Source organism: Streptomyces sp. NPDC054887, from assembly GCF_053610585.1.
On sequence record NZ_JBSGYQ010000062.1, the window covers coordinates 1 to 44363 of the forward strand.

Consider the following 44363-nt stretch of genomic DNA (forward strand, 5'->3'; position numbering starts at 1 on the left):
GTGTGACACAGACTCGCTGTGTCACACCCCCGCGGCTCTTGCCTTGACGCTGACTGCCGTCGGGCGCAACGCCGGGGCGTTACGCGGACTTGCGGCTGTCGCGCGGATGCACCGCGATGTTCATGGCGCCGGATCGCAGTACCGCGAGCCTTTCGGCCAGGACCTCTTCGAGCTCCTCGCGGGTGCGCCTTTCCATGAGCATGTCCCAGTGCGTACGCGCGGGCTTGCCCTTCTTCTCCTCGGGCCCGTCGCCGTCGACCAGGAGTGCCGTGGCGCCGCACGCCTTGCACTCCCACTCCGGCGGAATCTCGGCCTCTACCGAGAACGGCATCTCAAATCGATGTCCGTTCGGGCATGCGTACTCCACCGCCTGGCGCGGGGCCAGATCGATGCCGCGGTCGGTCTCGTAGCTTGTAACCACGAGTCGCGTGCCGCGGAGAGCTCGCTCACTCATGAATCGTGCCTCCCGGGCTTGTCGCCCACAGGACAGGTGTCGCTGTCGTCGTCATCCGGTCAACGTCCGGTCGGCGGTAAAGATTCCCGTTGCGGGTCATGCGTCGCCCGTCGTGCCGCTGCTTTTCCCAAAGTTGGGTACCCACCAGTGCCCGGTTTGTCACTTATGGCAGCAGATGTCACCCAGCGTTGTCGATTTCCGAGCGCGCAGTAACGGTCCGCCTGGCAGGCCAAAGGCGTACACTACCGGCCTTTGACTTCAAGGTCTAAATTCGCTCCGGCACGGGGTTTCCCGCCGCCTCCACGGCCCGTCGTACGGGTACCCGTACGAGCAGGCCGAAACCCAGGACGAAGAAGGCCACGAGCGAGATGATCGCGTCCCGGTAGCTGCCGGTCAGCTGGTACGCCAGCCCGAAGACCAGCGGGCCGAGCCAGCTCATTCCCCGGTCGCTCATCTCGTACACCGAGAAGTACTCCGCCTCCTTGCCGCGCGGCACCAGATGGGAGAAGAGGGAGCGCGAAAGGGCCTGGCTGCCGCCGAGGACCAGTCCGATCGCCGCGGCCAGCGCGTAGAACCACACGGGCTCCCCGGCCGGCAGGAACCATCCCGCGCCGATCGTCAGCGTCCAGGCGGCGAGCGAGGCGAGGATCGTGCGTTTGGCGCCGAACCGCTGGGCCAGCCGGCCCATGCCCAGCGCCCCCGCGACCGCGAGCACCTGGACCAGCAGGATGGCCGTGATGAGGGTCGTCTGGTCGAGGCCCAGCTCCTCCGACCCGTAGACCGACGCCTGCGAGATCACCGTCTGGACCCCGTCGTTGTAGACCAGATAGGCCAGCAGGAAGGAGAGCGTCAGGGGGTGGCGGCGCATGTCCTTCACGGTGGCGACCAGCTGACGCCACCCCGCGCCGACCCGTCCCGGCGGGTGGCCGCCGCCCGAGTCCGCCGCCGCCACCTTCCGGTCGCGCAGCCTGCGCAGCGGTACGAGCGTGAAGGCGCCCCACCACAGGCCCGCCGACGCCAGGCAGATCCGCACGGCCTCGGACTCCGAGAGCCCGAAGCCCTCGTGCCCGGAGTAGAGGACCAGGTCCAGGACGAGGACGAAGGCCCCTGACGTGTAGCCGAAGGCCCAGCCGCGCGAGGACACCCGGTCGCGTTCGGCGGGCTCCGCGATCTGCGGGAGGTACGCGTTGTAGAGCACCATCGAGACCGACTGCGCGGCGTTCGCGACGATCAGCAGGAACGCGCCGAGCAGGTAGCGGTCCCCGTCCAGGAAGAACATGCCCGCCGTCGCGCCCGCCCCGACGTACGCGGCGGCCGCCAGCAGGGGCTTCTTGCGGCCCGTACGGTCGGCGACCGCGCCCACCAGCGGCATGACGAGGACGGCCACCACGACGGACACGGACACGGCGTACGCGAACACCGAGCCCGCACGCACCGGGACGCCCAGCGGGTGGACGAAGCCCTCGGCGTCCGCCGCGGCCTTCGCGACCGACGTGAGGTACGGGCCGAGGAAGACGGTCAGCACGCTCGTCGAGTAGACGGAGCAGGCGAAGTCGTAGAAGTACCAGCCGCGCTGCTCGCGCCTGCGGCCGGCCGGTCCCTCCGGACCGCCCGCCCCCTCCGTACCGTCCGTACGGTCCACGGTTCCAGCGCTCACCGGGCGCCCCCTCGCTCGTCCCCGTGCCGTCGCGGGCGCGGGGCGGATGTCCGGGCTCAGGCCCAGGCGCCCCGCTCGGTCAGGACCGTGCGCAACGTCTCGATGTGATCCGTCATGATGCCATCCACGCCGAGATCCAGGAGCGCTGCCATCCGCCCCGGATCGTTGACCGTCCACACGTGCACCTGGAGGCCCAGCGCGTGGGCGGTGCGCAGGAAGCGGTGGTCGACGACCCTGACGCCGTTCTGCGTCTCGGGCACCTGGGCGCACACCGCGCCGCGGCGCAGCGCGGCGGGCAGCGAGCGGGCGCGCAGCCACAGGCCCAGGACGCCCGTCGTGCCGAACGAGGTGGCGAGACGGGGGCCCGCGAGGCGCTGCGCCCTGGCGACGCGGTTCTCGTTGAACGAGCCCACGCACACGCGGTCCCACGCGCCGGTCCTGCGGATGAGCTCGATCAGCGGCGTGAGCGCGGGCTCCGCCTTGATGTCGACGTTCCAGCGGGCGTCGGGGAACTCTTCGAGGAGTTCCTCGAAGAGGGGCAGCGGTTCCCTGCCCGCGACCCGGACCCGGCGGACGTCGTTCCAGGGAAGCGCCGCTATGCGGCCCCTCCCGTCCGTCACCCGGTCCAGGGTCGCGTCGTGGAACGCCACGAGGCGGCCGTCCGCCGTGGCGTGCACATCGGTCTCGAAGTAGCGGTACCCGGCCCCGGCGGCGCGCCGGAACGCGGCCGCGGTGTTCTCCAGTCCGTCGGCCGCCCCGCCCCGGTGGGCGAAGGCGAGCGGCGCCGGATGGTCCAGATAGGGATGGCGTACGCGGTTCACCGGGGGATTATCGCCCCCCGCGGTGTACGGCCGGCCACCACCTCGCTGCCGCTCCCGGGCGCGGGGACGGCGAACAGGCGCAGGAAGAGCTGGGCGAGCGGCCCGATGGCCAGCGCGTAGGCGACGGTGCCGACGCCGAGCGAGCCGCCGAGGGCGAAGCCGGTGGCGACGACGAGCACCTCGATCGCCGTGCGGACGAGCCGGATGGAGCGCCCGGTGACCCGGTGCAGTCCGGTCATCAGACCGTCGCGCGGGCCGGGGCCGAAGCGCGCGGCGATGTACAGGCCGGTCGCGGCGCCGTTGAGCACGATCCCGGCGGCCATCAGCGCGATCTGCGCCGCCAGTCCCCGGACGTCGGGCACGAGGGCGAGCGTGCCGTCCATCGCGACGCCGATCACCACGACGTTGGAGACGGTGCCGAGCCCCGGCCGCTGGCGCATGGGGATCCAGAGGAGCAGCACGGCCGCCCCGACGACGATCGACACCACGCCGATCGTCAGCCCGGTCCGCTCGGCGAGGCCCTGGTGCAGCACTCCCCAGGGTTCGAGGCCGAGGCCCGCGCGGACCAGCAGCGCCGAACTCGCCCCGTACAGCGCGAGACCGACGTACAGCTGGGTGAGCCGACGGGTGAGTTCCCTGGACAAGTGGTGCTCCCTGGGTCGAGGTGCTGGCGTGAGTGGACCGCCGCATGACACTCTGTGGCTTGGCAGGAGATGCCATCCATGGCCAATTCGACTTAGGTGGACTGGGATTTATGGCGCAGTGGACTTCGGCGGTCGGTGCGGCGCAGCTCGCTCGTCAGCTCAACGCCCAGCAGACCCGCCCGTCCGGCCCCGGCACGCGCAAGCCGCCGGCCTACCGAGCCCTGGCCGACGGCATAAGGCTGCTGGTGCTCGAAGGGCGGGTGCCGGTCGCGGCGAGGCTGCCCGCCGAGCGTGAACTCGCGGTGGCCCTGGCCGTCAGCCGTACCACCGTGGCGGCGGCGTACGAGGCCCTGCGCGCCGAGGGCTTCCTGGAGTCGCGCCGGGGAGCGGGCAGCTGGACCGCCGTGCCCGCGGGCAACCCGCTGCCCGCCCGCGGCCTGGAACCGCTGCCTCCGGAGTCCCTCGGTTCCGTGATCGACCTCGGGTGCGCCTCCCTGCCGGCGCCCGAGCCGTGGCTCACCCGCGCCGTGCAGGGCGCCCTGGAGGAGCTGCCGCCGTACGCCCACACCCACGGCGACTACCCGGCGGGCCTGCCCGCGCTGCGCCAGATGCTCGCCGACCGGTACACCGCGCGGGGCATCCCGACCATGCCCGAGCAGATCATGGTCACCACCGGCGCCATGGGCGCGATCGACGCCATCTGCCACCTGTTCGCGGGACGCGGCGAGCGCATCGCCGTCGAGTCGCCGTCGTACGCGAACATCCTCCAGCTCATGCGCGAGGCCGGCGCCAGGCTGGTGCCCGTCGCGATGGCCGAGGGGCTCACGGGCTGGGACCTGCCGCGGTGGCGGCAGGTCCTGCGCGACGCCGCCCCCCGGCTCGCGTACGTCGTCGCGGACTTCCACAACCCGACCGGCGCGCTGGCCGACGAGAACCAGCGGCGCGGGCTCGTCGACGCGGCGCGCTCGGCCGGCACGGTGCTCGTCGTGGACGAGACGATGACCGAGCTGTTCCTCGACCCTGGCATCGACATGCCCCGCCCGGTCTGCGCCTTCGACCCGTCCGGCAGCACGGTCCTGACCGTCGGATCGGCGAGCAAGGCGTTCTGGGCCGGCATGCGCATCGGCTGGGTGCGGGCCGCGCCCGACGTGATCCGCAGCCTGGTGGCCGCGCGGGCGTACGCCGACCTGGGCACGCCCGTGCTCGAACAGCTCGCCGTCACGTGGCTGATGAGCACCGGCGGCTGGGAGGAGGCGGTGGAGATCCGCCGTACGCAGGCGCGGGACAACCGCGACGCGCTCGTCGCGGCGGTCCGCAGGGAGCTGCCGGACTGGGAGTTCGACGTACCGGGCGGCGGCCTGACGCTGTGGGTCCGTACCGGAGGGCTGTCGGGGTCCCGGCTCGCGGAGATGGGCGAGCGCGTCGGCGTACGGGTCCCTTCCGGGCCGCGCTTCGGGGTCGACGGGGCCTTCGAGGGGTACGTCCGGCTGCCGTTCACGGTCGGCGGCCCGGTGGCGGACGAGGCGGCGGTGCGGCTGGCCGCGGCCGCCCGCCTGGTGGAGAGCGGGGCGAGCAACGGCTCGGAGGCCCCGCGCACCTTCGTCGCCTGACGGGCGCTCCGGGGGTCAGTTCTCGACGGGCACCGGCTCCGGCTCCTGCGCCGGGGGCTGGATACGGGCGCCCTGGGGCTCCGGCTCCGGGGGCAGGACGCGTTCGGGCAGCAGCTCGACGACGGCCTGCCGGTGTGCCTCGCTCGTCGCGTCGTCGTACGGGTCGGGCGTCGCCGGGACCTGGAGGCGCACGACGGGGCCCGTGCCGAGGCGTGCGTAGCCGCGTCCGGGCGGCGCGTCGCGCGGGGGAGTGGTGTGCGGCGGCTCTCCCAGGACCGCTTCCACCTGCCCGGGAACGGCCGCACCGAGCACCACGCGCGCGCGCGTGTGGGAGCGCACGGTCTCGGTCAGCGCGTCCACGGCGTCGAACTGCTCGGCCACCACCACCGTCACGTTCGCCGCCCTGCCGTGCCGCAGAGGCACCTGGAGCAGCTGCTGGGGGTCGGTGCGTCCTTCGGCGGCCGCCAGGTGGGCGAAGACGCCGGGGCGGTCCAGCAGGATCCACAGCGGGCGCCGGGTGTCCTCCGGCGCGGGGTGGCCGGCCTGCCGGGCGCGGTTCGCGGCGATCAGCCGCCGCTCGGTCTCGTGCGCGGCCCATTCCAGGCTGGCGAGCGCTCCCGGGAGGCTGCATTCGACGGCGAGCACGCCGGCCCGTCCGGCGAGGCACGCGTACTCGCCGGTCCCGCTGCCCTCGACGATCACCACGTCGCCGTGCTGGAGGGCCTGGAGGGCGATGGAGCGCAGCAGGCTGCTGGTGCCGCTGCCGGGCTGTCCGACGGCGAGCAGGTGCGGCTCCGTCGAGCGCGTCCCCGTCCGCCAGATGACGGGCGGGGCGTCGTACGTCCTGTCGCCCTCGGTGACCGGCACGGTCCGCTGGACCGCGTCGGCGTCGGTGAAGCCGAGGACGGTCTCGCCGGGGGCCGTGACGAAGTGCTGCGCGGCGATCGTGGTGGCCAGCGGCGGGAGCACGGTCATGAGGAGCTGGTTGCCCTCCTCGTCCCAGCCGAAGCGGTACTCCCGGCCGCGCCCCGACTTGGCGTGCAGCAACTGCTCGACCCGCGCCCGGGACGCGGGCTCGCCGTCGGTGAAGTACGCCGGGTAGCGCACCAGGAGCCGGACGAGCCGGCCGTCGTCGAAGTCGTACTCGGGAAACGCCTTGTCCCAGTCGCCGCCGTGGGCGAACAGCGGGCTGGGGTCCTCGGCCACCGAGAAGTACGGCACCAGGGCCTCGTACAGGGCCCTCAGCCGGTCCGTCTCGGCCTCCCCCGGGCCGGACGGGGCGGCGGAGCGGTCGCGTCCCTTCCAGGCGGCCGCGGCCATCACCGTGATCAGGGCGAGCAGCGGCCCGTACGGGATGAGCGCGACCACCAGGACGACGGCCGCCACCAGGAACAGCGCGGACCCACGCCTCTCCTTGGGCGTGTCCGTCCACTTGCGCCGCCCGGCGGCGGCCAGCTGCCGCAGACCACGCGAGAGCGTGATCACCGGATGGAGAACGTCGGTGGCACTGTCGGCTGCGGTGCGCGCGATCTCGCGGCTGCGGGTGATCGAGGCACTGCCGCTGCTCAGAATGCGGGGGAGTGGAAGCCGGGCCACGTCGGTCTCCTGGTGGTGTTGGAACGGTGGTGGCAGGTCAGAACTTGATCCCGCCCAGAAGGCCGGCGAGGCTCGCGCCTCCGGCCTTGATGCTCGGCGCGATGGCCGTTCCCGCGAGGTAGAAGCCGAACAGCGCGCAGACGAGCGCGTGCGACGCCTTGAGGCCGTCCTTCCGGAAGAAGAGGAAGACGATGATGCCGAGAAGCACGACGCCTGAGATGGACAGGATCATGAGGTTCTCCTGGTTGAGGGGACAGTCACCATGAGTTCTTCCAGGCTCACAGCTTGTATCTCCCTGCCAAAAGGTGCAAATGGGTTACTTTTCAGCTTTTTCACTGAAGTGGCCCATGAGTGTCGGTGCGACGTCCGGTTCGCCCTGATCTTTGCCTCCGCCGACCCGCGTCATGTCGGTGGACGGGCAGTACCCTGTCGATTCACTCGTACGGCGCTGATGCCGTACGCACAGGTCACAGCAGTGAACGGCAGTGGAAGGCGGTCCCTCCGATGGGCGAAACCCCGGATCCCGAAGTGGTCGAGCTGGCCGGCAAGGTCTTCGACCTGGCACGTCAGGGAGACGCCGAGGCGCTCGCCGCGTACGTCGACGCCGGCGTGCCCGCGAACCTCACCAACGACCGGGGCGACACCCTCGTGATGCTCGCCGCCTACCACGGCCACGCCGCCGCGGTGGAGGCCCTCTTGAGCCGCGGAGCCGACCCCGACCGGGCGAACGGCCGGGGCCAGACGCCGCTCGCGGGCGCGGTCTTCAAGGGCGAGGAGGCGGTGGTGCGCGCGCTGGTCGCCGGCGGCGCCGACCCGGCCGCCGGAACCCCGTCCGCCGTGGACACCGCTCGCATGTTCGACAAGAAGGACCTGCTGGAGCTCTTCGGGGCCCGTTGACCGCTCCGGGGACGGGTCGCCGTAAATGTGGTCGCGTCGGTGAAATGGCTGGGTCATCATGACGTCGGATTCACATGCACGCGGTGCGGGCAGAAGTTGCCGGATCACGGGGAATGTGAGCGGGCCCACTCCGGGCCCACCGACGAGAGGCAGAGGAAGATGGTCTACAGCGAGCGAAAGACGACGGCGGACTCCGGCCGGACATGTTGTCGCGCGGCCTAGACAGGCACGTATCCCGGTTGCGTCGACAGCTTGATGTGAGGCTTTTTCCATGTTCGATCCAGTCATAGCGCCGAGCGGCACCTTGCTCGGCCTCCTGCAGAGGGGCCGCGGCGACGGCACGCTGCACGCGCTCGCCGCGCCGCGCTCCGAAGCGCTCGCGGCCCTGAACCACTGCGTCCTCGACGACCCCCGCAACGACTGGCAGGTCGAGAGCCGCTCCCTCTACTACGCGCGCCTCTACCTGGATCTCGACGGCGGGCTCGAAGCCATCGAGCGGCACCTCTTCGACCCGGAGGACCTCGTCGACGACGACGAGGGCAGGACCGGCCTCCCGCTCGCCGTGCTCGGCCACCTCGCCTCGTACGGCAGGGACGACGCCCTCGTGCTGCTGCGGCGGTACGCCAGGACCGGCTCCAACTGGACCTGGGCACTCGACGAACTCGCCCTGCGCGACGACGACGCCGGACTGCGCGGCCTCGCCGCGTCCGTCCTCGGACGGTTCCCCGCCACCCCCGAGGGTGAGGCCGGGCTGGCCGCCGCCGTACGGGACGCCTTCGAGCCCCGGCCGTGGCGGCTGTGGTCCGAGGACCCGCGCGAAAGCGTCGGGGCCCGGGTCCGGGCCGCCCGCGAACAGGGCTCGTTCCACCGCTGGCAGCGCCAGCTGCGCCCGACGGGCCCGCGCCCCGAGTGGAGCGTGCAGGCCGTCTTCGACTGGGCCCAGCAGGGCCTCGACCGCGGTATGCCGCTCCACGTGCCGGCCGCCCGCTGCCTGGGCGCGGTCGCCGGTCCCGGGGACCGGTCCGCCGTGATCGAGGCGGCGCGCGGCGGCCAGGACGGCGCCCGCTGCACCGCGCTGCACTACCTCGCCGAATCACGGGACCCCGTCGTGCTCGACCTCATCGAGGCGGCGGCGCACAGTCCCTCCCGCACCGTCGCGGACGCGGCCGTGGCCGCCTTCGAGCGGATGTGCGGCGACGACGCCGTGGACCGGGCGCGCGGCTGGGTGCACCGCCCGGACGCCCTCGGCGCGTCCGCCGCCGGGGTGCTCGCCTGCCGGGGCGGGGCCGAGGACGCCCCGCTCGTGCTCGGCGCGCTGCGGGAGACCGTACGGGCGGACGGGCCCGACGCACCGCTGCTGTGGAACCTCGTGGACGGCGCGGGGCGGCTCGGCCTGCGCGCGGCGGCTCCCGTACTGCGCCACGTCTACCGGGAGACCGCCTCCTCGCACCTGCGCGGCCGCGCGGCGCGCGCCCTGGCCGCCACGGACCCGCTGTTCGCCACCGGCTTCGCCGTCGAGTGCCTGTGGGACTGCGAGGAGACCACCAGGGAACTGGCCGCGCTGCACGCCGAGACGGGCGACGCGCGCGTGGCGGAGCGGCTGCGGCGGCTCGCCGCCGATCCGGCCGAGGAGGCCGAGGTGCAGACCGCCGTACGCAGCAGGATCGCGCCGGACGCGCCCGCTCACTGAGCGGGCGGCGGGGCGCGCGGGGGGGGGGGGGGCGGCGGCGGCGCCCCCCCGCCGAGCGGGCCGAGGGGGCGGCGGTCCCCCCCGCCGTCCGCCCCCGTCCCCCGCGGGCCGCCCCCCCACCCGCCGGGGGCCCGGGGCCGCGGGACGAGCGGGCGACGGGCGCGGCGGCAAACGCTCACAGGGCGTTCCCCGCCCGGACAGATCCAAGTCGGCCGGGACTCTCGTGGCGCGACGACAACACGGATATGCGTGTCGTCATCGTCACCGAATCCTTCCCGCCCGATGTCAACGGCGTCGCCCACTGCGCCCTGCAGACCGCCCGGCACCTCGCCGCCCGCGGTCACGAACCGCTCGTCATAGCCCCCGCTGCCGGGGCGGCCCACAGCGCGTCGGGACCCGGGACGGCGACGGCCGCCGGGTCCTGGCCGGGCTCCGGATCCGTGCCGGGGTACGCGCCCGACAGCGGGCTGCCGTATCCCGTGGTGCGCGTACCCTCGCTGCCCCTGCCCGGCTATCCGCAGGTGCGGGTGGCGCTGCCCAGCCGACGCGTCGCCGCCGCGCTCACCGCCCACCGCGCCGACATCGTCCACCTCGCCGGGCCCTTCGTGCTCGGCGTGCGCGGCATGGCGGCCGCCGCACGCCTGGGCATCCCGGCCGTCGCCGTCTACCAGACCGACCTCGCCGGATACGCCCGTACGTACGTGGGCGCCGGGGAGGGGACCGCGTGGCGTCGCCTGCGGGCCGTGCACAGCGCGGCCGACCGTACCCTCGCGCCCTCGACGGCCGCCCTGCGCGACCTGGAGGACCACGGAGTGCCCCGGGTCCGGCTGTGGGCACGCGGGGTCGACACCGAGCGCTTCCGGCCCTCTCTGCGCGACGAGGCGCTGCGGCGCGCTCTCGCGCCGGGCGGGGAACTGCTCGTCGGATACGTCGGGCGCCTCGCTCCCGAGAAGCAGGTGGAACTCCTCGCGGGCGTGTGCGGGCTGCCGGGCGTACGGGTGGTGGTCGTCGGGGACGGGCCGAGCGAGCCCTCGCTGCGGGCCGCGCTGCCGGGCGCCGTCTTCCTGGGGCGCAGGACGGGTGACGAACTCGCCCGGATCTTCGCCTCCCTGGACGTCTTCGCGCACACCGGACCGTACGAGACCTTCTGCCAGACCGTTCAGGAGGCCATGGCCAGCGGCGTTCCCGTGATCGCCCCGGCGGCGGGCGGCCCGCTCGACCTCGTCCGCCACGGGAACACCGGGCTGCTCGTCGAACCGCGCGACCCGGCGGCCGTGCGCGCGGCCGTCTCCGCGCTCGCCGCCGACGCCGCACTGCGCGCGGCCTGCGGAACGGCCGGGCGGGCGGCCGTCCTGTCCAGAACCTGGGCCGCCGTCGGCGACCAGCTGCTCGGCCACTACGCGGACGTACTGCGTGACCGTACGGCGGTGGCGGCATGAGCGGGGCCGGGAACGGCGGGGCGCTGCGGATCGTCCGGCTGGCCAACTTCGTCACCGCCTCGTCCGGCGGGCTGCGCACCGCCCTGCGGGAACTGGGCCGCGGCTATCTGGCCGCCGGGCACGAGCCGGTGCTCGTCGTACCGGGCGAACGTGAACGCGACGAACGCACCGCACAGGGACGGGTGATCACGCTGCCGGGCGTGGAGCTGCCGGGCACCGGGGGTTACCGGGTCATCGCGGGCCGCCGCAGACTGCGCGCGCTCCTGGAGACGCTCGCACCGGACCGGCTGGAGGTGTCGGACCGTACGTCGCTGCGCTGGACGGGGGAGTGGGCGCGGCGCAACAGGGTGCCCTCGGTGATGGTGTCGCACGAGACGGCGGACGGGGTGCTGCGCACCTGGGGGCTGCCGGAGGGCGTCGCCGGGCGCACCGCGGACCGGCTGAACGCGCGCAGTGCGTGGGCGTACTCCCGGATCGTCTGCACCACGGAATGGGCGGAGCGCGAGTTCGTGCGCATAGGCGCGCGCAACGTGACGCGTGCTCCTCTGGGCGTCGACCTGCGCGCGTGCCGTCCCGAGCGCCGTAGTGCCGCGCTGCGCGCCCGGCACGCACACGGGAACGACGTCCTGCTCCTGCTGTGCTCGCGTCTGTCGGTGGAGAAGCACCCGGGAACGGCCCTCGACGCTCTCGCGGCGCTTCGCGGGAACGGCGTACGGGCGACCCTGGTGGTCGCCGGGGACGGGCCCCTGCGGGAACGGCTGACGCGCAGGGCGCGTGCGCAGCGACTGCCGGTCACGTTCCTGGGACACGTCGGGGAGCGCGGCGAACTGGCGGACGTTCAGGCCGCCGCGGACGTGTGCCTCGCGCCCGGACCCGCCGAGACGTTCGGGCTGTCGGCCCTGGAGGCACTGGCCTGCGGCACCCCGGTCGTCGCCAGTGCCTCCAGCGCGCTGCCGGAGGTCGTCGCGGACGCGGGACTAGCGGCCGCCGACTCCGGCCCGGCCTTCGCCGACGCCGTACGGCAACTGCTCGCCCGCCCCGAGGACATGCGCCGTGCGGCGGCCAGGGCCCGCGCGGAGCTCTTCGGGTGGCCCGCTGCGGTGGACGCGTTCCTGGCCGCCCACGACGCCCGCACGCCGTCGCGCTCCCCGGAGGCGACGGGATGAGCGTCGACGCCGGTACCGGGGCACTGTCCGGCGGAGCCGGCGGCGCGGTGGACGACACCGCCGGACGCCCCGGAGGGTGTGCCCCGGGCCTTGCACGGGCCTTCGACGGTCCAGTCGTGCCGCGTGCGGTTCCACGTCCGGCGTTCCCGCGCGTCCAGCCGGTCCGTTCGGTTCCCGACGACCGCACACGGGGATCGCACGACCGTCGGGCTGCCCGGGCACTGTCTTCCGCGGGCCCCCGCAGGGCGGTGCGGTTCGTGGCGCTGGGGGACTCGCTCACCGAGGGCGTGGGGGATCCGGTGGGCGGGGGGTGGCGTGGCTGGGCGGCGCTGCTCGCCGGCGGGCTGGCGGGGCGCGGCGAGGCGGCCGAGTTCCGGAACCTCGCCGTGAGCGGGGCACTCAGCCGCGATGTCGTCGAGCGCCAGGCGCCCCGAGCCCTGGACTGCGCCCCGGACATCGCGTCGGTCGTCGTCGGCGTCAACGACACCCTCCGCCGAGGGTTCGACATCCACGCGTTCGCGGCCGACTTCGACCGCGTCTGCGCCGCCCTGACCGAGAGCGGCGCCGTACTGCTGACGGCGTGCCTGCCCGATCCCGGGACCATGCTCGGCCTGCCCGCGCCGCTCGCCCGTCCGCTGGCCCGCAGACAGCGCGCCGTCAACGCGGTGACACACGCGCTGTCCGCGCGGTACGACGCCCTGCACCTGCACTTGGCCCAGGGCGCGTGGGTGGCCGACCGGAGCCTGTGGAGCGCGGACCGGCTGCACCCGGGCGAGCGCGGCCACCGGCTGATCGCGGCCCGCTTCCACGCCCTGCTCGCCGCCGAGGGGCTTGCTGAGGGGCAAGCGCCGGGACCCGAACCCGAGCAGCCACCGCCCACCCGCGCTGCCGCCCTGCGGTGGCTGCTGACCGCCGGCACCGGCTGGCTGGCCCGCCGCTCCACCGATCTGCTGCCGCAGCTCCTGGCCCTCGCGGCGACGGAAGTACGCCACGGCGCGCGCGGCACCGGTGCGCGGCTCGACCTGCGCGCCTCCCAGGCGCTCTCGGCCGCGCTGGCCGCCCTTCCGGAGCTGCGCGCTGCCGGAAGGGGGGAATGAGCGGGCGCCGGGCGTGGCGGCATGTCCGCGATGTGGCCGGCCCACTGTCCGAGGGGGCGGCCTTCACAACTCGGCGCCGCTACGGAGACGTCGCCGTCGGCGGAGTGCGGTTGGCCTTGAGGTTCACGTACGGCGAGCCGTCCCGGCCGACCGGAGCTGTGCGCTGGCGGTACCCGGCTGCCACCGGGGCTCACTTCCGGCGGCCGATCCCGGCCGGCCGGGACCGCGCACACGGTGGTGCACGAGCGGGTCGTCGAGGCCCCGAGCGGTTCGACGCAGGGAACGGCCGTACGGCCGCTGCGCTTCCCTTCCCCCACCGCGCGACTGCCCGCCGCGCGGAACGACCGCGTACGGGTACGTCGTACGGCGCCGTTCGAGAGCGAGCGGCCTGAGGGCGGGCCCGACACCCGTGCGGTGCCTGAGCGCTGAAACGCGTGCGGGTACGTCGTGAGCGCCCGGTGCGGGCCGAACCTCCCGTGCGGTCCCTGAGCGCCGCCCGGGAGGGGCAGCGGGCCGGCGGGCGGTCGATGGCCGTCTGGGGCCTCACGCGCCCCTCAGCGCCCGCCCCCAGCGACGAAACGCAGGGGCGTGCCCGGTGCGGCCTGTGCCGCCGCCGAGAGGTCCCGCTCCCTGACGACCGCGATCACCGGGTAGCCCCCGGTCGTCGGGTGGTCGGCCAGGAAGACCACCGGCCGCCCGTCCGGAGGCACTTGCACCGCGCCGAGGACCATGCCCTCGCTCGGCAACTCCCCCTCCACGGCGCGCTCCAGAGCGGGTCCCTCCGTGCGCAGCCCGATGCGGTTGCTCGCGGAGGACACCCGGTAGACCGCCGTGGCCAGGGTGCGCAGCGCCCGGTGCGTGAACCAGTCGGCGCGCGGCCCCGGGCCGGTGCGCAGCACCAGTTCCTCGGGGGGCGCCTGCCAGGGCACCGCGTCGGCGTGCCCGGGAGGGCCGGGCTCGTCCCCCAGCGGCAGTACGGCGCCGTCCGCCAGCGGTGGCGGACCCAGCCCCGACAGCAGGTCGGTGGAACGGCTGCCCAGCACGGGTTCGACCGCGACGCCACCTGCGAACGCCAGATAGCTCCGCACGCCGCGGACGGCCTGCCCCAGCTCCAGTACGGCTCCGCCCGGCACCCGCACCGCGGCCCCCCAGGCGGCGGGGCGGCCGTCCACGGTGACCCGGCAGGGCGCACCGGTGACGGCCACGGTGACGCCGCAGCGCGGCCGTACCGCACAGCCGTTCACCGTGGTCTCCAGGAGGGCCGCGCCCGGCGGATTGCCCACCAGGCGGTTCGCGAGCGCGCTCGCGGGCCGGTCGAGCGCACCGGAGAGCGGGACGCCCAGATGCGCGTGGCCGGGCCGCCCCCGGTCCTGTACGGAGGTCAGCGCGCCCGCCCGCACCACCGCGAAAGCCCGGTCCGTCACGTCTCCTCCGGTACGAAGTCCGGTACGGCGTCCGGTACGAAGCGCACCCGCGCGCCCGGCGCGAGCAGCGCGGCCGGCACGCGCGCGTGGTCCCACAGCACGGCCCGCGTCGATCCGACGAGCTGCCAGCCACCGGGGGAGGCGCGCGGGTAGACACCGGTGTACGGGCCGGCCAGGGCCACCGCACCGGCCGGCACCGCCGTGCGCGGCGTGGCCCTGCGCGGTACGGCGTACCGCTCCGCCAGACCGGTCAGATAGGCGAAGCCGGGCGCGAAACCGCAGAACGCCACGCGGAACTCCGTCGCCGCGTGGATGCGCCCCACCTCGGCCGGCGCTACGCCCCACAGCTCGGCGACCGCCGCGAGGTCGGGGCCGTCGTACCGCACGGGGATCTCGATCGCGTCCCCGGCCCCGCGCGTCAGCGGCGGTACGTCCCAGCCGGCCACCCGTTGCGCGAGGCCCGCGGGATCGTCCACGCCGTCGAGCAGGACGGTGCGCGCGGCGGGGACGATCTCGCCTACGGGGGGAAGCGTTCCCGCCGCACGGCGCCGCAACAGCTCCGCGTGCAGGGCCTGCGCCTCCTCGCCGCTGCCCAGTTCGATCAGCAGGGCGCGGTCGCCTGCCGGCAGCGTCCTCATCGCGCTCATGCGAACGCCTCCACACGCACGCCCGCTGCCTCCAGGCGTTCCCGTACGCGGCGGGCCAGACCGACGGCTCCCGGGGTGTCGCCGTGCAGGCACAGTGAACGGGCCCGCACGGCCACCGGCCGTCCGGACCGCGAGGTCACCCCGCCGGAGCGGGCCATCGAAAGGGAGCGCTCCACGACCTGCTCGGGGTCCGTGACGACGGCCCCCTCCTGCCCACGCGGAACGAGCGTCCCTTCGTCCGTGTACGCACGGTCCGCGAACGCCTCCGGCACCACCGGCAGACCCGCTTTCGCGGCGATGTCGAGGAATCGCGACCCGGGCAGCCCGAGAACCGGCCGGCCGCCGCCCGCGAGCAGCACGCCCTCGACGACGGCGGCGGCCTGCTCCTCGTCGCGCACCACCCGGTTGTAGAGGGCGCCGTGCGGTTTGACGTAGGAGACCCGGGAGCCGGCCGCCCGCGCGAACACCTCCAGCGCGCCGATCTGATAGGCGACCTCGGCGCTGAGTTCGTCCGCCGGCACGTCCATCGAGCGGCGCCCGAAACCGGCCAGGTCGCGGTACGACACCTGCGCGCCGACGCGTACCCCGCGCTCGGCGGCGAGCTCGCAGACGCGGCGCATGGTCGCCGCGTCACCGGCGTGGAAGCCGCAGGCGACGTTGGCGCTGGTGACGACGGACAGGAGCCCCTCGTCGTCGGTGAGCCGCCAGCGCCCGAAACCCTCACCGAGGTCGGCGTTGAGATCCATCGAAGCCGAGTTCATGTGCGGATCCGTCTCCTGCCCAGGTGGCCGCGGTGCGCCGCGTCCACATTCTCACCGTAGTCCGGCCCGCTCCGGACGGCGACGCCCGGACGTTCCCGCACGGGCGGTGCCTTCCGCTCGCGGGCACGGCCCGCGTGCGTGCCCGCGTTCCTCCTCGTCGGGGCGCAGCGCGCGACACCGCCGGAGTTCCTCCGCACGCGGGAACGGCGTGCCCCACAGGCCGGCGCCCTGACGTTCACAGGAGCTCCTTTCCGCGCGTCTCGGGAAGGCCGAACAGCGCCAGTACGGCGATCCCGTAACCGACCGCTCCGAAGATCAGCGCGCCGCCCACGCCCCAGCTGCCGGCCAGGAAGCCGACCAGCGTGGGGAAGAACGCTCCCACGGCGCGTCCCGTGTTGTACGTGAACCCCTGCCCGGTCCCGCGAACGGCCGTCGGATAGAGCTCACTCAGGAACGAGCCGAAGCCGCTGAAGATGGCCGACATGCAGAACCCGAGAGGGAAGCCCAGGACGAGCACCACGTCGTTCGCCCCGGAGGGGATGTTGGTGTACGCGGCGATGCAGGCGGCGGAGAGGAACGCGAACAGCGCGATGTTCTTCTTGCGGCCCAGCCTGTCCGTGAGGTAGCCGCCCGTGAGGTAGCCGATGAAGGCGCCCGAGATGAGGAACGTCAGGTAGCCGCCGGTGCCGACGACCGTCAGGCCCCGCTCCGTCTTGAGGTAGGTGGGCACCCAGGTGGCGAGCGTGTAGTAGCCGCCCTGCACACCGGTGGAGAGCAGGACGCCGAAGAGCGTGGTGCGCAGCAGGTCCTTCCTGAAGATCGCCGTGAACGATCCCTTGTGGCTGCTCGCGAGACGCCGTCGCGTCGCCTGTGGGGCGTCGCTGACGTGACGGCGTACGTAGATCACCAACAGCGCCGGAAGAGCGCCCGTCCAGAACATCACGCGCCACGCGGTGTCCGGATCGAGGTACTGGAAGACCAGGGTGCAGACGACGACGGCCAGCGCCCAGCCGACCGCCCACGAGCTCTGGATCACTCCGAGCGTACGGCCGCGGTGCCTGGCGGAGGAGTACTCGGCGACCAGGATCGCGCCGACCGCCCACTCGCCGCCGAAACCGAGCCCCTGGAGCGCGCGGAAGACCAGCAGCGTCTCGTAGTTGGGCGCGAAGCCGCACAGGACGGTGAACACGGCGTACGTGATCACCGTGATCATCAGGGCCTTGACGCGGCCGATGCGGTCGGCGGCGATGCCGGTGACGGCGCCGCCCACCGCCGAGACCACCAGGGTGACGGTGGTGAGCAGTCCCGTCTGGCCCGTACTGAGGCCGAAGTACACGGAGATCGCGACCATGCTCAGCGGCAGTGTGAAGAAGTCGTACGAGTCGAGGGCGTATCCGCCGAACGCCCCGCCGAAGGCCCGGCGGCCGCGTGGGCCGAGGGCGCGCAGCCACGCGAACGCTCCGTTGTCGTCGGGCAGTTCGTGCTGCTGCGGCTGTTCCTTGGTGGTACTCATCTGCACCTCGCGAAGGGGGAGGAGTGCGCCGGTGACCGTGCGGTGCAGCCAAGGTAGGGGATTGTTGAACGATCCGACAAGAGCCTCGTGGGCTCGTTCCTGCTTCTACGATGGGAACCGCGCGCCCGCCGGAAGCGGCCGGTGCGGAGAGCCGAGGGAGACACACGCTGTGAGGACGACGGAGTCCGAGGCCGGCGGGCTGGCCGACGACCGCGCGCTGCTGGGCCGCACCAGCACGGCGGAGCGCGTCGCGGACATCCTCCGCACCCGGATCGCGGAGGGCTACTTCCCGCCGGGGGAGCGCCTCTCGGAGGACGCCATCGGCAAGGCCCTCGGCGTCTCGCGCAACACGCTCCGCGAGGCGTTCCGCCTGCTGACCCACGAGCGGCTGCTCGTCCACCGGCTCAACCGGGGCGTGTTCGTCCGGGTTCTCGCCGTCGAGGACGTCGCGGACATCTACCGCGTCCGGCGTCTGATCGAGTGCTCCGTCGTGCGCGGCCTCGGCGCACCGCCGTTCGCCCTCGACGGTCTCGACAAGGCCGTCGGCGACGGCGAGCGGGCGGCCGGCCGGCAGGAGTGGCCCGACGTGTCGACCGCCAACATCCACTTCCACCGCGAACTCGTCGCCCTCGCCGCCAGCCCCCGCACCGACGAGCTGATGCGCGGCGTCCTGGCGGAACTGCGGCTCGCCTTCCACGTGGTGGCCGACCCCCGGCGGCTGCACGAGCCGTATCTCGTACGAAACCGGCAGATTCTGGAGTCCCTGCGCGCGGGGGACCCCACGGCCGCCGAACGGCTGCTCGCCGACTATCTCGACGACTCCCGCACCCAGCTCGTCGAGGTGTACGCCCGCCGCATCGAGACGGGCGCCTGGGGGAGTTGAGGGACCGGGACCTCGCTGCCGGGGCCCCGCTCGACGGGTCGCTTCTGCGCCGTTTCGACCGTTGTCGGTGCGAGGACCTAATCTGTGCCACGTGACTTCGCCTGCATCGACGGAATTCGTTCCGCCCCAGCTCAGCGCGGGGCCGCGGCCCGCGCAGGGCCCGGCCGCCGACGAGGGGCTCGCGCGGCGCCTGCGCGCGCTCGCCTGCACGGCGCCGCTGCACGATCTCGACGTACGCAAGGCGAATCTCGCGGGTGAGTACTCGGTGTACGCGATGGCCGAGGTGGCCCTCGCCGCGATCGACCTCGTCACCCTCAACATGGACTTCGACACGGGCGCCGACCACGAGCAGATAGTGGCCAGGCTGCTCCCGCGCGTCGCCGCCCAGGCGCCGCACCGCCCGCTCGCCGAGCACGAGCGCGTCGCCCGCTGGGTCCTGGAGAACCTGATCAACGTCGGAAGCGTCGACCGCGGCTTCCGCGCCGTCTACGGCACCTTCGGCCCGGACGGCGCCTACGTGCGCCGGGACTACGACTTCAAGCTCATCGAGGAGGTCCCGGGCTACGGCGGCGGCGTGTACCTGCGGACCACCGACGAGGCGGTCAACGTCCTCGTCGGCGCCCTCGACACGGACGTCACCAGCGCGCAGATCGCCGCCGAGGTCAAACTGGAGGTCCTGATCAGCCGGGGTCGGCTCGCCGACGCCCAGCTCGCCGCCGAGCAGGCCCGCTACCGGACCGTGCAGTACGCCGAGACGCTGCGCAGGACGCTGGAGGCGACCCGGCGCAACGTCCGCGCCGTCGACTGGCTCAACGCCGTGCCGGACATGATCGCCGAGGCGCTCGACCACGTCGCCGACCGCTACCGGCACGAGAACGCCATCCTCACCAACATCCGCAGGGCGAGGGACGAGGCGGAGGAGCCGGAGCACAAGCGCCGCGCGGCGGAACTCGTCGACATCGTCAAGGACTGCATCCGCCGGCACACGCAGCTCCAGTCGCGGCTGCTGGACGCCGGACCGCTGTTCCGCGCCGAGCAGGACCGCCAGGCGTTCGCCGCGCCGGCCGCGCGCGCCGGCCTCGACCTGTACGGCCAGCTCGTCGCGCCGCTGCTGCCGCTGCCCCTGGAGCAGGCGATCCGAGTCACCGACGCCTTCTTCGCCCACGGCACCGGGCTGCGCACGCCCGTGTCCGTACGCGTCGGGGACCTGGTCGACATACTGCTGACCCCGCCGGTGGAGCGGGAGCACCTGGGCGCCGAGATGCCCGAGCCGGACCTGATCGCCACCCCGGACGACAGCCGTTTCAGCGAGGAACAGCTGGCCACCGCGATGGAACTGCTCGACCTGCCGCACGACGCCCCGCGCAGGCTGTCCGGACTGCTGGCCGAGGCCAGGCGCCACGACCCCGACCTCCCGTACCTCGTCGCGCTCCTCGCGGTCCACGCGGCGAGCCCACCGGTCGGCACGGCCTACCGGCAGGGCGAGCAGCGGCTGCTGTTCGCCGTGGACGACGGCACGGAGCTCGACGACCCGGAGTTCGGCGGCGCCGACCTGATAGTGGGCACGGCGCTGCTCGACGCGGCCGGCATGACGGCGGACCGCACGGAGGCGGCATGACGCCCGCCGGAACCCCGCACGGCCACGCGACGCGCCACCCGCGCCCGCCCGGCGGCCAGGACGCCGGCAGCCGTCCCGGCGTCGCCCCGGGCCCCCGCCGCACCGTCCCGCCCGTACCCCGAACCGAGAACTTCCGCACCGAGGAGCACCCGTCGTGAGCGACCACCGCGCAGAGCACGCCGACGCGTGGAGCGAGCGATCGGCCGCTGAAGCGACCGACGCGACCGACGCGCGCCCCGCAGGCCCCGCCTCGGCGGGCGGGCCCGGCGAGCCGCCCGCGACCTCCCCCGGCGCCACCGGCCACGGCGGCGTGACGCCCGCCGACGCGGCCGACGCCGCCCGTCTCGTGTCCTTCGGACTCCAGCCCAAGCTGGTGCCCGCCCGCGACGTGGAGTACGCGGACCTCCTGCGCCGCTACCGCGAGGAGCCCGCCTTCGCCCGCCTGGCCGACGCCGTCGCGACCGGCCTCGGCCTCGTCGTCCTCGAAGTGTCCCCGCGCGCCGGAATGGCCGTTTCCGCTGCGGAGGACTCGGTCTTCGCCGTACGCATGGGCGACTACGCCCGGCGGGCCTCGGCCGACTCCGCCGACCGCTTCCTGCACGGTCTCGCCCACCTCGCCGTCGCCGCGCTGGCCTTCCCGCGCCCCGAGGACCTCGCCGACGACGGGTACATCGGCCGCATCACGGTCAACGGCGTCGACGCCTTCGTGCGCCAGGCATGCCGCCGCCTGGAGGAGCGCGCCGACGAGCAGGGCGAGAACACCGACCCGGCCACCGAGGCCCCCGGCCTCGAAGCCGCCTGGCGGATCTACGCCCGCCGCAGCGCGACCGGCGCCACCAAGGACGCGCGGCGGCTCGCCGGGTCCACCACCGGCATCGTCGGCAAGGCCGTCGCCTTCCTCACCGACTCCGGCTTCCTGCAACGCACGGGCGACGACGCCGGAGGGGCGTACCGCACCACCGCCCGCTACCAGCTCCAGGTCCGTGACATGGCGGGCAGCGCCGCCATGGCCGAGCTGCTCGAACTGGGCGTGGTGCCCGTGACCGACGGCAGCGCGACGCTGGTGCCGCCGTCGGACGCCGACGACCTCGAACTCACCGCCGAGGCCGGCCTCCCCTTCCACGCCTGACCCGGCCGACCGGCCCCCAGCACACCCGCCGCTTCACGACTTACGACGAGAGTCCGCCGCCATGTACGAGTTGTCCCGGGTCCGCCTCTACTCCATCGGGCCCGCCGGTGCGCGCTACGCCGACACCGTGCTTGACCTGCGCGGAGTCGGCGAGCCCGTGCCCAACCCCGCCCCCGCGCAGGCGGAGTTCTTCCAGGAGGAGCCGGTCGGCCCGCCGCGCAGGCCCGCGCCCGCCGGCGTGCTCTTCCTGGAGAACGGCGGCGGCAAGTCCGTCCTGCTCAAGCTGATCTTCTCGGTGATGCTGCCCGGCCACCGCAACACGCTCGGCGGCGCGAGCTCCGGCGTACTGCGCAAGTTCCTGCTCGCCGACGACTGCGGCCACGTCGCACTGGAATGGCAGCACACCCTCACCGGCGAGTGCGTCGTCGTCGGCAAGGTGAGCGAGTGGCGCGGACGCCAGGTCTCCAACGACCCGCGGAAGTTCGCCGAGGCCTGGTACTCCTTCCGGCCCGGCCCCGGGCTCAGCCTCGACTCGCTGCCGGTCGCCGAGTCCACCGCGGTCCGCTCGTACGGCGAAGGCGTCTCGGGCGCCCAGGGCAGGCGCCGGACCATGAAGGGCTTCCGCGACGCCGTCACCGACGCCGGCAAGGCGTACCCGCACCTCGACGTCCACTGGGAGGAGATCCACGACCGCTGGAACGAACACCTCGGCGACCTGGGCCTCGACCCAGAACTCTTCCGCTACCAGCGGGAGATGAACGCCGACGAGGGCGAGGCCGCCGGACTGTTCGCGGTCAAGAAGGACTCCGACTTCACCGACCTCCTGCTGCGTGCCGTGACCGACACCAGGGACACCGACGGCCTCGCGGACCTCGTCCACGGCTTCGGCAACAAGCTCGGCCGCCGCGCCGAGCTCACCGCCGAGCGCGACTTCACCGCGGGCTCCGTCGACCTGCTCGGCCGCATCGTCGACGCCGCCGAAACGCGCGTGCGCGCCCGCGACGTGCACGCGGGCGCCGAACGCAGGACCCGTACGCTCGCCCGCAGGCTCTCCGCCCGCGCCGGTGAGGAGCGCGGCCGTACCGCCGAACTCGCCCAGCAGGTCACCGCCGCCGCCCACACCGTCACCGAGGCCGAGCAGGCGCGGAGCCGAAGCTCCCTCATCGCCAGCGAACTCGCCTACCGGCACGCCTCCCTGGCCCTCGCCGCCGCCGAGAAGTCGGCCGCCGCACAGCGCCGCGAGCTCGCCGACGCCCGCACGCTGCACGCCGCCTGGCAGGCCGCCGAGGCCGTTCTGCGCCATCGCGCGGCGGCCGACCGCGCGGCCAGGGTGGCCGTCGCCATCCGCGAGGCCGAGCGGGACGCCGCACCGGCGCTGGCGGCCCGCGCCACCGCCGCGGGGGAGCTCGTACGGGCCCTGCACGCGGCGGCCGAGGACGGGGAGCGCGTCGCCGCCGAGGAGGAGGAGCGCTCGGCCGCCCTCCAGGAGGCGGGCGAGGCGGCGCACCGCGACGCCACCACCGCGGCGACCCAGGCACAGCGCGCGCGCAGTGAGGCGGGGCACCTGCGCCAGCGCCTCGCCGAGGTCGAACAGGAGACCGCCGAGGCGGTCCGCGCCGGCTGGCTCGACGACACGGCGCCGGACGCCGACCCGGCCCGTGCCGCGCTCGCGGCGGTGGACGCGGAGAAAACCGCGGTCGCCACGTGGGACGCGGCGCGCGAGGCGGCGCAGGCGACGGCCGACCGCGCTAAGGAGGCCGCCGGCGCGGAGGCACGCGCCGAACTCGCGGCGGCCCGTGCGGCGGACGCCGCGCAGGGAGCGCAGCACGCGTACGACGCCGAGCGCCGTGCGGCCGAGTCGCTGGCGTCGGAGGACCGGCTGGCCGAACTCCTCAGCCTGCCCTCCCCGGCCCCCGCAGCTTCGGTTCCGACCGCGGCTGCCTCCGTGCCGCAGCCGCGCCGCGGGGCGGCCGCACCGGACGCCGCGCCCGGCGCGCGAGCCGTCGGCGCGGACGCCCGTCCCCCGCGCCAGGGCGCGCACGCGGCCGCCGGGGACCCGAACGACCGGACGGCGGACGAGGCCGGCGCGGGCAGCCCCCGAGCCGACCTGCCCGACCAGCACGACGGGTCCGACCGCTCGGGCGCCGGTACGGACACGCGCTCCGGCGCCGACCACCCCGACCACCCCGACGACCGCGCGGGCACCGCCACCCGTACGGACGCCTTCGGCCGCCCGGCCGCAGCGCACCACGCCCGCACTCCCCGGCGCACCGCCGAAGGCCCGCTCACCGTGGAGGAGTTGGACCGCAACGCCGAGGACCTCCTCGTCCTCCTCGACCAGAGCATCGCCTCCGCGGAGCGCCAGCTCTTCGAGCTCCGCACCGCCGCCGCCGACGACGCCCGTATCCTCGGCGCGCTCGGCGACGGCGGCCTGCTGCCCCCGGGCCCCGACGTCCTCGCCACCGTCGAGTTCCTCGGCGAGCACGGCATCCCCGCCCTCCCGGGCTGGCGCTACCTCGCGCAGGCCGTCGATCCGGCCGACCACGCCGCCGTGCTCGCCGCCAGGCCGGAGCTGGTCGACGGCGTCGTCATCACCGACCCCGACGCGCACGTCAGGGCCCGCGAGGCCCTCGCCGGAGCGGCGCTGCTGCCCCGCTCCGCCGTCGCCGTGGGCACCGCCGCCGCGCTGCTGGCGCCCGTACCCTCGCCGGGCGACGCCCCGTCCGACCGCGCCGACGTGTTCCTCGTACCGCCGAACCCGGCGATGCACGACGAGCACGCGGCCGACGAGGAGCGTCAGGCGCTGCGCGCGCGGGCGGCCGCCCGCGACGAGGAGATCCGCAGGCTCGCTGCCCGGCTGGCGGGCGACCGGACGCTCGCGGCCCGGCTCGGTTCCTGGCGCGCCGACTGCCCGCCCGGCATGCTCGCCGAACTGGCGGAGGCGGCCCGGACGGCGGGCGAGGCGGCCGAGGCCGCACAGGCCGTGCTCGCCGAGGCCCGTACGGTCCGTGCCGAGGCCGACGACGCCGCGGCCGACGCCGCCCGGGTCAGGGACGAGCGCCAGGACGCCGCCCAGCGCGCCCGCCGTGTCGCGGACGCCCTCGCGGGCCTCGCCCACCGCCTGCGCGAACGCGCCGGCTGGCTGGTCAAGGTGCGTGAACTGACCGAGGAGGCCGCGGAGTCGGAGGCAAGGGCCACGGTGTGCCTGGAGCGCGCCAAGGCGGCCGACGAGGACCGCCGCGCCGCCCAGCGTGCCGCCGACGACGCGCACAGGACGGCGCGCACCCTGCGCGCCGAGCGGGCCGAGATCGCGGGCGTCCCCGAAACGCTGCCGGAGCCGGAGCAGGACGCACCCCGCGTCGCGCTGCCCGCCCTGCGCGAGGCGTACCGCGCCGCCTCGCAGCTCTACGAGAAGGTCGGAGTCGGCGCCGACCTGCGCGCCGAGCAGGCCAGGGCGGAGAGCGACGAGAGCGCCGCCCTCGCCGAACTCAACCGGCTCAGCAACAAGGTGCGCACCAGGGCCGCCCTCATGCTGGAAGGCACGGACGGCGCCGACGGCCCGTCCCGGCAGGCCGCGGTCGCCCGCGCCGAATCCCTCGTACAGATGCTGGAGTCGAGGGCGTCGGCCGCGAGCGAGCACCTCGGCCGGCTGCGGGGCGAGGCCGAGCGCCTGGCCCCGGGGGACGGCGCCGCGCACACCGAGCTGCCCGACGACCTCGTGCCCGCCGACGCGGAGCACGCCCAGACCCTGCTGCGCACCGCCACCGCCGAACTCGCCTCCCGTACCGACGCCCTGGACACCGCCCGCACCGCCCACGCCGAGCTCCTGCGGGCACACCGCGCGGCCGAGGACGCGGCGGGCGGCTTCGACGAGACGGCGGCGCTCCTGCGGGACCTGCTCAGGGACCACCACCAGGACGACGAGGCGACCGAGGACTGCGAGCCGTATCCCGGGAGCCTGGAAGAGGCCCGCCAGTCGGCCGCCGAGTCCCGCCGCCTGCTGCGCGGGTGCTCGGCCGACCTCTCCGCGGCCGAGGCCGCGGTGCGCGAGGCGAGCGACGTACTCGTACGGCACGCCAACTCGACGCGGTACGAGCAGGTACGCACCCCCGCGCGCCAGCAGATCCGCGAGCTGCCGGCCGCCTCGCTGCCCGAGCACGCGGCGGCGTGGGCGGCGGCGTTCGAGCCCCGGCTGCGCGTGCTGACCGACGAGCTGGCGCAGCTGGAACGCAACCGCGACAGCATCGTGGACCGGCTCAGGGGCCTCGTCGAGTCCGCACTGGCGACGCTCCGCTCCGCGCAGCGGCTCTCCCAGCTGCCGGAAGGACTGGGGGAGTGGTCCGGGCAGGAGTTCCTGCGCATCCGCTTCGAGGAGCCCGACCAGACGACGCTCGTCGAGCGGCTCGGCGAGGTCATCGACGAGGCGACGAGCGCCGCCGTGAAGAAGAACTCCGACCTGCGCAGGGACGGGATGTCCCTGCTGCTGCGGGGCGTCCAGGCCGCGCTCCAGCCGAAGGGGATCTCGGTCGAGATCCTCAAGCCGGACGCCGTACTGCGGGCGGAGCGGGTGCCGGTCGGGCAGATGGGCGACGTCTTCTCGGGCGGGCAGCTGCTGACGGCGGCGATCGCGCTGTACTGCACCATGGCCGCGCTGCGCAGCAACGACCGGGGCCGCGACAAGCACCGGCACGCGGGCACGCTCTTCCTCGACAACCCCATCGGCCGCGCCAACGCCACGTACCTGCTGGAGCTTCAGCGGGCTGTGTCGGACGCCCTCGGCGTGCAGTTGCTCTACACGACCGGACTGTTCGACACGACCGCGCTGGCCGAGTTCCCGCTGGTGATCCGACTGCGCAACGACGCGGACCTGCGGGCCGGGCTGAAGTACATCAGCGTGGAGGAGCACCTGCGGCCGGGGCTGCCGCAGCAGGACCCGGACGGCGAGACGGTGCACGGCGAGATCACGGCGACACGCATGTACAAGCGCTCGCCGGCGCCGGCGCCGGCGGAGTAACGGCGAACCGGCCGGCCGAGCTCCTACGGCTTCCGGCATGCCGACGAAGCGCCGACCCGCTGCCGGCCGGTGGGCCGCACCGGCCGGCCACGTACGCCGGCCGGCCCGGCCCCCCGGCGGCCACACGGCCGGCGGGCTGAGCGCTGTGCCCTCCGGGACCGTGCGCTCAGGCCTGGGAGAGCCGCCGCGTGCCCCGGTGGCTCCGCTCCTCCCGCTGGTCCCGTAGCCGGGGCCGCGCGGCCCTGCGGGCGACGCGGCGCGCCTTGCGCCGTTCGCGGCGCAGTTGGCGCGCCGTACTGCTCGGAACGGACACGACGCCGTTGCGCTGGTTCCACACCTGGCGCGTGACCCACACGTCGAGCACGCCCCAAGTGGCCACCACCGTGCTGCCGATGCTGCTCAGCACCATCGGGAAGGCCAGCCACGACCCGGCCAGCGTGCACAGGTAGGCGATCATCGCCTGCATCAGCGTCAGTGACGTGATGATGACCGCGCGGACGGCGGCCGTACGGACCGGATCGGGCAACCGTGGCCGTACGGCGGGTTCCTCGACCCACAACGGCCGCTGCGCGCGTGGCGCCCCGTCGTACCGCCCCTCGTCGGAGACCTCGGCCGCTGCCTCGATCTCCCGCCCCGCGGGCACCGCGGACAACGCCGTACGGCGCTCTTCCGTGTCCATTGAGAACTTCACTCCCCACCGCCGCCTGGCAAGCCCCTCAACTCGGGCGTGGAACACACGCCTTCACGAGTGGCTGCCCGCCTTGCGCCCTTTTACGCTGTCTCCCGCGGTGCGGATGTGGCGCCCAGTGCCTCATCCGGTCCGCTTTCCCCGTACAGCAGGACGAATGGCCCGCTGTGAAGATTCCCGGGAGAGCGAAGAGTTCCAGCCATCCGCCTCAATCGGGTGACAGACGGGAACGCAGCTGTCCCTTGCCGCAGCGGCACTCGCCAACTCCCGTGATTCCATGACAACTCATGATCAACGCCACACGGTACGGCTGAAAATCGCCCGGACGTCTCTTCGAGTTGTGCGAGTGGCAGTAGTAGGCTCACGCCGTTTATTGACGGAACACCCACCTCCGGCCGACGGAGGTCGAGCTGGGGGAGGCCATGCGCTTTCGCGGGAAGTCCATCCGCCGGAAGATCGTGGCGTTGCTGCTGGTGCCGCTCGTGTCCCTCACCTCGCTGTGGGGATTCGCCACCGTCATCACCGGCCGCGAGGCCAACCAGCTGCTGGACGTCGCCTACATCGTCGAACGGGTGGGCTATCCCATCGACGACACGGTCGGAGTCATCCAGCGGGAGCGCCGGCAGACACTGATCTACCTGGCCGACCCGCGCGCATCCGACGCCCTGACCACACTCCGCCGTGAGCGCGCCGCCACCGACGAAGCCGTGGCGAAGATCAAGGCACGCGCCCAGGACCCCGGCGTACGCGACGACCTGCGCCCCCCGGCGGCGAAGCGACTGGCCTCCCTCCTGGAAGCGTTCGATGGGCTGGAGTCGCTGCGCGGCTCCGTCGAAAGCAGCACCATCACCCGGCGCCAGGCCCTCGACCGCTACAACCGCCTCATCGACCCCTGCTACTCCTTCCTCACCGCCCTCCACGCCCTCGAAGACGTGGAGATGGACAAGCAGGGGCGCGCTCTCGTCGGCATCACCCGCGCCCGCGAGATACTCTCCCGCGAGGACGCGCTCGTCGCCTCCGGACTGGTCGCCGGCCAGTTCGACGCCCTGGAACTGCGGGCCGTCTCCTCCCTCGCGGCGAACCGTCAGCTGCTCTACGACGTCAACCTCGAACTCCTTCCCGCCTCCGAGCGCGAGACCTTCGGGGAGTACTGGGACAGCCCGGTCACCGAGCCGCTGCGCGCGGCCGAGGAGCGCCTCATCACCGCGGGTCCCACCGACGACCCGCGCGCCGTTACCGTCAAGAGCTGGAACGAGGCCGCGACCGGCGTTCTCGACCACCTCGCCCGCGAGGGCAGGGAGGCGGGCGACCGCTACCAGGACCGCGTCGAACCCGTGGCCCTCGGCGTCCTCGTCAAGGCGGGCGCCGCCGGTGTGCTCGGCTTCCTCGCCCTGATCGTCTCGCTGGTCCTGTCCGTACGGATCGGGCGCAGCCTCATCCGCGACCTCTCGCGGCTCCGCAAGGAGGCACACGAGATCTCCGGCGTCCGCCTGCCCAGCGTCATGCGCAGGCTCGCCGCCGGCGAAGTGGTCGACGTCGAGACGGAGGCCCCCCGCCTCGAATACGAGCGGAACGAGATCGGCCAGGTCGGCCAGGCGCTCAACACCCTGCAGCGCGCGGCCGTCGAATCGGCCGTCAAGCAGGCCGACATGCGCCGCGGCGTCTCCGAGGTCTTCGTCAACCTCGCCCGCCGCAACCAGGTCCTGCTCCACCGCCAGCTGACACTCCTCGACACCATGGAACGCCGTACCGAGGACACCGACGAACTCGCCGACCTGTTCCGCCTCGACCACATGACCACGCGCATGCGCCGCCACGCGGAGGGCCTCGTCATCCTCTCCGGCGCCGCCCCGTCCCGGCAGTGGCGCAAGCCCGTCCAGCTCATGGACGTCGTACGGGCAGCCGTCGCCGAGGTCGAGGACTACGAACGCATCGAGGTACGCCGCCTGCCGCGCATCGGCGTCGGCGGGCCGGCGGTCGCCGACCTCACCCACCTGATCGCCGAACTGCTGGAGAACGCCACGGTGTTCTCACCCCCGCACACCGCCGTGCAGGTGCTCGGGGAGCGCGTCGCCAACGGCTTCACCCTCGAAATACACGACCGGGGCCTCGGCATGACGCCCGAAGCACTCCTCGACGCCAACCTGCGCCTCGCGGAGACCCCCGAGTTCGAACTGTCCGACACCGACCGGCTCGGCCTGTTCGTCGTCAGCCGGCTCGCCCAGCGCCAGAACGTACGCGTCTCGCTCCAGCAGTCGCCGTACGGCGGGACCACCGCCGTCGTCTTCATACCGGCCGCACTGCTCACGGACGCGCCCGAGACCAACGGCGCCGGTTTCCGGCTCGACCGCAAGCACTCCACCGGCGACCGGACCGACGGCAAGGGGGAGCAGGAAGGCCGCCGCAGGTCCCTGACGACGCTCTCCCGCCTGCCCGCCGAACTCGCCGCCCAGGCCGTCTTGGACGGCCCCGTCGAACTCGAACCCCCGCTCGGCGCACTGGGCCTCGAAGAGGCCTCCCTCGACGGCGTCTCCGACACCGCCGACATCGGTGACACCGAGAGCGAGCGGGGCGGACTCTTCAGGGCCCGCGACCGCTCCCGGGAACGACCGCGCGACCGTTCCCGGGAACACGCCCGGGAAGCCGCCTCGGAGCAGCACCAGCAGGCGTACGACCACGTTCCCGGGAACGGCGGGAACGCGCGCCCCGGTGGCCCGATTCCGCTGCCCCGCCGCACCACCCCGACCCTGGTCGCCGACAACGGCCGCCGCGTCACGGGCCGCGGGCAGATCCCCACCACGCCCACCACGCCGTCCCCGGCACCACGCACCGCACCTCCCGGCCGGGGACCGGCTCCCGAGGGCGAGGCCAAGGACCTCCCGCTCGGCGGACTGCCCCGCCGCGTCCGCCAGGCCAACCTCGCCCCGCAGCTGCGCGAGACCTCCGCCGTACGCCCCGAACCCGTCGACGACGTACCCGCCACCGAGCAGGACACCCGGCGCGAGGCGGAGCAGGCACGCAGCCGCATGGCATCGCTCCAGCGCGGCTGGCAGCGCGGCCGACGGCAGAACGCCGAGGACGAGCCGGGCCCCGGCGGCACAGCACCAGGAACCAGACCAGAGAGGGACGGTCGATGACCGCACCGCACGCCACAGCACACGACACCACCGGCCGGGGCTCGGGGGAGCTCAACTGGCTCCTCGACGAGCTTGTCGACCGCGTCGGCAGCATCCGCAAAGCCCTGGTGCTCTCCAGCGACGGGCTCCCCACGGGCTCCTCCGGGGACCTGACGCGCGAGGACGGCGAACACCTCGCCGCCGTCGCCTCCGGCTTCCACAGCCTCGCCAAGGGCGTCGGCCGGCACTTCGACGCGGGCCGCGTCCGGCAGACCGTCGTCGAACTGGACGACGCCTTCCTGTTCGTCACGGCCGCCGGCGACGGCAGCTGCCTCGCGGTGCTCTCCGACGCCGACTCCGATGTCGGACAGGTGGCGTACGAGATGACGCTGATGGTCAAGCGGGTCGGCGTCCACCTGAAGACCGCACCACGCTCCGGTCCCGCCGCCGGAGGGTGAGTGGGCTGATATGAGCGAAGCAGCCCAGCAGGCATCGCCGCACTGGTTCGACGACGAAGCGGGCCCCGTGGTGCGCCCGTACGCGATGACGCGCGGCCGTACGAGCAGTGCGAGCCGGCACCGGCTCGACCTGATCGCCCTCGTCGTCCCCGAACCGGCGGCGGACGATCCCGGGCGCGACCAGACGCTCGCTCCCGAGCACGTCGAGATCGTCGAACTGTGCAGTGAGACGCCGCAGTCGATCGCCGAGCTCGCGGCGGGCCTCGACCTCCCCGTCGGGGTGGTCAGAGTGCTCGTCGGCGACCTCGTCGAGGACGAGCTGGTACACGTGACCCGTCCCGTACCTCCGGCAGAGCTGCCGGACGAGAGCATCCTTCGCGAGGTAATCAATGGTCTTCGGGCGCTCTAGCCGCAGGAAGCGACCGATCGAACCGGTGACGCTCAAGATCCTCGTCGCGGGTGGCTTCGGCGTGGGCAAGACCACCCTGGTGGGCGCGGTCAGCGAGATCCGGCCGCTGCGCACCGAGGAGGCGCTCACCGAGGCCGGCCGCCCCGTCGACGACATCGAGGGCGTCGAGGGCAAGAGCACCACCACCGTCGCCATGGACTTCGGGCGGATCACCCTCCGCGAGGACCTGGTCCTCTACCTCTTCGGCACGCCCGGCCAGGACCGCTTCTGGTTCCTGTGGGACGAGCTCGCGCAGGGGGCGCTCGGAGCGGTCGTACTGGCCGACACCCGCCGCCTCGAGGACTGCTTCGCCGGCATCGACTACTTCGAGCGCCGGGGCATCCCCTTCGCCGTCGCCGTCAACTGCTTCGAAGGCGCCGACCGTTATCCGCCGGAGACGGTACGGGCCGCTCTCGACCTGGACGAGGAAGTGCCGCTGCTGCTGTGCGACGCGCGAGACAGGGAGGCCGTCAAGGCGGTGCTGGTCGCGGTGGTCGAGCACGCCCTGGCCCGCTCCGCCGACCGGCGCCGGACGGCTGCCACCGCGGAGGTCCGCACGCCCGCCGGAACCTGACCGGTCGGCGCGCCCCGGGGTGTCCGTACGCCCCGGCGGACCCGCTCGCCCGTCCGCGCGTTCCGTACCCTCGCCCGGCCGCCCGCAGGCCCCGCCGGGAGGTGAGCGGTCCGTACCCCCGCCGACAGGGGTACGGACCGCGTTCACGGCCCCCGAGGCCCGGCACGCTCAGCCCTGGCCGCCCTCCTCCTCCCACCCGAAGCTCCGCTCCACGGCCTTGCGCCAGTTGTGGTACTCGCGGTCGCGCTCCGGCGCCTTCATGCGCGGCGTCCACTCGACGTCCCGCTGCCAGTGCGACTTCAGCTCGTCCAGGCCGGACCACACGCCGGTCGCCAGCCCGGCCGCGTACGCCGCGCCCAGGCAGGTCGTCTCGGAGACCCTCGGCCGGATCACGGGAACGCCCAGCACGTCGGCCTGGTGCTGCATCAGGAGGCCGTTCTTCGTCATGCCTCCGTCCACCTTCAGCGTGGTGATGGCCACGCCCGAGTCCTGGTACATCGCGTCGACGACTTCGCGCGTCTGCCAGCTCGTCGCCTCCAGGACCGCCCGGGCCAGGTGCGCCTTGGTGACGTACCTCGTGAGACCGGTGACCACGCCGCGGGCGTCGGAGCGCCAGTAGGGCGCGTAGAGCCCGGAGAAGGCCGGCACGATGTACGCCCCGCCGTTGTCTTCGACGCTTCCCGCGAGCGTCTCGATCTCGTCCGCGGAACGGATGATCCCGAGCTGGTCCCTGAACCACTGGACCAGCGCCCCGGTAACGGCGATCGACCCCTCCAGGCAGTACACCGGCGCCTCGCCGCCGATCTTGTACCCCATGGTCGTGAGCAGCCCGCTCTTCGACGGGACCGGCCTGCCACCGGTGTTGAGCAGAAGGAAACTGCCCGTCCCGTACGTGTTCTTCGCCGTTCCCGTGTCGTAGCACGCCTGACCGAACACCGCCGCCTGCTGATCCCCCAGCGCCGACGCCACCGGCACGCCCGAGAGCTGCCCGACCGCCGTCCCGTACACCTCCGCCGACGACCTGATTTCCGGCAGCACGGCTTCGGGGATGTTCATCGCGGAGAGGATCGACGCATCCCACTCAAGGGTCCGCAGATCCATCAGCATGGTCCGCCCGGCGTTCGTCACATCGGTGACGTGTACGCCGCCGTCCGTGCCGCCGGTGAGGTTCCAGATCAGCCACGAGTCGATGGTCCCGAAGGCGATCTCGCCCCGCTCCGCGCGCGCCCGCAGGCCGGGGACGTGGTCCAGCAGCCAGGCCGCCTTGGGACCGGAGAAGTAGCTGGCGAGCGGCAGGCCGGTTGCCTCCCGGAAGCGGTCCGGGCCGTCGGCGCCGCCCAGTTCGCTGCAGAGGGCGGCGGTACGTGTGTCCTGCCAGACGATCGCGTTGTGCACCGGCTTGCCCGTCGCCCGGTCCCACAGCACCGTCGTCTCGCGCTGGTTGGTGATCCCGAGCGCGCTGAGCCGGTCGGCGCGCAGGCCGGCCTTCGCGAGCGCGCCCGCGACCACGGCCTGCACCTTCGACCAGATCTCGGTCGCGTCGTGCTCCACCCAGCCCGGCTTCGGGAAGATCTGGCGGTGCTCGCGCTGGTCCATGGCGACGATCGCACCGCTGTGGTCGAAGATGATGCAGCGGCTGGAGGTGGTGCCCTGGTCGATGGCGGCGACGTACTTCTCGTCCTGCCCGGCTCGTTGCGTCATGACGTCCTCTCGTCCGAACTCCGCTGAAAGCGTCCGTGCTCGATGACCGGCCGAACGGCCCGTGCCGCTGCCTGCCGGCCCTGCTGAGTGCTCGGTGCTCAGTGCCCGCTGGTGCGTGCCGCGCGTTCAGAAGGCCGCGTTGTAGATCAGCCCCGAAAGGGCCCCGCCGATCAGCGGTCCCACCACCGGCACCCACGCGTAACCCCAGTCGGACGTCCCCTTGTTCGGGATGGGCAGTGCGGCGTGGACGATACGGGGCCCCAGATCGCGCGCGGGATTGATCGCGTACCCGGTGGGGCCGCCGAGCGAGAGACCGATGCCCACGACCAGCAGGGCCACGATCAGCACCTGGGTGCCCGACTCACCGAGCCCCTTCGTCAGCCCGAACGCCAGGACGGGGAGGACGAGACCGACCGTCGCGATGATCTCCGTGACGAGGTTCGCGACGGGGTTGCGGATCTCGGGAACGGTGGCGAAGACCCCGAGCGTCGGAAGCGCCGTCTCCTCGTCCTTGTTGGCCGCGAACTGGGCGTAGTACACGAGGTACGCCAGTACGGCCCCCAGAATCGCCCCCACCAGCTGCCCGAGGACGTAGACCCAGACCTGGCCCCACTCGCCGGTGTCGACGGCGATGCCCACGGTCACCGCCGGGTTGAGATGCCCACCGGACAGCGGGGCCGCGGTGTACGCCCCGGCGAGCACGGCCATGCCCCAGCCGAAGGCGATGACGATCCACCCCGAGGACTTCGCCTTGGAGTGGTTGAGGGTGACCGCGGCGCACACACCGGCGCCGAAGAGGATCAGTATGGCGGTGCCGATGACCTCACCGGCGAAGACGTCCCCATTGCTCATGGCGGCTCCTAGGCCCTCGCCCGGGGCCCGGCCCCGGTTCTGAAGTGCAGGGTGCGTTTCCCATGGCTGATGAGCCGGCGGCAGGGTGTTCCGTCCCCGCCCGGCGTCCGGTACGAACTGGTGCCGAGCCGGCGCGATCGCCCGTGGGGGATGCCCCTGTGCGGCGACAGGGGGGACCAGGGAGCAGATCCGCTCGCTCCCGGGAGCCGTCGTACGGCGACGCCGACTGACAACGGGAAGTGTTCACCGGTGCTGAGGGACCGTCAAGGTCGCGGACAGCGAACGCGTCCCGACGCACCACGGACGGCGCATCGGATTCAGCGAGTCAGCGGTTCTCCGCGAGCCACTTCGAGGCGGTCTCGGCTAGCTCACGGTCGCGCCCCGCCAGCATCGTCCGGATCATCTGCACGTCGCCGCGCAGCGACCATGCGGGGTGCCCGAACGTGGCCGGGTTGTTCTTCTCGATCAGGAAGTGCGCCGGCCAGGCGGAGCCGTACCCGATCAGCGGCAGCGCGGCGGCGTACCGCTTCCGGCCGCGCGCCAGGCCGTACACACTGACCGCGAGGCCGGTGAGCGTGCCCGTGAGGTGCACCCACCGGGTGGCGGCCCGGGAGTGCATCGCGACGTAGTAGGGCCAGAACTCTTCGTACGACTCAAAGGTCCGCTGCTCCATGCCCGCACGGTAATCGCTCGGCGGAGAACCGGATACGGCCCTGCCGCGTCCGTAGGGGAGACGGGACGGGCGGCCGGGACCCACGGGGGTGGTCCCGGCCGCCCGTCCCTCTCGCCGGCGCCGGAGGAGCCCGTCAGTGCCCGGCGACCGACCGGCGGGCGACGGGGAAGTCGAAGTAGGTGTCCGGGAACCGTTCCGGCTTGTACGTGAAGTGCCACCACTCCTCCGGCAGGTTCACGAAACCGACCGCACCGAGCACTCCCTTGAGCAACTGCCGGTTGGCGCGCTGCGCGCCCTGTACGCGCGGATCCTCCGTGTGGGACAGCGTGTCGAAGCAGTCGAAACCGGTCCCCATGTCGACGGAATTGTCGGGGAAACGATCGGCCTGGGGCGCGTAGCAGGGGACGAGCCGCTCCCCTGGAACGTACGGCCGGGTGGCTTTCGCAGGCAGCCTGACGACGGTCAGGTCGACCGTGCTGCCCCGGCTGTGCCCCGACCTTTCCGCGATGTAACCGTCCGCGAACAGGCGCGACTTGTCGACCCGCGGATAGAACTCCGTCTTCATCGCCTCGTCGTCGAGGTCCTCGGCCCACCGGACGAAGTGGTCGACGGCCCGCTGCGGCCGGTAGCAGTCGTACACCTTGAGGGAGTGGCCGAGCCGCAGCAGTTTCGTCTGCGCCTCGCGCAGGGCGTTCGCGGCGTCCCTGGTGAGGATGCAGACGGGCTGGCGGTAACCGTCCACGCGAGCGCCCACGAAGTTGTGCGCGGTGGTGTAGCGCATCTCCTCGAGGATCGTCGGATCCACGGACCGCAGGGACACGAACTCCGCCGGAGCCTTCGGTTCGGGCCTTGCCCGCGCCGTCGGGGAGGCGGCCGTGACGGCGAGCAGGGTGACGGCGGCGGCCAGAGCGCGCAGTGCTGACGCGAGACGGGACATGAGCCCCGTCTATCAGCTCAACCGCCCCTCACGGAAGGCCCGTCCGATACAGTCCGCGCGTGTCCGCACCCACGAAGAAGCCTGTCAGGGACTCCCACTGCTCCAGCTGCGGAGCGCCGTACCGGCCCGCCGCCGGCTGGCCGCGCACCTGCCCCGCGTGCGGCGACACGGTGTACCGCAACCCCTTGCCCGTCGCCGTCGCCCTCCTGCCCGTCCGGGGCGCGCAGGACGCGGGCACCGGTCTCGTGGTCATCACCCGGGCCGTCGAACCGCAGATCGGCCGCACCGCGCTGCCCGGCGGCTTCATCGACCACGGCGAGGACTGGCGGCACGCGGTCGTGCGGGAGCTGAACGAGGAGACAGGCATCGAAGCGGCGGAGGAGGACGTGCGCCTCGCCGACGCGCTCAGTTCCCCGGCCGGGCACCTTCTCCTGTTCGGGTTGCTGCCCGCCCGCGCGCCCGACGACCTGCCGCCTTCGGTTCCGACCGACGAGACGACTGGCTGGCACCTGCTGCGGGAGCCCGCGGAACTGGCCTTCCCGCTGCACACCGAGGCGGTACGCCGATGGTTCTCGGGAAGCTACGGCCGTACGAACTGACCGTTCCCGGGTACGTCTTCTCACCGAGCCCGCGTGGCCCGCGTCCCCGCGCCGCCGGAGGCAGCCCCGCACGCCTCCTCAGCAGCCGCGCACCCGCACAGGCAGCCCCACGTCCCCGCCGCCCTTCCGCTCCACCACGACCCGGCCTTCGCTCATCCGCGTCGTGAACCGCTCCATCTCCGCCCGACCCCGCTGGTCACCGGTGTCCCTGATGACCACGCCCCCTCCCGTGCGCCCGGCGACCGGTGCCCACACCTCCAGCGCCAACCCGCCGTCCTCGCCGGTCACGGGAAGCACGGCGCCGGCCCGCGCCAGCACGGGGACACGGGACAGGGGGGCGTCCAGCAGCACACGGCTGTGCCCGTCGTAGCCTCTGCCGGTGGCGGTGTCGTACCACCGTCCGCGCGGCAGCCGCACCGCCCTGCGGTCCGCTCCGGGCTCCAGTACGGGCGCGACCAGCAGGCAGTCCCCGAGCAGGAACGCGTCCTCGCAGTCCCGCAACGCCCGGTCCCCCGGGGCAGCCCACCACACCGGACGCACGTAGGGCGCACCCGTGAGGCGGGCCAGATGAGCCAGCGTCACGAAATACGGCAGCAGCCGCTCCCGTGACGCCAAAGCGGCCTTCGCGTGGGCGAGCACCTGCGGACCGAAATCATCCTCCGCCCCCGACGACGGCTCCCCGCGTCCGAGAGGCACAGGAGACGCGGTACGGAACAGCGGCAGGTGTGCGCCCAGTTGCAGCCCGCGCAGATACAGCTCAGGGGAGTGCGCACCGCCCGACCCGCCGACGTCCGTTCCCGAGTACGGCACTCCGCACAACCCGAGACCGAGCGCCAGCGACAGCGAGGCACGCAGCCCCGGCCAGCCCGCGGGCACATCCTCCGCGTACGTCCCGCCGTACCTCTGGGCACCGGCCCAGCGCGCACTCGAGAAGAGAAACGGCCGTTCCCGGGAACGCCCGTCGAGCAGCGCCTCGTAATGAACCCGTGGTACCCCAAGGGGATCGACACCGCCGGACTCCGGATGAGCCCCCTTCCGGTCCTCCTGGTGATCCCCCGCGAGCCAGACACCGGAGAAGCCCTCGGCCGGGCGCTCCCCGTACGGCGTTCCCCGCGCAGCACGCGCGCCTGCACCGTTGCACTCCGAAGCACCGGTTCCCGCCGACCGCACGATCTTGCCCGAGTGCTTCCCCGGTGCGACGCCCACCAAGGTCTCCGTAGTCGCACGACCGTCGTACAAGTCGTTCCCGGGAACAACACCTGCCCCACCAGGGCGAAGCACCGACACCAGCCGCACCCCCGACGCCCCTAAGTCCGCCAGAAGCCCCGCCGCCCCGTCGCCGGTGCTCGAATCCGCGCCCGCATCGACATGCACCGCGGACACCACCGGCCCCCGTCCCTCCATGCCCGTGTCGACCTGCCGTACCCCGCCCGCCCCGCCACCCGCCTGCCACACGTGCTGCACCCCCAGCGCCCAGGCCGGTGGCAGCACCGGCGCACCCGTCAGTGCGGTCCAGCCCCGCAGCACACGGGACGGCGTACCGGCGACCACCCAGCAGCGCACCGGCCCACCCGCCATCCGCAGCTCACTGGTGCCCACCCGGTCGTGCCCGGACCCGGCGCCCTCCTCGCCCTCCCGGAGCGTCATCCGCCCCTCCCACGTGTTGTCGTGGAAGACGAGATGCGTGCCGGAGTCCGAGACGACGACGTGCACCGGCGCGGCCGCGGGGCGCGCCTCTTCCCCCGGCGTGGAGCCCCCGCCGAGACCGGCCCTCCCCAGCGGATAGGTGCCGTCCCTCAGCCGGAGCCCCGAGGGCTGCCCGCCGAGTCCGAAGAAGCGCGCGTCCGCCGGCACCTCGGCCCGCTGCGACCAGCGCGCCGGGCCCCCGTCGGCGGGCTCCCACCAGCGCGGCGGCAGGTCCCGGCGCAGCACAGCGCCCCCCGGCGTACGGACCTCGACCGCACCGTCCCGGGACACGGCGACCGTGAGGCGCTCCGAGACCACCTGCCAGCCGCCGTCCTTGTCCGGCTCCAGCTCCGCCCTCGTATCCGGCTCGGGACAGGCGCCGGCGAGCGCGTACGACGGCTCAGGACCCGCGCCGTCCCAGCCCCAGAACACCGCGCCGCCCGCCGCGACCATCACCCGCAGCTCGGAACGGGCGAACCGCATCACCCCGCCGCCCGGCCGTGGCTCCACCCCCGTCACGACACCGGGCACGCGAGCCCGCTCGGGCCCCCGACGCCGCTCCCAGGCGTCCGTACGACGACGCCGCCACGCCAGGGAAGCGAAGCGCAGCTTCCGCACCATGCCGACGAGTATCACCGAGCGCACCAGGTCACGACCGTTCATGCGGCACACCCTGCCACCCGGCCGGACACACCCGGGCGGCGTTCAACTGCCGTTCATCCGTGGTGTGCGCACATGACAGAACCCCCGACTGTGGGGGACCCGCCCTGGTGCCCGGGACGATCACATGGCATCGTCCCTTTCAGCCGCCTCGTGCGCACACCCTTCGCACGTGCGCGCCATACACGCACACCACGCGTACAGCCCGGGAGCCGCCCCATGACCTCAGCAGCGAACACCGCGCCCCTCTGGCAGCCGGACGCGGACCGCATCGCAGCCGCCGCAGTCACCCGCTTCCAGAGCTGGGCGGCCGAGCGGTACGGAGCACCCGCCGACGGCGGGTACGCGGCGCTGCACCGCTGGTCGGTCGAGGAGCTCGACAGCTTCTGGAAGGCCGTCGTCGACTGGTTCGACGTGCGGTTCTCCACCCCGTACGACGCCGTCCTCGCCGACCGTTCCATGCCCGGCGCCCAGTGGTTCCCGGGAGCCACCCTCAACTACGCGGAACACGCCCTGCGCACCGCCGAGGACCCGTCCCGCGCCGACGACCCGGCCCTCCTGTACGTCGACGAGACCCACGAACCCACCCCCGTGAGCTGGTCCCGGCTGCGCCGCGAGGTCGGCTCGCTCGCCGCCGAGCTGCGCGCCCTCGGCGTACGCCCCGGAGACCGCGTCAGCGGATACCTCCCCAACATCCCCCAGGCCACCGTCGCCCTGCTCGCGACCGCCGCCGTCGGCGGAGTCTGGACCTCCTGCGCTCCCGACTTCGGCGCCCGCAGCGTCCTCGACCGCTTCCAGCAGGTCGAGCCCGTCGTCCTGTTCGCCGTCGACGGCTACCGCTACGGCGGCAAGCGGCACGACCGTACGGAGACCGTCGCCGAACTCCGCCGCGAGCTGCCCACCCTGCGCGCCGTCGTCCACATCCCCCTGCTCGGCACCGAAGCCCCCGAAGGCGCCCTCGACTGGTCCGCCCTCACCTCCGCCGACACCGAGCCAGTCTTCGAACAGGTGCCCTTCGAGCACCCCCTGTGGGTCCTGTACTCCTCCGGCACCACCGGCCTCCCGAAGGCCATCGTGCAGTCCCAGGGCGGCATCCTCCTCGAACACTTCAAGCAGATCGGCCTCCACTGCGACCTCGGCCCCGAGGACCGCTTCTTCTGGTTCACCTCCACGGGCTGGATGATGTGGAACTTCCTCGTCTCCGGCCTGCTCACGGGCACCACGGTCGTCCTGTACGACGGCAGCCCCGGCTATCCCGGAACAGGCGCCCAGTGGCGCGTCGCCGAACTCACCGGGGCGACCCTCTTCGGCACCTCGGCCGCGTACGTCATGGCCTGCGCCAAGGCGGACGTCCACCCCGCCCGCGACCACGACCTCTCCAAGGTCAAGTGCGTCGCCACCACCGGGTCGCCGCTCCCGCCCGACGGCTTCCGCTGGCTCCACGACGAGGTCGCGTCCGATCTGTGGATCGCCTCCGTGAGCGGCGGAACGGACGTGTGCAGCTGCTTCGCCGGCGCCGTACCGACGCTCCCCGTCCACATCGGGGAACTCCAGGCCGCCTGCCTCGGCACCGACCTCCAGGCCTGGGACCCCCAGGGCAAGCCGCTGACCGGCGAGGTCGGCGAACTGGTCGTCACCAACCCCATGCCGTCCATGCCGGTCCACTTCTGGAACGACCCCGACGGCAGCCGTTACCACGACAGCTACTTCGACACCTACCCCGGTGTGTGGCGGCACGGCGACTGGATCACGATCACCGACCACGGCTCCGTGGTCATCCACGGCCGCTCCGACTCCACGCTCAACCGCCAGGGCGTCCGCATGGGCTCGGCCGACATCTACGAGGTCGTCGAGCGGCTGCCGGAGATCAAGGAATCCCTGGTCATCGGTCTGGAAGAGCCGGACGGCGGCTACTGGATGCCCCTTTTCGTCCACCTCGCAGCGGGTGCCTCCCTCGACGACGCCCTGCGCACCCGCATCAAGCAGGCCATCCGGACCGAGCTCTCACCGCGCCACGTCCCCGACGAGATCATCGAGGTGCCGGGCGTCCCGCACACCCTCACCGGCAAGCGCATCGAGGTCCCCGTGAAGCGACTCCTGCAAGGCACACCGCTCGCCAAAGCGGTCAACGCCGGCTCCGTCGACAACCTGGAGCTGCTGCACTTCTACGAGGCCCTGGCCCGCGCCCGCCGCTGACGAGCGATGCCCCGAGGGTCACGCGGAGTCCCGTTGTCAGTGCGGTCGGTTACGGTGAGTGAGCAATGATCGACTGCGCTCAGGGGGAATCATGGCGCGCACCAAGTCCACGAAGCACCACAGGAGCAGGACGATGCGGCGTACGCTCCGCCGCGAGGTTCCCAGCACCGTCGGCCTGCTGGCCGACGAGCACGACTTCACGGCCATGAGGCGCTACGCCACCTTCACCTTCGACGACCACGGGGCCTACCTCCGGGAAGTGGACGGGCTGCTACGAGCCCTCGCCGCCCAGGGCGTGCACACGACGGTCGCGCTCTTCGACCCCGAAGACTTCCTGGAGTACTGCCACGCCAGCGGCATCGACCCCGACACGGTGGAGAGCCGCACCCGCTTCACCGCGGAGGTCGCCGCCGCGGGCGCCTGCGTCCCCTACACCGGCCAGCCGCTCGACGCCATCGTGCCCCTGCTGGTGAACGAGGCCGTCCGTCAGGCGACCTGGCAGTACGCCACCCTGCTCCTGGCCCGCCTCGGCGACTGCGCCGAGTGCGGCGAGGACATCGGCAGGGAAGCCCTCGGCCGGGCTCAGCGTCTGATCACGCGCTTGCTCGAACAGGCCGGCCCCGGCAGCCACCACCTCGTCTGCAGCGTCCCCGCCGAAGAGGAACAACTCCTCGCCGTACTTCACGCGGAGCGCACCGCGCACGAACCCGTCCAACTGCCCGAGGCCGAGGCCGCCGAGTTCGTTACGGTCCTCGCCGCCGGCATCGCCGTGGAACGGCCCGGGGGAGTGGTACTGCGGACCACCGAGCCCGGCGCCCCGGACCGGCTCCACGGCTGGCGACTGCAACGCGGCCGCCTGGTCGCGCTCACCGCGGGCGAGGTCTTCAGTGCCTACTGCACCGACGCCGACACCGGCGAACCCGTATCACCGGAGCCCGGCGTCGAGTACTGCCCCGGCTTCGACATCGAGGAGCCGGACACGCACCACTGAAACGCCCGAGGGGCTCCCGGCCATTCGGCCGGAAGCCCCTCGGAGCGGCACGTGACAACCGCAGGTCACTCGCCGGAAAGCACCGCCTGCGCGGCCGCCCGCGCCTCGTCGGCCGTGTCCGTGGCACGCGCCGCCGCGGCCGCCCGCTCGCACTGGGCGAGCGTGTGCTTCGCCAGCGTCGCGCGGACATAGGGAATGGCCTTGGCGCCCATCGAGAGGGAGGTGACACCCAGACCCGTCAGTACACACGCCAGCAGCGGATCCGCCGCGGCCTCACCGCACACGCCACAGCTCTTGCCCTCGGCCTTGGCGGCGTCGGCCGACGCCGCCACCAGGTCGAGCAGCGCCGGCTGCCACGGGTCCTGCAACCTCGACACCGCACCGACCTGCCGGTCCGCAGCGAACGTGTACTGCGCCAGGTCGTTCGTCCCCAGCGACAGGAACTCCACCTCCTGCAGCACCGAGCGCGCCCGCAGCGCGGCGGAAGGAATCTCCACCATCGCGCCGAACTTCGCCCGCAGCCCGGCCGCACGGCACGCGTCGGCGAACGCCTTGGCGTCCGTACGGTCCGCCACCATCGGAGCCATGACCTCGAGGTACACCGGCAGGCCCTCGGCAGCCTTGGCCAGCGCGGTCAGTTGCGTCCGCAGCACGTCCGGGTGGTCGAGCAGCGACCGCAGCCCCCGCACACCGAGAGCCGGGTTGGGCTCCTCGGCCGGGGTCAGGAAGTCGAGCGGCTTGTCGGCGCCCGCGTCGAGCACCCGCACGACCACACGCCCCTCGGGAAACGCCTCCAGCACCGCCCGGTACGCCTCGACCTGCTTCTCCTCGGACGGGGCCTGCTTGCTGTCGTCGAGGAAGAGGAACTCCGTGCGGAACAGACCGACCCCCTCGGCGCCCGCCTCGACCGCCGCCGGTACATCGGCAGGACCACCGATGTTGGCGAGCAGCGGCACCTTGTGACCGTCGGACGTCGCGCCGGGCCCCGTGGAGGCCGAAAGGGCGGCCCTGCGCGCTGCCGCAGCAGCCTCCAGCTCCGCACGCTTCTCGGCGGTGGGCTCGACGAAGATCTCACCCGTGCTGCCGTCCACCGCGACGACCGTGCCCTCGGCCAGCTCACCGGCGCCCGGCAGAGCCACCACGGCCGGCACACCGAGCGCCCGCGCCAGGATCGCGCTGTGGCTGGTCGGCCCGCCCTCCTCGGTCACGAAACCAAGAACCAGCGTGGGGTCCAGCAGCGCCGTGTCGGCGGGCGCGAGGTCCCGCGCGATGAGCACGTACGGCTCGTCACTGTCCGGCACACCCGGCATCGGAACACCCAGCAGGCGCGCGACGATGCGATTCCGCACGTCGTCGAGGTCGGCGACACGCCCCGCCAGGTACTCACCGGCGTTGGCCAGCAGAGCCCGGTAGGCGGCAAAGGCGTCGTACACCCCGCGCTCGGCCGTGCTGCCCACGGCGATGCGACGGTCCACATCAGCCATCAGCTCGGGATCCTGCGCCATCATGGCCTGCGCCTCGAGCACGTGCTGTGCCTCGCCGCCCGCCAGGTTGCCGCGCGCAATCAGGTCGGCCGCCACAGCCTCCACGGCCTGACGGGCGCGCCCCTGTTCGCGCTCCGCCTCGTCCGCCGGAATCTGCTTGGCCGGCGGCTCCAGAACCGCCGTGCCCATGTGCCGCACCTCGCCGATCGCCACACCGTGGCTCACGCCGACGCCTCGCAGCGTTGTCTCCATTTCACCGTCTCCGCTATATGCGGCGGGACCCTGTCCGGTCCCCCCGCGATGGATGTCGAACCCGTGGCCGCCATTACGGCGCCGACGTCACTGCCAGCTGAAGAGCGGCTCGCCGGCCTTCACATCGCCGTCCTCCACGAGGCCGGCGAGGGAGTCCGCGGTGGCTTCGAGCGCTACGACCGGGCACACGGGCGACTTCCCGGCCTCTTCGACGGCCGCCGGGTTCCACCGCACGATCGACTGGCCGCGCGTCACCGAGTCCCCCTTGTTCACGAGCAGCTCGAAGCCTTCCCCATTGAGCTGCACGGTGTCGATGCCCAGGTGCGTGAGCACTCCGTGCCCAGCGGCGTCCACCACGACGAACGCGTGCGGGTGCAGGGAGACGATGACGCCGTCCACGGGGGCGACGGCCTCCGAGGGCTCACGCACGGGGTCGATCGCGGTGCCGGGACCGACCATCGCACCGGAGAACACCGGGTCGGGGACTGCGGCGAGTCCGATGGCGCGTCCGGCAAGCGGGGACGTCACGCTGGTCATGGGGGCCTCCCAGGGGTGGAGAGTTCGTGTGCCGCCGTCGCCATGTGTCCACGACGGCGTACTTTTCAGAAGGGTAAGACACGAGAAGTCCCAGTTCCGCACGAGAGCGGGCGCTTGGCGGACCTAGGGGTGCACCGGCAACGGTTTGCCTCGTCTGCCGGAGGGATGTACTGTCGTAGACCTGCTTGAGACCAGCACGCACTCCGTTGTGAGTCGCCGGTCGGCAGCTTCCGACAGGTCTAAACCATATCCCCAACCTGAGCCTCCGCATGCGCGCAGTGCAGTGGTCGGGGAGACGGAAAAGGACTGGTAGAGTCGGAATCGCCGGAAAGGGAAACGCGAAAGCGAAGAACTGAAAAGCGCCGAGGAAGTCGGACGCGAAAGAGTCTGATAGAGTCGGAAACACGAAATGCCGAACGAAAGCCCGGAGGAAAGCCCGAGAGGGTGAGTA

At 73.2% G+C, this 44363-nt stretch carries 36 protein-coding genes; 18 read left to right on the plus strand and 18 right to left on the minus strand.

Going from position 1 to position 44363, the window contains the following annotated elements:
- Window positions 1-79: 79 nt before the first annotated feature.
- The 4 genes from ACWGH0_RS27695 to yczE form a co-directional block, all read right to left on the minus strand.
- Entirely contained in the window at window positions 80-454 is a 375-nt protein-coding gene (locus ACWGH0_RS27695) for an RNA polymerase-binding protein RbpA (RefSeq protein WP_014044757.1), read from the minus strand.
- Between the two features lie 265 nt (window positions 455-719).
- A complete protein-coding gene (locus ACWGH0_RS27700; RefSeq protein WP_453406968.1) occupies window positions 720-2111 on the minus strand; it encodes an MFS transporter in 1392 nt (463 codons plus the stop codon).
- Window positions 2112-2167: 56 nt separating this feature from the next.
- On the minus strand, window positions 2168-2932 hold the full coding sequence (locus ACWGH0_RS27705; RefSeq protein ID WP_453406969.1) for a glycerophosphodiester phosphodiesterase family protein: 765 nt from the start codon (window positions 2930-2932) through the stop codon (window positions 2168-2170).
- On the minus strand, window positions 2929-3576 hold the full coding sequence (gene yczE / locus ACWGH0_RS27710; RefSeq protein ID WP_453406970.1) for a membrane protein YczE: 648 nt from the start codon (window positions 3574-3576) through the stop codon (window positions 2929-2931). The genes ACWGH0_RS27705 and yczE overlap by 4 nt, the downstream gene beginning before the upstream one ends.
- A gap of 110 nt (window positions 3577-3686) precedes the next feature.
- Here yczE and ACWGH0_RS27715 point away from each other — a divergent pair, with 110 nt between their 5' ends.
- A complete protein-coding gene (locus ACWGH0_RS27715) occupies window positions 3687-5186 on the plus strand; it encodes an SCO1417 family MocR-like transcription factor (protein WP_453406971.1) in 1500 nt (499 codons plus the stop codon).
- Window positions 5187-5201: 15 nt separating this feature from the next.
- On the opposite strand, the gene ACWGH0_RS27720 is transcribed toward ACWGH0_RS27715, so the two are convergent.
- Both ACWGH0_RS27720 and ACWGH0_RS27725 read right to left on the minus strand, forming a co-directional pair.
- Complete coding sequence (locus ACWGH0_RS27720) at window positions 5202-6782, minus strand: hypothetical protein (protein ID WP_453406972.1); 1581 nt, start codon at window positions 6780-6782, stop codon at window positions 5202-5204.
- Window positions 6783-6819: 37 nt separating this feature from the next.
- On the minus strand, window positions 6820-7014 hold the full coding sequence (locus tag ACWGH0_RS27725) for a hypothetical protein (RefSeq protein WP_028814016.1): 195 nt from the start codon (window positions 7012-7014) through the stop codon (window positions 6820-6822).
- 272 nt (window positions 7015-7286) lie between these two features.
- Between ACWGH0_RS27725 and ACWGH0_RS27730 the strand changes: the two genes are divergently transcribed.
- The 5 genes from ACWGH0_RS27730 to ACWGH0_RS27750 all read left to right on the plus strand — a co-directional run bounded on the left by ACWGH0_RS27730 (window position 7287) and on the right by ACWGH0_RS27750 (window position 13071).
- Window positions 7287-7679 (plus strand): ankyrin repeat domain-containing protein, encoded by a 393-nt coding sequence (locus tag ACWGH0_RS27730; protein ID WP_453406973.1) that lies wholly within the window; start codon window positions 7287-7289, stop codon window positions 7677-7679.
- Between the two features lie 271 nt (window positions 7680-7950).
- The gene (locus tag ACWGH0_RS27735) at window positions 7951-9369 is read left to right on the plus strand and encodes a HEAT repeat domain-containing protein (protein ID WP_453406974.1); all 1419 of its coding nucleotides are present in this window, start codon (window positions 7951-7953) and stop codon (window positions 9367-9369) included.
- 245 nt (window positions 9370-9614) lie between these two features.
- Window positions 9615-10808: a glycosyltransferase family 4 protein gene (locus ACWGH0_RS27740; RefSeq protein ID WP_453406975.1), complete on the plus strand. Its 1194-nt coding sequence runs from the start codon at window positions 9615-9617 to the stop codon at window positions 10806-10808.
- Window positions 10805-11974 (plus strand): glycosyltransferase, encoded by a 1170-nt coding sequence (locus tag ACWGH0_RS27745; protein WP_453406976.1) that lies wholly within the window; start codon window positions 10805-10807, stop codon window positions 11972-11974. The genes ACWGH0_RS27740 and ACWGH0_RS27745 overlap by 4 nt, the downstream gene beginning before the upstream one ends.
- A 257-nt stretch (window positions 11975-12231) precedes the next feature.
- Window positions 12232-13071 carry an SGNH/GDSL hydrolase family protein gene (locus ACWGH0_RS27750; protein WP_453406977.1) on the plus strand — a complete coding sequence of 280 codons (840 nt, stop codon included), beginning with the start codon at window positions 12232-12234 and terminating at the stop codon, window positions 13069-13071.
- A 554-nt stretch (window positions 13072-13625) separates the two neighbouring features.
- Here ACWGH0_RS27750 and ACWGH0_RS27755 read toward each other — a convergent pair.
- The 4 genes from ACWGH0_RS27755 to ACWGH0_RS27770 all read right to left on the minus strand — a co-directional run bounded on the left by ACWGH0_RS27755 (window position 13626) and on the right by ACWGH0_RS27770 (window position 17416).
- A complete protein-coding gene (locus tag ACWGH0_RS27755; RefSeq protein ID WP_453406978.1) occupies window positions 13626-14495 on the minus strand; it encodes a 5-oxoprolinase subunit C family protein in 870 nt (289 codons plus the stop codon).
- Window positions 14492-15133, minus strand: coding sequence for a 5-oxoprolinase subunit B family protein (locus ACWGH0_RS27760; RefSeq protein WP_453407001.1), 642 nt, complete (start codon window positions 15131-15133; stop codon window positions 14492-14494). The genes ACWGH0_RS27755 and ACWGH0_RS27760 overlap by 4 nt, the downstream gene beginning before the upstream one ends.
- 5 nt (window positions 15134-15138) lie before the next feature.
- Window positions 15139-15903 carry a LamB/YcsF family protein gene (locus tag ACWGH0_RS27765; protein WP_453406979.1) on the minus strand — a complete coding sequence of 255 codons (765 nt, stop codon included), beginning with the start codon at window positions 15901-15903 and terminating at the stop codon, window positions 15139-15141.
- A 235-nt stretch (window positions 15904-16138) separates the two neighbouring features.
- Window positions 16139-17416, minus strand: a complete 1278-nt coding sequence (locus ACWGH0_RS27770; RefSeq protein ID WP_453406980.1) for an MFS transporter — start codon at window positions 17414-17416, stop codon at window positions 16139-16141.
- 169 nt (window positions 17417-17585) lie between these two features.
- On the opposite strand from ACWGH0_RS27770, the gene ACWGH0_RS27775 reads away from it, so the two are divergent.
- The 5 genes from ACWGH0_RS27775 to ACWGH0_RS27795 all read left to right on the plus strand — a co-directional run bounded on the left by ACWGH0_RS27775 (window position 17586) and on the right by ACWGH0_RS27795 (window position 26060).
- On the plus strand, window positions 17586-18299 hold the full coding sequence (locus tag ACWGH0_RS27775; protein WP_453406981.1) for a GntR family transcriptional regulator: 714 nt from the start codon (window positions 17586-17588) through the stop codon (window positions 18297-18299).
- Between the two features lie 91 nt (window positions 18300-18390).
- Complete coding sequence (locus tag ACWGH0_RS27780) at window positions 18391-19917, plus strand: hypothetical protein (RefSeq protein ID WP_453406982.1); 1527 nt, start codon at window positions 18391-18393, stop codon at window positions 19915-19917.
- Entirely contained in the window at window positions 19914-20075 is a 162-nt protein-coding gene (locus tag ACWGH0_RS27785) for a hypothetical protein (protein WP_453406983.1), read from the plus strand. Before ACWGH0_RS27780 ends, ACWGH0_RS27785 begins: the two co-directional genes overlap by 4 nt.
- Window positions 20072-21046: a hypothetical protein gene (locus ACWGH0_RS27790; protein ID WP_453406984.1), complete on the plus strand. Its 975-nt coding sequence runs from the start codon at window positions 20072-20074 to the stop codon at window positions 21044-21046. Before ACWGH0_RS27785 ends, ACWGH0_RS27790 begins: the two co-directional genes overlap by 4 nt.
- A gap of 61 nt (window positions 21047-21107) precedes the next feature.
- Entirely contained in the window at window positions 21108-26060 is a 4953-nt protein-coding gene (locus ACWGH0_RS27795; RefSeq protein WP_453406985.1) for a hypothetical protein, read from the plus strand.
- A 166-nt stretch (window positions 26061-26226) separates the two neighbouring features.
- Here the strand turns inward: ACWGH0_RS27795 and ACWGH0_RS27800 are convergent, their stop codons facing one another.
- Window positions 26227-26739 carry a hypothetical protein gene (locus ACWGH0_RS27800; protein WP_453406986.1) on the minus strand — a complete coding sequence of 171 codons (513 nt, stop codon included), beginning with the start codon at window positions 26737-26739 and terminating at the stop codon, window positions 26227-26229.
- 431 nt (window positions 26740-27170) lie between these two features.
- Between ACWGH0_RS27800 and ACWGH0_RS27805 the strand changes: the two genes are divergently transcribed.
- From ACWGH0_RS27805 to ACWGH0_RS27820, 4 genes are read left to right on the plus strand one after another with little or no spacing between them, the layout of a single operon-like run.
- Window positions 27171-29885, plus strand: a complete 2715-nt coding sequence (locus tag ACWGH0_RS27805) for a sensor histidine kinase (protein ID WP_453406987.1) — start codon at window positions 27171-27173, stop codon at window positions 29883-29885.
- Window positions 29882-30322: a roadblock/LC7 domain-containing protein gene (locus tag ACWGH0_RS27810; protein ID WP_453406988.1), complete on the plus strand. Its 441-nt coding sequence runs from the start codon at window positions 29882-29884 to the stop codon at window positions 30320-30322. Before ACWGH0_RS27805 ends, ACWGH0_RS27810 begins: the two co-directional genes overlap by 4 nt.
- A 10-nt stretch (window positions 30323-30332) precedes the next feature.
- The gene (locus ACWGH0_RS27815; RefSeq protein WP_453406989.1) at window positions 30333-30731 is read left to right on the plus strand and encodes a DUF742 domain-containing protein; all 399 of its coding nucleotides are present in this window, start codon (window positions 30333-30335) and stop codon (window positions 30729-30731) included.
- Window positions 30712-31344: a GTP-binding protein gene (locus tag ACWGH0_RS27820; protein ID WP_453406990.1), complete on the plus strand. Its 633-nt coding sequence runs from the start codon at window positions 30712-30714 to the stop codon at window positions 31342-31344. Before ACWGH0_RS27815 ends, ACWGH0_RS27820 begins: the two co-directional genes overlap by 20 nt.
- Before the next feature lie 168 nt (window positions 31345-31512).
- Here the strand turns inward: ACWGH0_RS27820 and glpK are convergent, their stop codons facing one another.
- From glpK to ACWGH0_RS27840, 4 genes are all read right to left on the minus strand, one after another.
- Window positions 31513-33045 carry a glycerol kinase GlpK gene (gene glpK / locus ACWGH0_RS27825; RefSeq protein ID WP_453406991.1) on the minus strand — a complete coding sequence of 511 codons (1533 nt, stop codon included), beginning with the start codon at window positions 33043-33045 and terminating at the stop codon, window positions 31513-31515.
- Between the two features lie 126 nt (window positions 33046-33171).
- Window positions 33172-33897, minus strand: a complete 726-nt coding sequence (locus ACWGH0_RS27830) for an MIP/aquaporin family protein (RefSeq protein ID WP_453406992.1) — start codon at window positions 33895-33897, stop codon at window positions 33172-33174.
- 325 nt (window positions 33898-34222) lie between these two features.
- A complete protein-coding gene (locus tag ACWGH0_RS27835) occupies window positions 34223-34570 on the minus strand; it encodes an Mpo1-like protein (protein ID WP_453406993.1) in 348 nt (115 codons plus the stop codon).
- Between the two features lie 133 nt (window positions 34571-34703).
- The gene (locus ACWGH0_RS27840; protein WP_453406994.1) at window positions 34704-35507 is read right to left on the minus strand and encodes a M15 family metallopeptidase; all 804 of its coding nucleotides are present in this window, start codon (window positions 35505-35507) and stop codon (window positions 34704-34706) included.
- Between the two features lie 59 nt (window positions 35508-35566).
- On the opposite strand from ACWGH0_RS27840, the gene ACWGH0_RS27845 reads away from it, so the two are divergent.
- Entirely contained in the window at window positions 35567-36106 is a 540-nt protein-coding gene (locus tag ACWGH0_RS27845) for an NUDIX domain-containing protein (RefSeq protein ID WP_453406995.1), read from the plus strand.
- A 78-nt stretch (window positions 36107-36184) separates the two neighbouring features.
- Here the strand turns inward: ACWGH0_RS27845 and ACWGH0_RS27850 are convergent, their stop codons facing one another.
- Window positions 36185-38455 (minus strand): TIM-barrel domain-containing protein, encoded by a 2271-nt coding sequence (locus ACWGH0_RS27850; RefSeq protein ID WP_453406996.1) that lies wholly within the window; start codon window positions 38453-38455, stop codon window positions 36185-36187.
- A 216-nt stretch (window positions 38456-38671) separates the two neighbouring features.
- On the opposite strand from ACWGH0_RS27850, the gene ACWGH0_RS27855 reads away from it, so the two are divergent.
- Both ACWGH0_RS27855 and ACWGH0_RS27860 read left to right on the plus strand, forming a co-directional pair.
- Window positions 38672-40648 carry an acetoacetate--CoA ligase gene (locus ACWGH0_RS27855; RefSeq protein ID WP_453406997.1) on the plus strand — a complete coding sequence of 659 codons (1977 nt, stop codon included), beginning with the start codon at window positions 38672-38674 and terminating at the stop codon, window positions 40646-40648.
- 91 nt (window positions 40649-40739) lie between these two features.
- Window positions 40740-41639, plus strand: coding sequence for a hypothetical protein (locus tag ACWGH0_RS27860; protein WP_453406998.1), 900 nt, complete (start codon window positions 40740-40742; stop codon window positions 41637-41639).
- Between the two features lie 65 nt (window positions 41640-41704).
- Here the strand turns inward: ACWGH0_RS27860 and ptsP are convergent, their stop codons facing one another.
- Together ptsP and ACWGH0_RS27870 are read right to left on the minus strand one after the other, a co-directional pair.
- Entirely contained in the window at window positions 41705-43375 is a 1671-nt protein-coding gene (gene ptsP / locus ACWGH0_RS27865) for a phosphoenolpyruvate--protein phosphotransferase (RefSeq protein ID WP_453406999.1), read from the minus strand.
- An 87-nt stretch (window positions 43376-43462) separates the two neighbouring features.
- A complete protein-coding gene (locus tag ACWGH0_RS27870; protein WP_453407000.1) occupies window positions 43463-43912 on the minus strand; it encodes a PTS sugar transporter subunit IIA in 450 nt (149 codons plus the stop codon).
- Window positions 43913-44363 lie beyond the last annotated feature (451 nt).

Bases quoted from the DNA above. Each gene is read 5' to 3' on its own strand.
- ACWGH0_RS27715 (WP_453406971.1), top strand. From the start codon at position 3,687: ATGGCGCAGTGGACTTCGGCGGTCGGTGCGGCGCAGCTCGCTCGTCAG.
- ptsP (WP_453406999.1), bottom strand. From the start codon at position 43,375: ATGGAGACAACGCTGCGAGGCGTCGGCGTGAGCCACGGTGTGGCGATC.
- ACWGH0_RS27800 (WP_453406986.1), bottom strand. From the start codon at position 26,739: ATGGACACGGAAGAGCGCCGTACGGCGTTGTCCGCGGTGCCCGCGGGG.
- ACWGH0_RS27805 (WP_453406987.1), top strand. From the start codon at position 27,171: ATGCGCTTTCGCGGGAAGTCCATCCGCCGGAAGATCGTGGCGTTGCTG.
- ACWGH0_RS27840 (WP_453406994.1), bottom strand. From the start codon at position 35,507: ATGTCCCGTCTCGCGTCAGCACTGCGCGCTCTGGCCGCCGCCGTCACC.
- ACWGH0_RS27810 (WP_453406988.1), top strand. From the start codon at position 29,882: ATGACCGCACCGCACGCCACAGCACACGACACCACCGGCCGGGGCTCG.
- ACWGH0_RS27815 (WP_453406989.1), top strand. From the start codon at position 30,333: ATGAGCGAAGCAGCCCAGCAGGCATCGCCGCACTGGTTCGACGACGAA.
- ACWGH0_RS27835 (WP_453406993.1), bottom strand. From the start codon at position 34,570: ATGGAGCAGCGGACCTTTGAGTCGTACGAAGAGTTCTGGCCCTACTAC.
- ACWGH0_RS27860 (WP_453406998.1), top strand. From the start codon at position 40,740: ATGGCGCGCACCAAGTCCACGAAGCACCACAGGAGCAGGACGATGCGG.
- ACWGH0_RS27740 (WP_453406975.1), top strand. From the start codon at position 9,615: ATGCGTGTCGTCATCGTCACCGAATCCTTCCCGCCCGATGTCAACGGC.
- ACWGH0_RS27745 (WP_453406976.1), top strand. From the start codon at position 10,805: ATGAGCGGGGCCGGGAACGGCGGGGCGCTGCGGATCGTCCGGCTGGCC.
- glpK (WP_453406991.1), bottom strand. From the start codon at position 33,045: ATGACGCAACGAGCCGGGCAGGACGAGAAGTACGTCGCCGCCATCGAC.
- ACWGH0_RS27785 (WP_453406983.1), top strand. From the start codon at position 19,914: ATGACGCCCGCCGGAACCCCGCACGGCCACGCGACGCGCCACCCGCGC.
- ACWGH0_RS27735 (WP_453406974.1), top strand. From the start codon at position 7,951: ATGTTCGATCCAGTCATAGCGCCGAGCGGCACCTTGCTCGGCCTCCTG.
- ACWGH0_RS27850 (WP_453406996.1), bottom strand. From the start codon at position 38,455: ATGAACGGTCGTGACCTGGTGCGCTCGGTGATACTCGTCGGCATGGTG.
- ACWGH0_RS27730 (WP_453406973.1), top strand. From the start codon at position 7,287: ATGGGCGAAACCCCGGATCCCGAAGTGGTCGAGCTGGCCGGCAAGGTC.
- ACWGH0_RS27765 (WP_453406979.1), bottom strand. From the start codon at position 15,903: ATGAACTCGGCTTCGATGGATCTCAACGCCGACCTCGGTGAGGGTTTC.
- ACWGH0_RS27855 (WP_453406997.1), top strand. From the start codon at position 38,672: ATGACCTCAGCAGCGAACACCGCGCCCCTCTGGCAGCCGGACGCGGAC.
- ACWGH0_RS27820 (WP_453406990.1), top strand. From the start codon at position 30,712: ATGGTCTTCGGGCGCTCTAGCCGCAGGAAGCGACCGATCGAACCGGTG.
- ACWGH0_RS27770 (WP_453406980.1), bottom strand. From the start codon at position 17,416: ATGAGTACCACCAAGGAACAGCCGCAGCAGCACGAACTGCCCGACGAC.
- ACWGH0_RS27695 (WP_014044757.1), bottom strand. From the start codon at position 454: ATGAGTGAGCGAGCTCTCCGCGGCACGCGACTCGTGGTTACAAGCTAC.
- ACWGH0_RS27830 (WP_453406992.1), bottom strand. From the start codon at position 33,897: ATGAGCAATGGGGACGTCTTCGCCGGTGAGGTCATCGGCACCGCCATA.
- ACWGH0_RS27870 (WP_453407000.1), bottom strand. From the start codon at position 43,912: ATGACCAGCGTGACGTCCCCGCTTGCCGGACGCGCCATCGGACTCGCC.
- ACWGH0_RS27760 (WP_453407001.1), bottom strand. From the start codon at position 15,133: ATGAGGACGCTGCCGGCAGGCGACCGCGCCCTGCTGATCGAACTGGGC.
- ACWGH0_RS27725 (WP_028814016.1), bottom strand. From the start codon at position 7,014: ATGATCCTGTCCATCTCAGGCGTCGTGCTTCTCGGCATCATCGTCTTC.
- ACWGH0_RS27795 (WP_453406985.1), top strand. From the start codon at position 21,108: ATGTACGAGTTGTCCCGGGTCCGCCTCTACTCCATCGGGCCCGCCGGT.